60 protein-coding genes and 1 pseudogene (2 of these 61 only partly in view) are annotated in these 55836 nt (G+C 54.9%); 30 read left to right on the top strand and 31 right to left on the bottom strand.

From position 1 onward, the window contains the following. Nucleotides 1-498: the 3' portion of an L-cysteine desulfidase family protein gene (locus tag D5066_RS15465; protein WP_119916456.1), read on the top strand. Its footprint begins 804 nt before the window's first position; 498 of the gene's 1302 nt are visible here — the last part of the coding sequence; its start codon lies off the left edge, out of view; its stop codon occupies nt 496-498. Between the two features lie 56 nt (nt 499-554). On the opposite strand, the gene D5066_RS15460 is transcribed toward D5066_RS15465, so the two are convergent. Beyond that, entirely contained in the window at nt 555-1256 is a 702-nt protein-coding gene (locus D5066_RS15460) for a pirin family protein (protein ID WP_080328280.1), read from the bottom strand. Nucleotides 1257-1360: 104 nt separating this feature from the next. Between D5066_RS15460 and yhaJ the strand changes: the two genes are divergently transcribed. Next, entirely contained in the window at nt 1361-2263 is a 903-nt protein-coding gene (gene yhaJ, locus D5066_RS15455; RefSeq protein ID WP_003862655.1) for a DNA-binding transcriptional regulator YhaJ, read from the top strand. Between the two features lie 41 nt (nt 2264-2304). Here yhaJ and D5066_RS15450 read toward each other — a convergent pair whose 3' ends face one another. From D5066_RS15450 to D5066_RS15400, 11 genes are all read right to left on the bottom strand, one after another. Next, nucleotides 2305-2670 carry a DUF805 domain-containing protein gene (locus tag D5066_RS15450; protein WP_061096989.1) on the bottom strand — a complete coding sequence of 122 codons (366 nt, stop codon included), beginning with the start codon at nt 2668-2670 and terminating at the stop codon, nt 2305-2307. A gap of 108 nt (nt 2671-2778) precedes the next feature. Further along, nucleotides 2779-3765 (bottom strand): glutathione S-transferase family protein, encoded by a 987-nt coding sequence (locus D5066_RS15445; RefSeq protein WP_119916455.1) that lies wholly within the window; start codon nt 3763-3765, stop codon nt 2779-2781. 72 nt (nt 3766-3837) lie between these two features. Beyond that, nucleotides 3838-4230, bottom strand: coding sequence for a DoxX family protein (locus tag D5066_RS15440; protein ID WP_116342196.1), 393 nt, complete (start codon nt 4228-4230; stop codon nt 3838-3840). Nucleotides 4231-4440: 210 nt separating this feature from the next. Further along, on the bottom strand, nt 4441-4737 hold the full coding sequence (locus D5066_RS15435) for a YqjK-like family protein (RefSeq protein ID WP_014885330.1): 297 nt from the start codon (nt 4735-4737) through the stop codon (nt 4441-4443). After that, entirely contained in the window at nt 4734-5132 is a 399-nt protein-coding gene (locus D5066_RS15430) for a phage holin family protein (RefSeq protein ID WP_013098867.1), read from the bottom strand. The genes D5066_RS15435 and D5066_RS15430 overlap by 4 nt, the downstream gene beginning before the upstream one ends. Nucleotide 5133: 1 nt before the next feature. Next, entirely contained in the window at nt 5134-5439 is a 306-nt protein-coding gene (locus D5066_RS15425; protein ID WP_008503141.1) for an ElaB/YgaM/YqjD family protein, read from the bottom strand. A gap of 29 nt (nt 5440-5468) precedes the next feature. Continuing rightward, a complete protein-coding gene (locus tag D5066_RS15420; RefSeq protein ID WP_080328278.1) occupies nt 5469-5837 on the bottom strand; it encodes a DUF1090 domain-containing protein in 369 nt (122 codons plus the stop codon). Between the two features lie 143 nt (nt 5838-5980). Continuing rightward, entirely contained in the window at nt 5981-6364 is a 384-nt protein-coding gene (gene mzrA / locus D5066_RS15415) for an EnvZ/OmpR regulon moderator MzrA (RefSeq protein WP_080328277.1), read from the bottom strand. A 2-nt stretch (nt 6365-6366) separates the two neighbouring features. Next, nucleotides 6367-7029, bottom strand: coding sequence for a DedA family general envelope maintenance protein YqjA (gene yqjA, locus D5066_RS15410; protein WP_045286330.1), 663 nt, complete (start codon nt 7027-7029; stop codon nt 6367-6369). 344 nt (nt 7030-7373) lie between these two features. After that, nucleotides 7374-8150: a transcriptional regulator ExuR gene (exuR, locus tag D5066_RS15405; protein WP_080328276.1), complete on the bottom strand. Its 777-nt coding sequence runs from the start codon at nt 8148-8150 to the stop codon at nt 7374-7376. 115 nt (nt 8151-8265) lie between these two features. Then, nucleotides 8266-9564: an MFS transporter gene (locus tag D5066_RS15400; RefSeq protein ID WP_080328275.1), complete on the bottom strand. Its 1299-nt coding sequence runs from the start codon at nt 9562-9564 to the stop codon at nt 8266-8268. A 476-nt stretch (nt 9565-10040) separates the two neighbouring features. Here D5066_RS15400 and uxaC point away from each other — a divergent pair, with 476 nt between their 5' ends. After that, entirely contained in the window at nt 10041-11453 is a 1413-nt protein-coding gene (uxaC, locus tag D5066_RS15395; RefSeq protein WP_119916454.1) for a glucuronate isomerase, read from the top strand. Between the two features lie 17 nt (nt 11454-11470). Next, a complete protein-coding gene (locus tag D5066_RS15390) occupies nt 11471-12958 on the top strand; it encodes a UxaA family hydrolase (protein ID WP_119916453.1) in 1488 nt (495 codons plus the stop codon). Nucleotides 12959-13044: 86 nt separating this feature from the next. Here D5066_RS15390 and sstT read toward each other — a convergent pair whose 3' ends face one another. The 4 genes from sstT to D5066_RS15370 form a co-directional block, all read right to left on the bottom strand. Continuing rightward, nucleotides 13045-14286 (bottom strand): serine/threonine transporter SstT, encoded by a 1242-nt coding sequence (gene sstT / locus D5066_RS15385; RefSeq protein ID WP_119916452.1) that lies wholly within the window; start codon nt 14284-14286, stop codon nt 13045-13047. 219 nt (nt 14287-14505) lie between these two features. After that, nucleotides 14506-15474, bottom strand: a complete 969-nt coding sequence (locus D5066_RS15380) for a TerC family protein (RefSeq protein WP_119916451.1) — start codon at nt 15472-15474, stop codon at nt 14506-14508. 251 nt (nt 15475-15725) lie between these two features. Then, nucleotides 15726-16724: a Gfo/Idh/MocA family protein gene (locus D5066_RS15375; RefSeq protein ID WP_119916450.1), complete on the bottom strand. Its 999-nt coding sequence runs from the start codon at nt 16722-16724 to the stop codon at nt 15726-15728. Between the two features lie 70 nt (nt 16725-16794). After that, nucleotides 16795-17298, bottom strand: a complete 504-nt coding sequence (locus tag D5066_RS15370) for a YgjP-like metallopeptidase domain-containing protein (RefSeq protein WP_119916449.1) — start codon at nt 17296-17298, stop codon at nt 16795-16797. 83 nt (nt 17299-17381) lie between these two features. Between D5066_RS15370 and rlmG the strand changes: the two genes are divergently transcribed. Next, nucleotides 17382-18518, top strand: coding sequence for a 23S rRNA (guanine(1835)-N(2))-methyltransferase RlmG (rlmG, locus tag D5066_RS15365; RefSeq protein ID WP_119916448.1), 1137 nt, complete (start codon nt 17382-17384; stop codon nt 18516-18518). Between the two features lie 82 nt (nt 18519-18600). Here rlmG and D5066_RS15360 read toward each other — a convergent pair whose 3' ends face one another. The 3 genes from D5066_RS15360 to lsrR all read right to left on the bottom strand — a co-directional run bounded on the left by D5066_RS15360 (nt 18601) and on the right by lsrR (nt 23354). Further along, nucleotides 18601-20622 (bottom strand): NADPH-dependent 2,4-dienoyl-CoA reductase, encoded by a 2022-nt coding sequence (locus tag D5066_RS15360; RefSeq protein WP_119916447.1) that lies wholly within the window; start codon nt 20620-20622, stop codon nt 18601-18603. Between the two features lie 142 nt (nt 20623-20764). Continuing rightward, nucleotides 20765-22351 (bottom strand): autoinducer-2 kinase, encoded by a 1587-nt coding sequence (lsrK, locus tag D5066_RS15355; RefSeq protein WP_119916446.1) that lies wholly within the window; start codon nt 22349-22351, stop codon nt 20765-20767. Nucleotides 22352-22385: 34 nt separating this feature from the next. Next, on the bottom strand, nt 22386-23354 hold the full coding sequence (gene lsrR, locus D5066_RS15350) for a transcriptional regulator LsrR (protein WP_010435856.1): 969 nt from the start codon (nt 23352-23354) through the stop codon (nt 22386-22388). Between the two features lie 215 nt (nt 23355-23569). Between lsrR and lsrA the strand changes: the two genes are divergently transcribed. From lsrA to lsrG, 6 genes are read left to right on the top strand one after another with little or no spacing between them, the layout of a single operon-like run. Beyond that, on the top strand, nt 23570-25057 hold the full coding sequence (gene lsrA / locus D5066_RS15345; RefSeq protein WP_119916445.1) for an autoinducer 2 ABC transporter ATP-binding protein LsrA: 1488 nt from the start codon (nt 23570-23572) through the stop codon (nt 25055-25057). Then, nucleotides 25054-26085: an autoinducer 2 ABC transporter permease LsrC gene (lsrC, locus tag D5066_RS15340; protein ID WP_119916444.1), complete on the top strand. Its 1032-nt coding sequence runs from the start codon at nt 25054-25056 to the stop codon at nt 26083-26085. Before lsrA ends, lsrC begins: the two co-directional genes overlap by 4 nt. After that, nucleotides 26086-27063 carry an autoinducer 2 ABC transporter permease LsrD gene (gene lsrD / locus D5066_RS15335; protein WP_119916443.1) on the top strand — a complete coding sequence of 326 codons (978 nt, stop codon included), beginning with the start codon at nt 26086-26088 and terminating at the stop codon, nt 27061-27063. Between the two features lies 1 nt (nt 27064). Continuing rightward, a complete protein-coding gene (gene lsrB / locus D5066_RS15330) occupies nt 27065-28066 on the top strand; it encodes an autoinducer 2 ABC transporter substrate-binding protein LsrB (RefSeq protein WP_119916442.1) in 1002 nt (333 codons plus the stop codon). A 12-nt stretch (nt 28067-28078) separates the two neighbouring features. Next, entirely contained in the window at nt 28079-28966 is an 888-nt protein-coding gene (lsrF, locus tag D5066_RS15325) for a 3-hydroxy-5-phosphonooxypentane-2,4-dione thiolase (protein WP_119916441.1), read from the top strand. Next, nucleotides 28963-29256: a (4S)-4-hydroxy-5-phosphonooxypentane-2,3-dione isomerase gene (gene lsrG / locus D5066_RS15320; RefSeq protein ID WP_013098845.1), complete on the top strand. Its 294-nt coding sequence runs from the start codon at nt 28963-28965 to the stop codon at nt 29254-29256. Before lsrF ends, lsrG begins: the two co-directional genes overlap by 4 nt. An 82-nt stretch (nt 29257-29338) precedes the next feature. Here lsrG and D5066_RS15315 read toward each other — a convergent pair whose 3' ends face one another. Beyond that, a complete protein-coding gene (locus D5066_RS15315; protein ID WP_119916440.1) occupies nt 29339-30028 on the bottom strand; it encodes a B3/B4 domain-containing protein in 690 nt (229 codons plus the stop codon). Nucleotides 30029-30070: 42 nt separating this feature from the next. Between D5066_RS15315 and D5066_RS15310 the strand changes: the two genes are divergently transcribed. Further along, the gene (locus D5066_RS15310) at nt 30071-30673 is read left to right on the top strand and encodes a helix-turn-helix domain-containing protein (protein WP_119916439.1); all 603 of its coding nucleotides are present in this window, start codon (nt 30071-30073) and stop codon (nt 30671-30673) included. Between the two features lie 38 nt (nt 30674-30711). On the opposite strand, the gene ygjG is transcribed toward D5066_RS15310, so the two are convergent. Further along, complete coding sequence (gene ygjG, locus D5066_RS15305) at nt 30712-32091, bottom strand: putrescine aminotransferase (RefSeq protein WP_167553797.1); 1380 nt, start codon at nt 32089-32091, stop codon at nt 30712-30714. Nucleotides 32092-32526: 435 nt separating this feature from the next. Between ygjG and D5066_RS15300 the strand changes: the two genes are divergently transcribed. Both D5066_RS15300 and D5066_RS15295 read left to right on the top strand, forming a co-directional pair. Beyond that, nucleotides 32527-34047 carry a methyl-accepting chemotaxis protein gene (locus D5066_RS15300; RefSeq protein WP_119916438.1) on the top strand — a complete coding sequence of 507 codons (1521 nt, stop codon included), beginning with the start codon at nt 32527-32529 and terminating at the stop codon, nt 34045-34047. A 336-nt stretch (nt 34048-34383) separates the two neighbouring features. Then, nucleotides 34384-35943 (top strand): methyl-accepting chemotaxis protein, encoded by a 1560-nt coding sequence (locus D5066_RS15295; RefSeq protein WP_119916437.1) that lies wholly within the window; start codon nt 34384-34386, stop codon nt 35941-35943. Here D5066_RS15295 and D5066_RS15290 read toward each other — a convergent pair. Continuing rightward, the gene (locus tag D5066_RS15290) at nt 35940-36434 is read right to left on the bottom strand and encodes a PadR family transcriptional regulator (RefSeq protein ID WP_111964918.1); all 495 of its coding nucleotides are present in this window, start codon (nt 36432-36434) and stop codon (nt 35940-35942) included. The two genes, D5066_RS15295 and D5066_RS15290, sit on opposite strands and share 4 nt — an antisense overlap. Nucleotides 36435-36580: 146 nt before the next feature. Here D5066_RS15290 and D5066_RS15285 point away from each other — a divergent pair, with 146 nt between their 5' ends. Next, nucleotides 36581-37345: a siderophore-interacting protein gene (locus tag D5066_RS15285; RefSeq protein ID WP_080328253.1), complete on the top strand. Its 765-nt coding sequence runs from the start codon at nt 36581-36583 to the stop codon at nt 37343-37345. Here D5066_RS15285 and D5066_RS15280 read toward each other — a convergent pair whose 3' ends face one another. After that, a complete protein-coding gene (locus tag D5066_RS15280) occupies nt 37346-38515 on the bottom strand; it encodes a coiled-coil domain-containing protein (protein WP_119916436.1) in 1170 nt (389 codons plus the stop codon). It lies immediately after the preceding gene. Between the two features lie 365 nt (nt 38516-38880). On the opposite strand from D5066_RS15280, the gene D5066_RS15275 reads away from it, so the two are divergent. Further along, on the top strand, nt 38881-39564 hold the full coding sequence (locus tag D5066_RS15275; RefSeq protein WP_119916435.1) for an outer membrane protein: 684 nt from the start codon (nt 38881-38883) through the stop codon (nt 39562-39564). Between the two features lie 145 nt (nt 39565-39709). Here D5066_RS15275 and D5066_RS15270 read toward each other — a convergent pair whose 3' ends face one another. The 4 genes from D5066_RS15270 to D5066_RS15255 all read right to left on the bottom strand — a co-directional run bounded on the left by D5066_RS15270 (nt 39710) and on the right by D5066_RS15255 (nt 43010). Beyond that, the gene (locus D5066_RS15270; RefSeq protein ID WP_244288147.1) at nt 39710-40282 is read right to left on the bottom strand and encodes a serine acetyltransferase; all 573 of its coding nucleotides are present in this window, start codon (nt 40280-40282) and stop codon (nt 39710-39712) included. A gap of 315 nt (nt 40283-40597) precedes the next feature. After that, complete coding sequence (locus D5066_RS15265; RefSeq protein WP_119916434.1) at nt 40598-41401, bottom strand: HNH endonuclease; 804 nt, start codon at nt 41399-41401, stop codon at nt 40598-40600. Between the two features lie 17 nt (nt 41402-41418). Next, nucleotides 41419-42435 (bottom strand): phage integrase, encoded by a 1017-nt coding sequence (locus tag D5066_RS15260; protein ID WP_119916433.1) that lies wholly within the window; start codon nt 42433-42435, stop codon nt 41419-41421. Further along, complete coding sequence (locus D5066_RS15255) at nt 42435-43010, bottom strand: phage repressor protein CI (protein ID WP_119916432.1); 576 nt, start codon at nt 43008-43010, stop codon at nt 42435-42437. Before D5066_RS15255 ends, D5066_RS15260 begins: the two co-directional genes overlap by 1 nt. A gap of 132 nt (nt 43011-43142) precedes the next feature. Between D5066_RS15255 and D5066_RS15250 the strand changes: the two genes are divergently transcribed. The 13 genes from D5066_RS15250 (at nt 43143) to D5066_RS23125 (ending at nt 50702) form a co-directional block, all read left to right on the top strand. Next, on the top strand, nt 43143-43406 hold the full coding sequence (locus tag D5066_RS15250) for a hypothetical protein (protein ID WP_032669142.1): 264 nt from the start codon (nt 43143-43145) through the stop codon (nt 43404-43406). Between the two features lie 30 nt (nt 43407-43436). Next, a complete protein-coding gene (locus tag D5066_RS15245; RefSeq protein WP_119916431.1) occupies nt 43437-43946 on the top strand; it encodes a phage regulatory CII family protein in 510 nt (169 codons plus the stop codon). A gap of 7 nt (nt 43947-43953) precedes the next feature. Next, nucleotides 43954-44181, top strand: a complete 228-nt coding sequence (locus D5066_RS15240) for a phage filamentation protein Fil family protein (protein WP_088545315.1) — start codon at nt 43954-43956, stop codon at nt 44179-44181. Then, nucleotides 44168-44368 (top strand): hypothetical protein, encoded by a 201-nt coding sequence (locus tag D5066_RS15235; protein ID WP_001550179.1) that lies wholly within the window; start codon nt 44168-44170, stop codon nt 44366-44368. Before D5066_RS15240 ends, D5066_RS15235 begins: the two co-directional genes overlap by 14 nt. Nucleotides 44369-44434: 66 nt before the next feature. Then, on the top strand, nt 44435-44668 hold the full coding sequence (locus tag D5066_RS15230; RefSeq protein WP_119916430.1) for a DUF2732 family protein: 234 nt from the start codon (nt 44435-44437) through the stop codon (nt 44666-44668). After that, nucleotides 44668-44889 carry a TraR/DksA family transcriptional regulator gene (locus tag D5066_RS15225; RefSeq protein WP_119916429.1) on the top strand — a complete coding sequence of 74 codons (222 nt, stop codon included), beginning with the start codon at nt 44668-44670 and terminating at the stop codon, nt 44887-44889. Before D5066_RS15230 ends, D5066_RS15225 begins: the two co-directional genes overlap by 1 nt. Further along, nucleotides 44890-45162: a DUF5405 family protein gene (locus D5066_RS15220; RefSeq protein WP_119916428.1), complete on the top strand. Its 273-nt coding sequence runs from the start codon at nt 44890-44892 to the stop codon at nt 45160-45162. It begins immediately after the preceding gene. Then, a complete protein-coding gene (locus D5066_RS15215) occupies nt 45159-45965 on the top strand; it encodes a DNA cytosine methyltransferase (protein ID WP_119916427.1) in 807 nt (268 codons plus the stop codon). Before D5066_RS15220 ends, D5066_RS15215 begins: the two co-directional genes overlap by 4 nt. 143 nt (nt 45966-46108) lie before the next feature. Beyond that, on the top strand, nt 46109-48205 hold the full coding sequence (locus tag D5066_RS15210; protein WP_419179120.1) for a replication endonuclease: 2097 nt from the start codon (nt 46109-46111) through the stop codon (nt 48203-48205). 116 nt (nt 48206-48321) lie between these two features. Next, nucleotides 48322-48762 carry a DinI-like family protein gene (locus D5066_RS15205; RefSeq protein ID WP_115190150.1) on the top strand — a complete coding sequence of 147 codons (441 nt, stop codon included), beginning with the start codon at nt 48322-48324 and terminating at the stop codon, nt 48760-48762. A 79-nt stretch (nt 48763-48841) separates the two neighbouring features. Beyond that, complete coding sequence (locus D5066_RS15200; protein ID WP_115190151.1) at nt 48842-49573, top strand: hypothetical protein; 732 nt, start codon at nt 48842-48844, stop codon at nt 49571-49573. 83 nt (nt 49574-49656) lie between these two features. Further along, nucleotides 49657-50253, top strand: coding sequence for a hypothetical protein (locus D5066_RS22835; RefSeq protein ID WP_133300914.1), 597 nt, complete (start codon nt 49657-49659; stop codon nt 50251-50253). Nucleotides 50254-50492: 239 nt separating this feature from the next. Then, nucleotides 50493-50702 carry a hypothetical protein gene (locus tag D5066_RS23125; RefSeq protein ID WP_115191194.1) on the top strand — a complete coding sequence of 70 codons (210 nt, stop codon included), beginning with the start codon at nt 50493-50495 and terminating at the stop codon, nt 50700-50702. Between the two features lie 73 nt (nt 50703-50775). Here D5066_RS23125 and D5066_RS15190 read toward each other — a convergent pair whose 3' ends face one another. The 4 genes from D5066_RS15190 to D5066_RS15170 form a co-directional block, all read right to left on the bottom strand. Then, the gene (locus tag D5066_RS15190; protein WP_115190153.1) at nt 50776-51717 is read right to left on the bottom strand and encodes a hypothetical protein; all 942 of its coding nucleotides are present in this window, start codon (nt 51715-51717) and stop codon (nt 50776-50778) included. A gap of 211 nt (nt 51718-51928) precedes the next feature. After that, the gene (locus D5066_RS15180; RefSeq protein ID WP_057517723.1) at nt 51929-52129 is read right to left on the bottom strand and encodes a hypothetical protein; all 201 of its coding nucleotides are present in this window, start codon (nt 52127-52129) and stop codon (nt 51929-51931) included. Nucleotides 52130-52149: 20 nt separating this feature from the next. Beyond that, on the bottom strand, nt 52150-53196 hold the full coding sequence (locus D5066_RS15175) for a phage portal protein (protein ID WP_001550189.1): 1047 nt from the start codon (nt 53194-53196) through the stop codon (nt 52150-52152). Nucleotide 53197: 1 nt separating this feature from the next. After that, nucleotides 53198-54967 carry a terminase ATPase subunit family protein gene (locus D5066_RS15170; RefSeq protein ID WP_057517722.1) on the bottom strand — a complete coding sequence of 590 codons (1770 nt, stop codon included), beginning with the start codon at nt 54965-54967 and terminating at the stop codon, nt 53198-53200. 165 nt (nt 54968-55132) lie between these two features. Between D5066_RS15170 and D5066_RS15165 the strand changes: the two are divergent. After that, nucleotides 55133-55836, top strand: a pseudogene (locus D5066_RS15165) (GPO family capsid scaffolding protein) (it continues 151 nt past the right edge of the window).

Here is a 55836-nt window from a genome sequence, read left to right as displayed (position 1 = left end):
TCTGGCTCCGGGAATCAGGGGATCACGGCCACCATGCCGGTGGTGGTGGTGGCTGAGCACGTTCAGGCTGATGACGAACGACTGGCGCGGGCGCTGATGCTCTCGCATCTGTCGGCGATCTATATTCATTATCAGCTTCCGCGCCTGTCCGCACTGTGTGCGGCGACAACGGCAGCGATGGGCGCTGCGGCGGGGATGGCGTGGCTGATGGGTGGTTCTTACCAGACCATTTCCATGGCGATCGGCAGTATGATCGGTGACGTCAGCGGGATGATCTGCGATGGTGCGTCTAACAGCTGTGCTATGAAGGTCTCAACCAGCGTCAGCAGCGCCTGGAAAGCGGTAATGATGGCGCTGGATGATACTGCCGTGACGGGTAACGAGGGGATTGTGGCGCACGACGTGGAGCAGTCGATCGCCAACCTATGCGCACTGGCGTGCCGCTCAATGCAGGCTACGGATCGGCAGATTATTGAGATTATGGCGAGTAAGGTGTAGCGATTGACCTTCACCCCTCACCCCAACCCCTCTGGGGAGAGGGGCGAGTGGGTTCTTTAAACCGGCAAATCAATCAACAGCGCGCGCAGCGGCGTATCGGCAATCAGGGTGATATTCGCTTCATCACGAATAAATGCCCCGTCGCCGCAGGTGAGCGCTTCTTTCTCTTCCGCGTGCGTGACCGCATGCACCGTACCGTGAATGGACTGCAAATAGGCGCGCGGACCGTGCAGCTGGAAGCTCGCCTGTTCACCTTTCTTCAACTCTATATGGTGCAGCCACACCTGCTGACGCAGCTGCAGGCTGCCTTTACTGCCATCAGGCGAGGCAATCAGCTGCTGTTTGTCGCCCTTCAGTTCGATCTTTTGTACCAGCGGGTTTTCCCGCTCAGGGCAGGCGTCCAGCCACAGCTGCATGCGGGTCAGCGTTTTATCTTTGCTGAGGTTATGCTCGCTGTAGCTGATGCCCGGCTGCGTGGAAATTAACAATGCTTCGCCAGCCTTTGCCTGGACATGATTGCCCTCGCTGTCGCGATATTCTGCCTCGCCTTCCAGGATCAGGTTCAGGATATCGACTTTCGGGTACGTACGCGGCTGGAAGGAGGCGCCCGGGGCGAGCACTTCCTGATTCAATACGCGCAGTGAAGCGTAACCGAGGAGTTTCGGGTCAAAATAGTGTCCAAAGGAAAAGGTGTAGCGGGCCTGCAGCCAGCCGAAATCGGCTTGTCCGCACTGTTTAGCTGTTCTTGTCGTAATCATAAACTTGACCTCTCTTTACACTAAATCAATGGTAAAGGTATGGACGCTGCATTGTTAGCCAGATATTCTGCCCGGTATGTTCAAATTTCCTGAATGAGAACGAGATGGCTAAAGAGAGAGCATTGACGCTTGAGGCGCTTCGCGTCATGGACGCGATTGACCGACGCGGGAGTTTTGCTGCGGCGGCAGATGAACTGGGGCGCGTTCCGTCTGCGCTGAGCTACACCATGCAGAAGCTGGAAGAAGAGCTGGACGTGGTGCTGTTTGACCGCTCCGGTCATCGAACAAAATTCACCAACGTGGGGCGGATGCTGCTGGAGCGCGGTCGTGTCCTGCTGGAAGCGGCGGACAAGCTCACCACGGATGCCGAAGCGCTGGCGCGAGGCTGGGAAACCCACCTGACGTTAGTCACCGAAGCGCTGGTGCCAACCGAAGCGCTGTTCCCGCTGGTGGATCGCCTGGCGGCGAAGGCCAACACGCAGCTGTCGATCATCACCGAGGTGCTGGCCGGGGCGTGGGAGCGTCTGGAGACGGGCAGGGCGGATATCGTGATTGCGCCGGATATGCACTTCCGCTCATCTTCGGAAATCAACTCCCGCAAGCTTTACAGCGTCATGAACGTCTACGTTGCCGCGCCGGATCACCCGATTCATCAGGAGCCGGAACCGCTTTCTGAGGTCACGCGCGTGAAGTATCGCGGCGTGGCGGTGGCGGATACCGCACGTGAACGTCCGGTGCTGACGGTTCAGCTGCTGGATAAACAGCCTCGTCTGACGGTGACCTCGCTGGAAGACAAACGGCAGGCGCTGCTGGCCGGTTTGGGCGTGGCGACGATGCCCTACCCATTTGTAGAGAAAGATATCGCGGAAGGGCGACTGCGGGTGGTGAGCCCGGAGTATACCAGCGAAGTGGACATTATTATGGCGTGGCGTCGCGACAGCATGGGCGAAGCCAAATCGTGGTGTCTGCGCGAAATTCCAAAGCTTTTTGCGCATCACAATAAATAAGCGTGCAGGCCCGGTAAGCGTAAGCGCCACCGGGCATGAATTTACGCGCCGATCTTAGGATCCGGACCAAAGCGGTTTTCGCCCGGCGTGCCGCTCTGACAGTTGAAAATCAAAATCACGATCCAGCCAACAAGCGGGATCAGCAGCAACAGCAGCCACCATGCCGAACGATCGGTGTCATGAAGACGTCGGAACAGCACGGCCCAGGAAGGCAGCAATACCAGCAGACCATAAATCGTAGTGAGAACGCCTTCACCGCCCGCCCGTTCCCAGCCGAGGATTTTATCCACAATGCCCAGCACCATAATCAGGACGAAGTTCACCAGAACGAACATCCAGTACTCTTTGCGGCGGGCGCGGCCACCAAATCCAATGTAGTTGCGCAGTACTTTTAAATACCAGTCCATTTTTTCCTTGCCTCAATAATCGGTCAATCACTTGTTTTTTAAGCGATCGAGATAAGGATAGATGGAGATTGTGAATTAAAAAAGGGCATCTGGTGATGCCCTTCGTATTTATCCAAAACGAACGTCGCGCCCGTGCGGCTCATCCAGGTCCTGCCACGGGCCAATGGAGATAATGCCCGTTGGGTTGATGGTTTTATGGCTGCGGAAATAGTGGTTGCGAATATGGTCAAAATCGACCGTCTCCGAAATCCCTGGCATCTGATAGATGTCGCGCAGGAAACCGTGCAGATTCAGGTAGTCACTGATACGGTGCTTATCACACTTGAAGTGGGTGACGTAAACCGGATCAAAGCGGATAAGCGTAGTCCACAGGCGGATATCCGCCTCCGTCAGGCGATCGCCCGTCAGATAGCGATGCTGGCCGAGGATCTGCTCCAGTCGTTCCAGGGATTCAAAAACTTTCCCGACCGCTTCGTCATAGGCTTCCTGGCTGGTAGCGAAACCGGCCTTATAGACGCCGTTATTCACGTTGTCGTAAATCCAGCCGTTCAGCTCGTCAATTTTATCCCGCAGCTCGACCGGGTAATAATCTCCGGCGCGGGTGCCGTGCGCGTCAAACGCGGTGTTAAACATGCGGATGATTTCCGCAGACTCATTGCTGACAATTGTCTGGTTTTTCTTGTCCCAGAGCACCGGTACGGTAACGCGGCCGGTGTAGTGCGGATCGGCGCGCAGGTAGAGCTGGTAGAGGAAATCGTGGTGATACAGGTCATCACCGGTCGCGGCGGGGAAATCACTGTCGAACGTCCAGCCGTTTTCCAGCATCAATGGGTTCACCACCGAAACCGGAATCAAGGATTCGAGCCCTTTAAGTTTGCGAACAATCAGCGTGCGGTGCGCCCACGGGCAGGCGAGAGAAACATACAGATGATAACGATCTTTCTCGGCCGCGAAGCCGCCTTCACCGCTCGGGCCGGGAGCACCGTCGGCGGTCAGCCAGTTACGGAAGGCCGAAACAGAGCGCTTGAAGCGTCCGCCGGTGGATTTGGTGTCATACCAGACATCCTGCCAGACGCCGTCTACGAGTTGTCCCATTTTTTTCTCCTCCGTCAGATAGCAAAAGCGAGGAAATATTTCCTCGCTTTGTGTTCAGTCAGTATAGCCTGCTTACCACTTCTTATTCAGAAGGCGGTCGATGCTGTAGGCGCCTGGACCGGTGATAGCCAGCAGCAGGAAACCACCCGCGATGGTCAGGTTTTTCATGAACATCAGTGAGTTCACGCCTTCCGCAAAGTTGCTGTGGAACAGGAACGCGGTCAGCAGGGTGAAGCCTGCGGTAAACAGCGCAGTGGTGCGAGTCAGGAAGCCGAACAGAACCGCCAGGCCGCCGCCGAACTCAAGCAGAATGGTCAGCGGCAGCAGGAACCCCGGAACGCCCATGGATTCCATATACTGCTGGGTACCCGCGTAACCGGTGATTTTTCCCCAACCTGCCACGATGAACAGAATTGGCATCAGAATACGTGCGACCAGTACACCAACATCTTCTAATTTTTTCATTTTACTCTCCAGGAAACCACATGAGCGGCTGAACATTATTTGTCTGCAATTCCGGGTAGATACCGCGGCTCTGCTGTCGATGGAGAGGATAATAAACGGGGCGGGTGGCAATTGTTAGCAAGGAAAACTGTCAATCTTCTTCAAAGATATTGAGCAAGGGAGTGTGCGCAAAAACAAAAAACGGTAACCTGAGTTACCGTTTTGCGTTTATCACCGCAACTGCTGTTGTCGCAACGTCGCCTTCACCAGACGCCAGGCGCTCCAGGCACCAAAACCGCGTCGGGCCCAGCGGATGAGCATATTCGGATGACGAACCGTCCAGATAGCCATCACGCTGCTGCCGACCAGCGCCCACGAACGCAGGCTCAGGAAGGTATTCCAGCCACGGTCAAACCGTCGCGTCGCGTCGATCCAGTCACGGCGGCTGGCAGACAGATCCAGCCGCTGCTGCTGGATCTGACTTAACAGGTACGCTTTTCGCTTCTGACGTTCCGCTTTATCGCTCACGGCTTGTCATCCTCCAGCAGGGCGCGATCGTTAGCCAGTTCCTGGCGCGTGTGGCGCAGGAAAGTGGACTTGCGCGCTTTACGCATCGTCCATATGCCGCCAATCAACGCCGCGACCAGCAGAACGACGGTCGTGGCAATCATCGCGTTGAGTCGATACTGCGGGTCAATGGCCCAGATGATTAACACCATCAGGCTCATCAAACCAAATGCGGCGAAGAGCATAGTCAGCCCGAGCATCAGCAGCATCTGGAAGAGGTTCGCTTTCTCCTCTTCCAGCTCGACCACTGCCAGCCGGACGCGCGTTTCGGCAATCCCGACCAGCGTCGTTAAAATACGCTGGCCGATGCCGAGGACGTTGTTAGCAGGCCCTTGTGCGTGACGAGGATCTTCCATATTAACGACGCGTCAGCAGGACACCCAGCACCACACCGACTGCGGCACCAATTCCGACACCCGTCCATGGATTATCACGTACATATTCGTCCGCGCGCGCAGCCGCTTCACGGGTCTGCTTCGCCAGCGCATCACCGGTTTCACCCAGGCGATAACGGCTCTCTTTCAGCGCCTGCTCCGCTTTGCTGCGCAGCTTGCTGACTTCTTCTTTCGACTTATCGGCAGAAGAGTTCAGCACCTCTTCAAGGGTATCGGCCAGGGATTTCAGTTCAGCGCGCAGATGTTCAGACGTCGTATCTTTTGACATGATTCTCTCCTGTTGAGATTTCCGTTAACTCAATAATCGCGAGCTTCCAGCGCTTTCAGGTCGTCCTGCGCCTCTTTCAACTTCTTCTCGCGCTTAGCAATTTTTTCCGCATCCCCTTTCTCTTTCGCTTCCTGCAGGTCGTGACGGCGCTCGGCTATCTCGTCCTTCTGTTCAGCGATCTTCTTCTGATGGTCAGCACGTAGCTTGCTGTCTGAACAGTTCGCCTTCACTTCGCTCAGCGCTTTTTTAAGACCATCAACACGGTGCTGATTGTTATGCTTTTCGGCATAACCGATCTCACGCTGAATATCCTGTTCTTTCTCCTGACAGAGAGAGTTTGCGAAGGACGCAGTGCTTAAAGAAAAAAGGGCCAAAGCCAGAGTCATGCGGAATTTCATTATCGAAACCTTCCATTGTGTTGCGGCGTAAGCCGCTATCCAAAATTATGCGGAGTACATTCGAGGGGTGCTCCGCGTACTTAAGCATAGTAAGTAAACGGGGGATTCACCAAAGTGAGTGAAAAGATTCGGAATCCTGGTAATTATCCAAACCGACGCGACGTATCGCGAATCAATGACAACCACGCGGCTGGCGGGTTGTCATCTTCCTGCAGGGCAATGATATAGCCGTGCGGCAGCGTACGGTCAAGAACCGCTTTCGCGGCAGCGCTCTGCGCACGGGAATCAAACTTGATCAGTAAAACATCGTCCTGCGGGGTAATGCTTTTAAAGCGGATTCCGTTTGCATCCAGATGATGCCAGACGGAAAAACCGTCAGGCACACCACTCCCCTGGTTTACCGGACGAATGGCAAGCGTAGCATCCTGATGCGAAAGCGTATTCCAGGCCAGCAGTACGGCGCTGAGCATCACCAGTGCAATAAAGGCACAGGCAAAGCGGCGCATGGCGAGCGGTGAGATAACCATCGTTAACCTCGCGCTCCGTATTTTTTCTTCCACAGCACAACCAGAGAACCAATCAGGCCGAAGACCAGCAGAACAACAGGCAGCAGCATCAGGCAGGACATCAGCTGATCTTCATACTTCATGAAGACCGGCGTTTTACCCAGCGCATAGCCCAGCGTCGTCAGGATCAGAACCCATAACAGACCGCTCATCCAGTTGAAGAACTGAAAGCGTGTGCTGCTCAGCCCGGAAAGTCCGGCAATGGTCGGCAGCAGGGTGCGGACAAAGGCGATAAAGCGCCCAATCAGCAGCGCAGAAAGCCCATGCTTATGGAAAAGGTGGTGCGCCCGCTGGTGATAGTGTGCAGGCAAATGAGAAAGCCAGTTCTGGACGATCCGGGTATTACCGAGCCATCTTCCCTGGATATAACTCACCCAGCAGCCAAGGCTGGCCGCGACGGTCAGTAATAAAATGGTCTGTGGGAACGCCATAGCGCCTTTGGCACACAAAACGCCGACAAGCACCAGCAAACTGTCTCCTGGTAAGAAGGCCGCAGGCAGCAAACCATTCTCAAGGAACAGGATCATAAACAGGACGAAGTAGAGCATGCCAATCATGGAAGGGTTGGCCAGCGTTTCAAAATCCTGCGCCCAGAGGGCATGCAGCAGTTGAGTCAAAAGTTCCATTCAGTGTTCCTGGAAATCGGTTAACGTCACGCCTGTTAGCCGGGACAAACAGCACGGCGACATTGTTGTGATTTCATTATGGTCGCTCGCGGACACATTGCGGTGTGGCCAACACTGTTCCCTGTTAATTGGCTGGTTAGCAAGCACTAACTTACAAAATAACGAAGTGAATCCAATTGTAACAAAGCCCAACGTTCTGCGTCACAGAATTTGCGGGGTAAAATGATTTTGGCGGAAGCTATGGAGGGGAGCGAGAGATTTTACAAAGGCTGACACTATATATGTTTTGCTTACCCACTTATGCTGGAAGGCGCAATGAAGCGCCTGCCAGGCAGTAAGGCCAGTTATTTTGCGGCACTCGAGGCTGTATCGAGATGAACGACAGGATTATCAGCAAAAAGATAGCGGTCAGCGTTAAATTCAAAGTCGTCGCTGGTTTCATTGAACAGCATCTGTTTGGTGTTTTCCAGGTGTTGCCACATAGCCAGCTTCGCAGCGTGAGGGTCTTTACGAATCAGTGCCTTAAGGATTTGATCGTGGTCGTCACACCAGTTGTCCACGGTACGGGAATCGATATGGTCGTGCAGTTTTTTCCAGTACGGGTTATGAACGCGCTGAGTCCACATTTTCTCCACGATTGCTGCCAGCGCCGTATTCTGGGTTGCCAGGGCGACCTGAACGTGAAACTGCAGATCCCACTCTGAATCGCGGAAACATTTTTCCTTGCGGGCATTCTCCTGAATTTCCATCAATTTCATGATGTCCTGCTTGGTCACCTGCGTGGCCGCAAATTCCGCAATATTACTTTCGATCAGCTGGCGAGCCTGGAGCAGCTCAAACGGACCGTAGCTGGCGAATTCCAGACTTTCGTCCGCCACCGGAGAGTGTTTCGGCTGATTTGAAATCACATGAATGCCCGAACCTTTACGAACCTCAACGTAGCCTTCCACTTCCAGCATGATTATCGCTTCGCGTACCACGGTGCGGCTTACGCTTTTTTCATCCGCGATAAAGCGCTCGGCGGGCAGTTTATCACCGACAAGATAGACCCCTTGCTCAATGCGATCTTTCAGCTCGGCAGCAAGTTGTTGATATAAACGACGTGGTTCGGTGATTTCCATATGCGCTCCAGGCAGGGTACGGCAGATGATTTGTTATACCACTTTCGCGGGCTACTCTCCAGATTTTGCCATTAAAAAAGCCGCCCGGAGGCGGCTTCAGTGAAACGCATTTTCGCTAACTCTGCGTTGCCGGTTTTCCGAGGGACTCTTTTGCCAGCTCCTCCGCCGATTTGCTCTTCAGCACCGTCCAGATAACCACCGCGCCCATCAGGTCGAAGATTGCCAGCACTGCGAACAGCGGGCTGAAGCCGATAGTATCCGCCAGCGCGCCGACTACCAGGGCAAACATGGTGCTTGCGGTCCAGGCGGCCATCCCGGTCAGGCCGTTTGCCGTTGCCACTTCGTTACGACCAAATACGTCAGAGGAGAGCGTAATCAGCGCGCCGGACAGGGACTGGTGAGCGAAGCCACCGATGCACAGCAGGGCGATAGCCACGTACGGGCTGGTGAACAGGCCGATCATGCCCGGGCCAATCATCAGCAACGCGCCCATGGTGACGACCATTTTACGGGAGACAATCAGGTTCACACCAAACCAGCGCTGGAACAGCGGTGGCAGGTAACCGCCCACGATACAGCCCAGGTCAGCGAACAGCATCGGCATCCAGGCGAACATCGCGATCTCTTTCAGGTTAAAGCCGTAGACTTTGAACATGAACAGTGGGATCCACGCGTTAAAGGTACCCCAGGCCGGTTCTGCCAGGAAACGCGGCAGGGCGATCCCCCAGAACTGACGAGTCCCCAGGATCTGCCAGACGGACATCTTCTTGCCATTGTTGGTCTGATGCTGCGCTTCCTGACCACCAATGATGTATTCGCGTTCTTCTTCGGAGAGTTTTTTCTGATCGCGCGGGTGTTTATAGAAAATCAGCCACGCCATTGCCCAGGCAAAGCTCAGTACGCCAGAGATGATGAACGCCATCTGCCAGCTGTGCATCACGATAGCCCACACCACCAGCGGTGGCGCAATCATGGCACCGATAGACGAGCCCACGTTGAAGTAACCGACCGCAATGGAGCGCTCTTTTGCCGGGAACCACTCGGAACTGGCTTTCAGGCCCGCCGGGATCATTGCGGCTTCTGCCGCACCGACCGCGCCACGCGCCAGCGCCAGGCCGCCCCAGCTGCCTGCCAGCGCCGTAGCACCGCAGAACACTGCCCAGGCGATGGCGAAGAAGGCATAGCCGATTTTGGTACCAAGAATATCAAGAACATAACCTGCAACAGGCTGCATGACGGTGTAAGCGGCAGAATACGCCGCGATGATGTAAGAGTATTGCTGCGTGGAGATATGCAGCTCTTCCATCAATGTCGGCGCCGCGGCTGCCACGGTGTTACGTGTCAGGTAGCCCAGCACGGTGCCTAACGTCACCAGTGCGATCATATACCAACGTAACCCTTTAATTTTACGCATCTAAAACCTCATCGTTATGTTATTTCCGCGCCAGAGCACGTCAACCTCTCAACCGTTGCCGGGAGCAGTTGTGTAACGGGAGGGGCGTAACCGGAAGACTCTCCCGGAACGGCCCGAACCTTGCCATAAGTAAGCGTGCATAAGTCGGTATCCGTACCGTTAAATCTGGTGTATCTGACACCAGGAATGCATTCCGTCGGCTTATAGTTTGCGACGGCGAAAAGATAACTTGTCATACAACTTTAAAAGGTGAGTGACATCACAAATGTATGATTCTTTGTGGGGACATTATTCTTTGCGTGTGAAGCCAGTGCTGGCGCGGCCTGTAGAAGGGTTTACCCCGTTCTGGGTAATTTTTTTGTCGACGTTTATTGATCTGACTCACGAAAAAAACTTCGGTCAGTAGAAATTGGTGTGATAACTTTGCAGCATATGAACATACGCTTTCTGACGCTCCCGTAATGAGGAAGACGATAATGACGCCGTTTATGACCGACGATTTTCTGTTAGATACCGAATTTGCCCGCCGCCTGTACCACGACTACGCAAAAGATCAGCCGATTTTCGACTACCACTGCCACTTACCCCCGCAGCAGGTTGCCGAAAATTACCGTTTCAAAAACTTGTATGATATCTGGCTGAAGGGTGACCACTACAAATGGCGCGCGATGCGCACCAACGGTGTGGCCGAGCGCCTGTGTACCGGCGACGCCACCGACCGCGAGAAGTTTGACGCCTGGGCGGCCACCGTTCCGCACACCATCGGCAACCCGCTTTACCACTGGACGCACCTCGAACTGCGCCGTCCGTTTGGCATCACCGGCAAGCTGCTGTCTCCGGCCACGGCGGATGAGATCTGGAACCAGTGCAATGAACTGCTGGCGCAGGATCAGTTTTCCGCGCGCGGCATCATGAAGCAGATGAACGTGAAGATGGTGGGCACCACCGACGACCCGATTGACTCCCTGGAGCATCACGCCGTTGTCGCCAAAGACTCCTCTTTTGACATTAAAGTGCTGCCAAGCTGGCGCCCTGACAAGGCCTTCAACATTGAGCAGGCCACCTTTACCGACTATATGGCGAAGCTGGCGGAAGTGTCCGATACCGATATTCGTCGCTTCGCCGATCTGCAAACCGCACTGACCAAACGCCTGGATCACTTTGCGGCGCACGGCTGTAAAGTCTCCGACCACGCTCTGGACGTCGTTCTGTTTGCGGAATCAAACGAAGCGGAACTGGACAGCATCCTGGCGCGTCGTCTTTCCGGTGAATCGCTTAGCGAACATGAAGTAGCACAGTTCAAAACCGCGGTGCTGGTGTTCCTCGGCGCGGAATACGCCCGTCGCGGCTGGGTACAGCAGTACCACATCGGCGCGCTGCGCAATAACAACCAGCGCCAGTTCAAACTGCTGGGCGCGGACGTGGGCTTTGACTCGATCAACGACCGCCCGCTGGCGGAAGAGCTGTCCAGACTGCTGAGCAAACAGAACGAACAAAACCTGCTGCCAAAAACCATCCTCTACTGCCTGAACCCGCGCGATAACGAAGTGCTGGGCACCATGGTCGGCAACTTCCAGGGCGAAGGGATGCCGGGCAAGATGCAGTTTGGATCCGGCTGGTGGTTCAACGATCAGAAAGACGGCATGGAACGTCAGATGACGCAGCTGGCGCAGCTCGGCCTGCTGAGCCGCTTTGTCGGTATGCTGACCGACAGCCGCAGCTTCCTGTCCTATACCCGCCATGAATACTTCCGCCGCATTCTGTGCCAGATGATTGGCCGCTGGGTGCACGCGGGCGAAGCGCCAGCGGATATCCAGCTGCTGGGCGAAATGGTGAAAAACATCTGCTTTAACAATGCGCGTGACTACTTCGCCATTGAACTGAACTAAGGCCGTCTGAGGTTGATATGCAATACATCAAAATCCATTCGCTGGATAACGTTGCCGTCGCGCTGGCAGATTTAACCGAAGGCACGGAAGTGACCTTCGACAACCAGTCGGTCACGTTGCGCCAGGCCATTGGACGTGGACACAAGTTTGCCCTGATCCCCATTGCGAAAGGGGAGAACGTGGTGAAGTACGGTTTGCCCATCGGCCATGCGCTGGCGGATATTGCGCCGGGTGAATATATTCATTCCCACAACACCCGCACTAATCTGAGCGATCTGGACGAGTACAGCTATCAACCTGATTTACAGGCAGAAGAAGGGCAGGCGGCGGATCGCGAAGTGCAGATCTACCGCCGCGCCAGCGGTGAGGTGGGGATCCGCAACGAGCTGTGGATCCTCCCGACCGTAGGCTGCGTGAACGGGATTGCGCGTCAGATCCAGACGCGTTTCCTGAAAGAGACCAACGATGCCGAAGGTACTGATGGCGTGCATTTGTTCAGCCACACCTACGGCTGCTCGCAGCTCGGTGACGACCACATCAATACCCGCACCATGCTGCAAAACATGGTGCGTCACCCGAACGCGGGCGCGGTGCTGGTGATTGGCCTGGGCTGCGAGAACAATCAGGTGGACGCCTTCCGCGACACGCTGGGCGAGTTCGATCCTGAGCGCGTGCATTTTATGGTGTGTCAGCATCAGGACGACGAAGTGGAAGCGGGCGTTGAGCAGCTTCATCAGCTGTATGACGTGATGCGCCACGACAGGCGCGAGCCGGGCAAGCTGAGCGAGCTGAAGTTTGGTCTGGAGTGCGGCGGGTCTGATGGCCTGTCCGGCATTACCGCTAACCCGATGCTGGGCCGTTTCTCGGACTACGTGATTGCCAACGGCGGCACCACGGTGCTGACCGAAGTGCCGGAAATGTTCGGCGCGGAACGTATTCTGATGAGCCACTGCCGCGACGAAGAGACGTTTGAGAAAACCGTCACCATGGTGAACGACTTCAAACAGTACTTCATTGCCCATAATCAGCCGATTTATGAGAACCCGTCGCCGGGCAACAAGGCGGGCGGGATCACCACGCTGGAAGAGAAATCCCTCGGCTGCACCCAGAAAGCGGGCGCAAGCCAGGTGGTGGACGTTCTGCGCTACGGCGAACGCCTGAAAACCCACGGTCTGAACCTGCTGAGCGCACCGGGCAACGATGCGGTCGCCACCAGCGCGCTGGCGGGGGCGGGCTGTCACATGGTGCTGTTCAGTACCGGGCGCGGTACGCCGTACGGCGGGTTTGTGCCGACGGTGAAAATCGCCACCAACAGCGAGCTGGCGGCGAAGAAAAAGCACTGGATCGACTTTGATGCGGGCCAGCTGATCCACGGTAAAGCGATGCCGCAGCTGCTGAGCGAATTTGTGGACACGATTGTGGAATTTGCCAACGGCAGGCAGACCTGCAACGAGAAGAACGACTTCCGCGAGCTGGCGATCTTTAAGAGTGGTGTGACGCTTTAAGTGCTTTGTCGGGTGGCGCTAGCGCTTACCCGACCTACTGAACCCTGTAGGCCCGGTAAGGCGTAGCCGCCACCGGGCTTTTCTTTTTAACTGCGCAGGGCATTCTTCGCTAAACGCGCGTCTTCCGCCTGACAGGCCGCTGCGGTAAACAGCACGTCGGTAGAGGAGTTCAGCGCGGTTTCGCAGGAGTCCTGCAGCACGCCGATGATAAAGCCAACGGCCACAACCTGCATCGCGACTTCGTTCGGGATGCCAAACATATTGCACGCCAGCGGGATCAGCAGCAGCGAGCCGCCCGCCACGCCGGATGCGCCACAGGCACACAGCGACGCCACCACGCTCAGCAGCAGCGCGGTTGGCAGATCCACCGGAATGCCCAGCGTATGCACCGCCGCCAGGGTCAGCACGGTGATGGTGATCGCCGCGCCCGCCATGTTGACGGTCGCGCCCAGCGGAATCGACACGGAATAGGTATCGCGGTCCAGGTTCAGCTTCTCCGCCAGCGCCATGTTCACCGGAATGTTCGCCGCCGAGCTGCGGGTGAAGAAGGCATACACGCCGCTCTCGCGCAGGCAGGTCAGCACCAGCGGGTACGGGTTGCGGCGGATCTGCCAGAACACCAGCAGCGGGTTAATCACCAGCGCCACCAGCAGCATACAGCCGACCAGGACGACCAGCAGCTGCGCGTAGCCCCACAGCGCGTCGAAACCGGTGGTTGCCAGCGTCGAAGAAACCAGACCAAAGATACCGATTGGCGCAAAGCGAATCACCAGCTTCACCATAAAGGTGACGGCGTTCGACATATCGTTCACCAGATTTTTCGTGGTCTCGTTGCCATGACGCAGCGCGAAGCCCAGACCAATCGCCCAGACGAGAATGCCAATGTAATTTCCGCTCATCAGTGCGGTGACAGGGTTAGAGACCATGCTCATCAGCAGACCGCGCAGCACTTCTACAATGCCGGATGGCGGCGTGATATCGCCGGCGGCGCTGGTCAGGTGCAGCGTGGACGGGAACAGGAAGCTAAACACCACAGCCGTTAAGGCAGCAGAGAAGGTTCCCAGAAGATACAGGAACAGAATTGGGCGAATGTTGGTTTTTTGTCCGTGCTGGTGGTTGGCAATCGACGCCATCACCAGCATCAGCACCAGTACCGGTGCGACGGCTTTCAGCGCGCCAACGAAAAGGGTGCCGAGCAGTCCCGTTGCTTCCGCGGCAGGTTTTGACACCATCGCCAGCAGAATACCCAGTACCAACCCGACCAGAATTTGTTTTACAAGGCTGCCCTGCGCCAGGCGCGCGAACAGACCGCGTGATTGTGTGCTCATACGTTATTCCTGAGTGAAATTGCGTTCCATCCTGGATGTGCTCTAAGTCACATTTGTGTCCGGATGTAAGTATTTGTTTGCCTGGTTGAGTATCAGGGAAAGCAGCGAAAGGCGGAAGCGTAAAATGCTGGATTTTACGTGTCACATCATATTTTTTAACTATTGTGTCACAAAAGTGTGTCCACCCTCTCCCTGAGGGAGAGGGCCGGGGTGAGGGGATTACTCCACCTGCTGCTTCTTATCGTGCTGGCGGTTAACCCAGGTATTGATAATCAGCGTCACCAACAGAATGCCAAACACCACGCCGAGCGAAATGGCGATCGGGATGTGGTAGAAATCGACGATCAGCATCTTGATACCGATAAATACCAGGATCACCGACAGGCCGTACTTCAGCATCGAGAAGCGCTCTGCCGCGCCTGCCAGCAGGAAATACATGGCACGCAGACCGAGGATCGCAAACAGGTTAGAGGTCAGCACGATGAACGGGTCAGTCGTCACCGCAAAGATTGCCGGGATGCTGTCCACCGCGAAAATCACGTCGCTTAGTTCGACCAGAATCAGCACCAGCAGCAGCGGGGTGGCAAACAGCAGGCCGTTCTTGCGCACGAAGAAGTGCTCGCTTTCGATCTTGTCCGTCATACGCAGATGGCCGCGGATCCACTTCACCAGTGGCTTATCGCCGATACCGGTGTCGTCTTCTTTCGCCAGCGCCATCTTGACCCCGGTGAACAGCAGGAACGCGCCAAAGACATACAGCAGCCATTCGAACTGGGTAATCAGCCAGCTGCCGGCGAAGATCATGATGGTACGCAGGACAATGGCACCCAGCACGCCGTATACCAGCACGCGTCGCTGCAGGGCTGCAGGTACGGCAAAATAGCTGAACAGCATCAGCCAGACGAAGACGTTATCAACCGCCAGGGCTTTTTCAATCAGATAACCGGTGAGGAAGGCGAGCGCCTGAGGGTCGGCCACCGCACGGCCTTCGGTCGAGGCCAGATACCACCAGAAAACGGCGCAGAAAAGGAGTGAGAGGCTAACCCAGACCAGCGACCAGACGGCGGCCTGCTTAACGCTCATGCCGTGCTCGCCGCGACGACCCTGCAAAAAGAGGTCGATCGCCAGCATGATGAGCACGACAACCGCGAATCCGCCCCACAGCATTGGAGTGCCGACAGAATGCATACTATTTTCCTTACACATAAAAAACAAAAACGGCCATGGTCAGAAGACGATAGCCGTTAGCTTTTTATGCATAGACCTCGCCTTCCGGCAAGGTCTCACTTACAACCACGAAGGTTGCCCGGCGACCGGATGCGGTTTTGCACGCATCGTAATGACGATCCACCGGCGAAGAAGTTACTCCCCTTTGCAGGTAACAAAATATGTCAGACCATCGGTTTCGTCAATGGTCTGCGCCGTTTCATTACACAGCTTTACGCGATCGCTTCCGCGCCTACGCCGTCTGCCGGGAACACCACGCCGGTCTGGCGGCGGATCTCCGTCTGCAGCTTCGCCGTGGTGCGGCTCACCGCAAGTCCTGGGTGATTCACTTCATTGTCCTCGACCAGACGGGCGAATACCTCTGCCTCATAGAGCATAGTGTTAATATGCTGAGGCTGCGTCAGCTCCTGCGCTTTACCGCCGCGCGGCACGAAGCTTACCTTCTGGCATTCGGAGATTTTCTCAATGACCAGCGAGCCCGCTTCGCCCTGAATTTCGCTCGGCAGCACGGAATCGCTCACCTTGGAGTGCTGCAGGGTGACGCTGAAATTACCGTAGTCCAGCACCACGACACCGTGCGCATCCACGCCGCTCTCCAGCAGGCTGGCGGTGGCCGTGACGTCGTGCGGCTCGCCCCACAGGGCCACGGCAGAGGCGAGGCAGTAAAAACCGATATCCATAATCGAGCCGTTCGAGAAGGCCGGGTTAAAGGTATTTGGGTTCTCGCCGTCGAGATAGCGCTGGTAGCGCGACGAGTACTGGCAGTAGTTGATAAAGGCTTTACGCACTTTGCCAATTTTCGGCAGGGACTGCTGCAGCAGAAGGAAATTCGGCAGGCTGGCGGTTTTGAACGCTTCGAACAGCACCACCTGATTTTCGCGGGCAAGCGCAATGGCTGCTTCCACTTCTTCTATGTTAGAGGCCAGCGGCTTCTCGCAAATTACATGCTTTTTGTGGCTGAGAAACAGCTTTGTCTGCGGGAAGTGCAGGGAGTTCGGGCTGGCGATATACACCGCGTCAATGGCGTCGCTTTGCGCCATCTCGTCGAGAGAGGTAAAGAGATGCTCAACGAGGTAGTCGTTGGCAAAACTCTGCGCCTGCTCAAGGCTGCGGGAATAGACTGCGGTAAGTTTTAGTTTGCCGGTTTCGTGGGCGGCGTCGACGAACTGGCGGGTGATCCAGTTCGTTCCAATGACTGCGAAACGTATCATAAACGTTTACGTACTCCGTAGCGGGGAACCTATAGCCACTGTAGCACGTCATCATGACAATTCGCGTGCGCTACTGCGCATTACTCTTTAACGATAAATGCGTCAGCCACAGGCGGGTATCAAACTCCAGCTGGTGATACTGCGGCTCCATGTGGCAGCACAGGGAATAGAACGCTTTGTCGTGCTCTTTCTCTTTCAGGTGCGCCAGCTCATGGACTACGATCATCCGCAGAAAGGCTTCCGGCGCGTTACGGAAAACCGTCGCCACGCGGATCTCCGCCTTAGCCTTCAGCTTGCCGCCCTGCACGCGGGAGATGGCGGTGTGCAGGCCGAGCGCGTTTTTCAGCACGTGGATCTTGTTGTCGTACATCACCTTGTTGATCGGCGGCGCGCTCTTCAGATATCGGCTTTTCAGATCCTGCGTATACTGCCAGAGGGCCTTATCGGTCGCGAAATCGTGCGTGCCGGGGTAGCGTTTTTCCAGCACCGCGCCGAGCCTCTGCTCGGCAATCAGGCTGCGAACCTGAGTCAGTAAATGCTCCGGATAGCCCTGGAGATAAGTAAGTTGGTTCATCAAAAGCCCAAATTAATGCGAAAACGGGTATACTCACGCACCCTTTTCAGGGATACGCCAAATTTTACCATTCAGGAGGGCCGATGAGCCACTTAGACAACGGTTTCCGTTCACTCAACCTTAAACGTTTCCCGGAAACGGACGACGTTAACCCGCTTCAGGCGTGGGAAGCGGCAGATGAATATCTGCTGCAGCAGTTGGATGAGACTGAAATCCGCGGCCCGGTTTTGATCCTGAATGACGCGTTTGGCGCGCTGGGCTGTGCCCTGGCGGAACACGCGCCTTACAGCATCGGCGATTCCTACCTGAGTGAGCTGGCGACGCGTGAAAACCTGCGCCATAACGATATCGACGAGTCCAGCGTGAAGTTCCTCGACAGCACCGCGGACTATCCGCAGGCGCCGGGCGTAGTTCTGATTAAAGTACCAAAAACCATGGCGCTGCTGGAGCAGCAGCTGCGCGCGCTGCGTAAGGTCGTGACGCCGGAAACCCGCATCATCGCGGGTGCCAAAGCGCGCGATATTCACACTTCGACGCTGGAGCTGTTCGAGAAGGTCCTCGGCCCGACCACTACCACGCTGGCCTGGAAAAAAGCGCGCCTGATTAACTGCACCTTCAGTGCACCGGAACTGGCCGATGCGCCAGAGACCCTGAGCTGGAAGCTGGAAGGCACAGACTGGACCATCCACAACCATGCAAACGTCTTCTCCCGCACCGGTCTGGATATCGGGGCGCGTTTCTTTATGGAACATCTGCCGGAAAATCTGGAAGGGGAAATCGTCGATCTGGGCTGCGGCAACGGCGTGATTGGCCTGACGCTGCTGGCGAAGAACCCGGACGCCAGCGTGGTGTTCAGCGACGAGTCGCCAATGGCGGTGGCCTCCAGCCGTCTGAACGTGGAAACCAACATGCCGGAAGCGGTGGATCGCTGCGAGTTTATGATCAACAACGCGCTGTCGGGCGTTGAGCCGTTCCGCTTCAACGCCGTGTTCTGCAACCCGCCGTTCCACCAGAAGCACGCCCTGACGGATAACGTCGCGTGGGAGATGTTCCACCACGCGCGCCGCTGCCTGAAAATCAACGGCGAGCTGTACATCGTGGCGAACCGCCACCTGGACTACTTCCACAAGCTGAAGAAGATTTTCGGCAACTGCGTCACCATTGCCACCAATAACAAGTTCGTGGTGCTGAAATCGGTGAAGCTGGGACGTCGTCGTTAAGATTGTTTTGCCTGGCGGCGCTTCGCTTGCGCAGGCCTACGGTTTTGTAGGCCCGGTAAGCGCAGCGCCACCGGGCGAGAAATCAAATCGCTAATGCCAATGTTGTCCCCTGCGCAATGGCCCGCCGCGCATCCAGCTCCATCGCCACGTCGCACCCGCCGATCAAATGCACCGTTTTCCCCGCCTCGCGCAGCGGATCGGCCAGATCCCGCTTTGGCTCCTGCCCGGCACATAAAATCACATGATCCACGCGCAGCAATTGCGGCTCGCCGCCGATCGTGACGTGCAAACCCTCGTCGTCGATCTTCTGATAGCTCACCGCCGGGATCATCTTCACCCCGCGCGAGAGCAGGGTGGCGCGGTGGATCCAGCCCGTGGTTTTGCCCAGCCCTTCGCCCGGCTTGCTGGCCTTACGCTGGAGCATCACGATCTGGCGCGGGCTTTGCGGCAGCTGCGGCCCTTCCGGCCGTAATCCGCCGGACTGGTTCAGGCTGGTGTCGATACCCCATTCCACGCAAAACTCGGCAATGTTCTGGCTGGTGGCCTCGCCCGGCTGGCTTAAGTACATGGCGGTATCAAAGCCGATCCCGCCGCAGCCGATAATCGCCACCTTCTCGCCAACCGGCGCTTTGTCTCTTAATATATCCAGATAGCTCAATACCTTCGGATGATCGATGCCCTCGATCGCAGGCGTGCGCGGGGCGATCCCACTCGCCAGGATAACCTCGTCGAAATCGATCAGATCCGCCGCGCTGACAAACTGGTTAAGCCGCAAATCAACACCCGTCAGGTCGATCATCCGGCGGTAGTAGCGCAGCGTTTCATAGAACTCCTCTTTACCGGGGATCTGTTTGGCGATATTAAACTGCCCGCCGATCTCACCGGCGGCATCAAACAGCGTCACGCTGTGCCCGCGGGAAGCGGCATTCACCGCAAATGCCAGCCCAGCAGGGCCAGCGCCCACCACGGCCAGGCGTTTTTTTGTCGCAGCAGGTACGACCGGCATTTTGGTTTCATGGCAGGCGCGCGGGTTAACGAGGCAAGAGGTGACCTTGCCGACGAAGATCTGATCCAGACAGGCCTGGTTACAGCCGATGCAGGTGTTGATCTCATCCGCGCGGCCGCTTTGCGCTTTGGAGAGCAGTTCGGCATCCGCGAGGAACGGGCGCGCCATCGAGACCATATCGGCATCGCCGCGTGAAATCACATCGTCCGCCACCTGCGGATCGTTAATGCGGTTGGTTGTGACCAGCGGAACAGACACTTTGCCCTTCAGCTTGCGCGTCACCCAGCTGAACGCCGCGCGCGGCACCGGCGTGGCGATGGTCGGGATGCGCGCCTCGTGCCAGCCAATCCCGGTGTTGATAATCGTGGCGCCTGCGGTTTCAATCGCCTGCGCCAGCTGCACGGTTTCGTCAAACGTGCCGCCGCCTTCCACGAGGTCGAGCATCGACAGGCGGAAGATGATAATAAAATCCGTGCCCGTACGTTCGCGCACCGCGCGCACCACTTCCACGGCAAAGCGCATCCGGCGGGCATAGTCGCCGCCCCATTCGTCGTCGCGCTGGTTGGTACGGGCGGCGAGGAACTCGTTAATCAGATAGCCTTCAGAGCCCATAACCTCTACGCCGTCGTAACCCGCCTCACGCGCCAGCGCGGCGCAGCGGGCAAAATCGTCGATCAGCGCCTGGATCTCGTCGTGGCTGAGGGCGTGAGGGGTAAAGCGGTTAATCGGCGCCTGAATAGCCGATGGCGCAACCAGCTTTGGCTGATAGCTGTAGCGCCCGGTATGCAGAATTTGCAGGGCGATTTTGCCGCCTTCGTTATGCACCGCGTCCGTGACAATGCGGTGGTGCGGCAGCTGTGACGCATCGTTCAGGACCGCGCCGCCCTCCATGCCCACGCCGGAAGGCGCCGGGGCCACGCCGCCGGTGACGATCAGCGCCACCCCGTGGCGTGCGCGCTCGGCGTAGAAGGCTGCCAGACGCTCGGCCCCGTCCGGATGCTCCTCCAGCCCGGTGTGCATCGAGCCCATCAACACACGGTTTTTGAGGGTGGTGAACCCCAGATCGAGCGGGGCGAATAACGACGGGTAGCGGCTCATAGTCTCTTCCAGTGTAAAATTATTGTTATGTGGTCGGATGAGTTACTAATTTAGCCAGCGGCAGAAGAAAGGTAAAAGCGGGATCGAATGATTGTGATAGATCTCAAAGAACTTCCCCTCATCCCTGTGGGGAAGGAGAGGGTTAGGGTGAGGGGCGTGTGTCGCGCATCAGCCCCGGTGCCTGCCACATCGACGTCGTCAGCCCGCTGTCCACCAGCCCAAGCTGGTCGGCGTACACCGCCTGCCATTTCTGCATCATGCCGTCATACAGCTCGCGGTGCTGCGGGTTCGGCGTGAACTCGCGGCTCCACTTCACCAGCCGTTCGCCCGTCGAGGCCATATCGGCAAACAGCCCCGCGCCCGTACCTGCGGCAATCACGCAGCCGAGCGCCGTGGCCTCTTTCACTTCCGGCACGCGCACCGGCAGGCCGGTAACGTCGCTTAAGATCTGGCTCCACAGCGCCCCTTTCGAACCGCCTCCGGCAAACACCAGGCTTTCAAACGTCACGCCGGAGAAGCGCGAGATCTGCGCCAGGTTGCAGGCCGAGACGATCGCCGCATTCTCCTCCAGGGCGCGGAACAGCGTCGCTTTGTTGCACTTTTCCGGATCGATGGAGAGGTTAATAAATGACGGTGCGGCGTGGTACCACTGCTTAAAATGCATCGCGTCGGAGAAGATCGGCATCACCCCGTGGGAGCCTGCCGGTACGCGACTCGCCATCTCTTCCAGCAGGGAGTAGGTGTCCATCCCCATCCGTTCGGCAATCAGCTTTTCCTCCGCGCAAAAGGCGTCGCGGAACCAGCGCATGGTCAGCCCTGTGAAAAAGCTGATCGACTCCGCCTGCGCCATGCCGGGAATAACGTGCGGGTTCACGCGGATGTTCATCTCGGGGTCGGTGCGCACCTGCGGCAGGTTTACGACCTGCTGCCAGAAGGTGCCGCCCAGCACCGCCGTTTGCCCGGCGCGAACCACACCCAGCCCCAGACAGCCCAGCTGCACGTCGCCGCCGCCCATCACCACCGGGGTGCCTTCGCGCAGGCCGCTCTGCTGTGCGGCCTCTCTGGTAATCGCGCCCAGCACGGTGCCGGTCTCTTTCACCGGGGAGAGGATATCGGCGCGCAGCCCGGCCATGTCGAGCAGCGCCGGACGCCAGTCGCGGGAAAACAGATCCAGCATGCCGGTGGTGCCCGCGTTAGACGGATCGACCGCCAGCTCGCCGGAGAGCTTCGCCGCCAGCCAGTCGCTGATCATGGTGATGGTGGCGGCTTTACGATAAATATCCGGACGATGGTGTGCCAGCCATAGCAGGCGAGGCATCGCGCTCAAGGCCAGCGTCTGGCCGGAAACCTCATACACCTCGGATTCAAAACGATAGTCGTGGATCTCTTTGAGTTCGGCCACCTCGCGGCTGGCGCGGGCATCGACGTTGGCGCAGGCCCAGATGGCTTCGCCGTTGCGGTCGTACAGCACAATCCCTTCGCGCATCGAGCAGCAGGCGACGGACTGAATATCCGCCGCGCTCAGGCGCGCACGCTCCAGCGCCTGATGAATGCACCGGCAGGCCAGCTGCCAGTTGGTGTCGAGGTCGAACTCCATCGACCCCGGCACGTTCTCCACGCTCAGGTGCTTCCACTCGGCCTGGCCGACGGCAATCTGATTGCCCTGTAAATCGAAAATAACGGCGCGAACGCTGCCTGTCCCTGCATCTAACGCTAAAAGGTAACTCATGAGCTTGCCTCGTTGTTAGCGCAGGGCAACCCCGTTACGTCAGGGCCAGCACCGCGCGGGCTGTCGTCTCTTCCGTCACCAGGCCATTGATACGACGACCTTTCAGTGCGGCATAAATCGCATCGGCTTTCTCTTCCCCTCCGGCCACGCCAACGATGGTGGGCAGCTGCGCCAGTTCATCGAGCGTGACGCCCAGCAGTTCTTTATGGATCTCCAGCTCCTCAACGCACTCGCCTTCGGCATTAAGGAAATAGCCGAGAATGTCGCCGACCGCCCCTTTGCGGGCGTACATCAGCTGTTCACCTTCGCTGATATAGCCGGAGCGCAAAATCGTCGCGTCACGGCGCTGGTTCACCGAACCAATGCCGACAACCGCCACGTCGGCGGCGGTGGCCGCGAGGATCACGTCCCGCACGCTGGTTTCGCGTTTTAAGATCCCGGCCACTTCAGCGGAAGACACGCGAAGCGGGGCGGGGATCATGCTGACGCTGCAGGCCGCGTCCAGCTGGCCGATACCGGTCATATACGGCCCGACGCCGCCGGAGAGCGTCACCAGGCGGATCTGCTGCGAGCTGATAAAGCCGCTTAAGTGCTGCAGGCTGCTCATGGTGGTTTCACCAAATCCCACCGCCAGCAGCTGGCCGGGTTCCAGCACGCCCATCAGCGACTGCGCCGCGCCAATGCCCAGCCGCACATTCATCGGCGGGGTATTGAGGGCGGGCATCACGCGCACCAGCTTCAGGCCAAAGCGCTGCTGTAGCTCGGTTTCCAGCGCCAGACAGCCCTCGTAGCGGGAGTTGATCTGCACGCGGATCACCCCGGACTGACGACCCTTCTCCAGCAGGCGGGAGATTTTCAGGCGCGGCAGCCCGAGCCGCTCGCCGATGTCGTTCTGGGTTAATCCGTCGTGGTAATAACACCAGGCCACGCGCGCCACCAGCTCCTCTTCCGCCAGTGCCAGCCCGGCAAACCGTCCTTCTTCCGCAGTGCGTTTATCGCTCATAGTTGAACTCTTATAAAAATTTAGATCATATGTTCGTGATGACGCGAAGGGAAAGTGTGAGCCACGCGACAAAACGGATCTTTTCGATCGTTTCTGGTTTATCTGTATCTCAATCGATAAAACTGTGATCCCTGCACGGTTGTAAATATAGTTCACCGTCTACGCTTTTGAACATTATTAAATCTAAAAATCATTTGTTCAATAGCGGAGCGATGATGACACCACTTCTCGACGCGCGGAATATCAGCAAGCAGTTCTCAGGCGTGCCGGTTCTGAAAGGCATTGATTTCACGCTGCTTGCGGGGCAGGTACACGCGCTGATGGGCGGTAACGGTGCGGGAAAATCGACGCTGATGAAGATCATCGCCGGGGTGGAAACGCCGGACAGCGGTGAACTTTCGGTTGCGGGGGACTCTTTTGCACGGCTCACGCCCGCGCAGGCGCATAAGCTCGGCATTTACCTGGTGCCGCAGGAGCCGCTGCTGTTCCCCAACCTGACGGTGCGGGAAAACATCCTGTTCCGCCTGCCGCGCGAACGCGATCTGGAAAAGCGGCTGGCGGAGAAACTCCAGCAGCTGCAGTGTCAGCTTAACCTCGACGCCGCAGCCAGCACCCTGGAGGTGGCGGATCAGCAGATGGTGGAGATCCTCCGCGGGCTGATGCGCAATGCCAGGATCCTGATCCTCGACGAACCCACGGCCTCCCTCACGCCGGGTGAAACCGAGCGGCTGTTCCGCCAGATCCGCGCCCTGCAGGATCTGGGCGTCGGCATCGTCTTTATCTCGCATAAATTGCCGGAGATCCGCCAGCTGGCAAGCCACGTCTCGGTGATGCGCGACGGCGCGGTAGTGCTGAGCGGCGAAACCGCGCAGTTTGACGATAACGCCCTGATTGCCGCCATGACGCCGGTGAGCCGGGAGAAAGGCTTAAGCGATGCACAAAAACTGTGGCTGGCGCTGCCGGGCAACAGGCGCACCCAGGCGCAGGATTTCCCGGTGCTGCGGGTGGAAGATCTCACCGGGGAGGGGTTTATCGATCTTAGCCTTGAAATCTACGCCGGGGAGATCGTCGGCCTGGCCGGACTGGTGGGATCCGGGCGCACCGAGTTTGCGGAAACGCTCTACGGCCTGCGTCCGGTGCGCGGTGGCCGGGTCTGGCTGGAAAACCAGGAGATCACCGGCGATCCGGTCAGTTCACGCCTGGAGAAAGGGCTGGTCTACCTGCCGGAAGACAGGCAGGTATCTGGCCTGTTCCTCGACGCGCCGATCCGCTGGAACACTGTGGCGCTGAACGAGCCGTCCCTCTGGCAGCAGCGCAAGCGGGAGTCTGCGGTGGTGGAGCGTTATCACCGGGCGCTGGGGATCAAGCTCAACTATGCGGATCAACCCGTACGCACGCTCTCCGGCGGCAACCAGCAGAAGGTGCTGCTGGCGCGCTGCCTCGAGGCCAACCCTTTACTGCTGATCGTCGATGAACCGACGCGTGGCGTGGACGTCTCGGCGCGCGCCGATATCTACCAGCTGATAAAAAGCGTGGCGGCACAGAACGTGGCGGTGCTGATGATCTCAAGCGATCTCGACGAGTTCCCGGGCCTGGCAGACCGCGTGCTGGTGATGCATCAGGGCGTGCTCAGCGGCGAGCTGCCGCGCCACGCCGTCAGCCTCGACAGGATGATGGCGCTGGCATTCGGAGGGCAATCATGAAGACCTTGCTGAAAAACCGCGAGCTGAGCGCGTTTCTCGCCATTCTGGCGCTGTTCGCCGTGCTGGTGGCGCTGAACCCATCCTACCTGAGTTTACAGACGCTGGGGATGATCTTCGCCAGCGCGCAGATCCTGATCCTGCTGGCCATCGGCGCGGCGCTGGTGATGCTGACCCGCAATATCGACGTGTCCGTCGGCTCCATCGTCGGGCTGTCCGCTATCGCTGTCGGCGTGGCGCTTAATAGCGGCTACAGCCTGCCGGTTTCCATTCTCTTCGCGCTGTCGACTGGGGCGCTGGCCGGGGCGTTTAACGGGTTTCTGGTTGTCGCGCTGCGCATTCCGGCAATAGTCGCCACCCTCGGCACGCTGGGGCTGTACCGCGGGGCGATGCTGCTCTGGACGGGCGGAAAGTGGATTGAGGGGCTGCCGCCGGGGCTGAAATCCCTCTCTGAGCCTGCTGCCGTCGGGATATCGCCGCTCGGCATGCTGGTATTAATTATCGCCGTCGTTGGCGCATGGACGCTGTCGCGCACCGCGTTCGGGCGGGATTTCTATGCGGTGGGGGATAACCTCGCCGCCGCGCGCCAGCTGGGCGTGGCGGTGAACCGCACCCGCATGATTGCCTTTACCCTGAACGGCCTGCTGGCAGCCTGCGCCGGGATTGTCTTTGCCGCGCAGATTGGCTTTGTGCCCAACCAGACCGGCAGCGGGCTGGAGATGAAGGCCATCGCCGCCTGCGTGCTCGGCGGTATTTCGCTGCTGGGCGGCACCGGCACGCTGATTGGTGCTCTGCTGGGGGCGTTCTTCCTGACCCAAATCGACACCGTGCTGGTGCTGTTCAGGCTCCCGGCGTGGTGGAACGACTTTATCGCCGGGCTGGTGCTGCTGGGCGTTTTGGTGCTCGACGGGCGCCTGCGCCAGGCGCTGGCACGCCATCAGCGGGCGCTGAAGTATGGCCGCTTCCAGCCGGGCAACAGAGGGGGAAAGCACGTCACCCCGTTTCCCAAACGCAAAAAAGAGGTGGCGTAAATGAGACTTAACTGGGAAGGCGCGCTGCTCATTTTACTGGTGCTGGAGATCCTGCTCTTTGGCGCCATCAACCCGCGCATGCTCGACGTCAACATGCTGCTGTTCAGCACCAGCGACTTCATCTGCATCGGCATTGTGGCGCTGCCGCTGACGCTGGTCATCATCAGCGGCGGGATCGACATCTCCCTCGGCTCGACAATTGGCCTGTGCGCCATCGCGCTGGGCGTGATGATGCAGGCGGGGTGGCCGATGGCGGTCGCCGTTCCGCTGACGCTGCTGCTCGGCCTGCTGTGCGGATTATTTAATGCCGCGCTTATTCACTATACCGGCATTAGCCCGCTGGTGATCACCCTCGGCACGCTCTACCTCTACGGCGGCGGCGCGCTGCTGCTCTCCGGCATGGCGGGGGCGACGGGCTATGAGGGCATCGGTGGCTTCCCGGACAGCTTCACGGCGTTCGCTAACCTCACGGTGTTGGGCCTGCCGATCCCGCTGGTTTTGTTCGCGGTGATTACGTTTTTCTTCTGGCTGATTACCCACCGCGGGCGCTTTGGCCGTCATCTGTTTTTAATCGGCCAGAACCCGCGCGCGGCGCGCTATGCGGCGCTGTCGGTGAACGGCATGCCCTACGCGCTGTACGGGCTGGTGGGCGTGGCCTCGGCGATTGCCGCGCTGGTGATGGTCTCTTATTTCGGCTCCGCGCGTTCGGATCTGGGGCGCGATTTACTGATGCCCGCGCTCACCGCCGCCGTGCTCGGCGGGGCCAATATCTACGGCGGGTCAGGCTCGGTTGTTGGTACGGCGCTGGCGGCGCTGCTGGTGGGCTACCTGCAGCAGGGTTTACAGATGGTCGGCATCCCTAACCAGGTGTCGAGCGCGCTGTCAGGGGCGCTGCTGGTTGTGGTGGTGATGGGACGTTCGCTAAGTCTGCACCGCGAATGGGTGCGATCTCTCTTTAGAAAACTATCCGGAGCGTAAGATGAAAACAAAACTGCTCGTCCTGACAATGGCCCTCAGCTTCGCCTCGGCGCAGGCGGCGGACCGCATTGCCTTTATCCCGAAGCTGGTAGGCGTGGGCTTTTTCACCAGCGGCGGCAACGGCGCGAAAGAGGCGGGGAAAGATCTCGGCGTGGATGTGACCTACGACGGCCCGACCGAGCCGAGCGTCTCCGGCCAGGTGCAGCTCATCAATAACTTCGTTAACCAGGGCTATAACGCCATTATCGTCTCCGCCGTGTCGCCGGACGGCCTCTGCCCGGCGCTGAAGCGCGCGATGCAGCGAGGCGTCAAGGTTCTGACCTGGGACTCCGACACCAAACCGGAGTGCCGCAGCATCTACATCAACCAGGGAACGCCGGAGCAGCTCGGCGGCCTGCTGGTGGAGATGGCGGGCAAACAGGTCACCAAACCAGATGCCAAAGTGGCGTTCTTCTACTCCAGCCCGACCGTCACCGACCAGAACCAGTGGGTGAAAGAGGCGAAAGCCAAAATCGAGAAAGATCACCCTCAGTGGCAGATCGTCACCACCCAGTTTGGCTATAACGACGCCACCAAATCCCTGCAAACCGCCGAAGGGATCTTAAAAGCGTATCCGGATCTGAATGCGATCATCGCGCCGGACGCCAACGCGCTGCCTGCCGCGGCGCAGGCGGCGGAAAACCTGAAGCGGGAAGGGGTGGCGATTGTCGGCTTCAGCACGCCGAACGTGATGCGCCCGTACGTTGAGCGCGGCACGGTGAAAGCCTTCGGCCTGTGGGACGTGGTGCAACAGGGCAAAATTGCGGTCAATGTCGCCGATCGCCTGCTGAAAAAAGGCGATCTTAACGTCGGCGACAGCGTGGACGTCAAAGACATCGGCGCGCTGAAGGTCGAGCCGAACAGCGTGCAGGGCTACCAGTACGAGGCGAAGGGCAACGGCATCGTGCTGCTGCCGGAGCGCGTGGTGTTCACCAAAGAGAACATCAGCAAATACGATTTCTGACGGGGGGAGCAAATGGCTGATTTAGACGACATCAAAGACGGCAAAGATTTTGGCATCGGTACGCCGCAGGTTAACGCGCCGTACACCCTGAAGGGCTGCGGCTCGCTGGACTGGGGCATGCAGTCCAGGCTTTCGCGCATCTTCAACCCGCAGAGCAACCGCACGGTGATGCTGGCCTTTGACCACGGCTACTTTCAGGGGCCGACCACCGGCCTTGAGCGTATCGACCTCTCCATCGCGCCGCTGTTTGGTGAAACCGACGTACTGATGTGCACCCGCGGCATCCTCAGGAGCCAGGTGCCAGCTGCGACAAACAAACCGGTGGTGCTGCGCGCCTCCGGCGGTAACTCGATTCTGGGGGAGCTGTCGAACGAATGTGTGGCGGTGGCGATGGAGGATGCCCTGCGCCTGAACGTCTGCGCGGTGGCGGCGCAGGTGTACATAGGCAGCGAGTTTGAGCATCAGTCGATCAACAACATCATCAAGCTGGTGGACGCAGGGGCTCGCTACGGCATGCCGACGCTGGCGGTGACGGGCGTCGGCAAGGAGATGGCTCGCGACGCGCGCTACTTCTCGCTCGCCAGCCGCATCGCCGCCGAAATGGGGGCGCAGTTCGTCAAAACCTACTACGTGGACGAGGGATTTGAAAAAGTGACCGCCAGCTGTCCGGTGCCGATAGTGATCGCCGGGGGCAAAAAGCTGCCGGAGCACGAGGCGCTGGAGATGTGCTGGCGCGCGATCGACCAGGGTGCATCCGGCGTGGACATGGGGCGCAATATCTTCCAGTCCAGTGCGCCGCTCGCCATGCTGAAGGCGGTGAAGAAAGTGGTTCATGAGAACTGGAACGCCCGCGATGCGTTCCAGTTCTGGCAGGAAGAGAAACAGGGAGAAGCAAAATGAACGTGACGCTGGTGGAGATCAACATCAAGCCCGAGCGGGTGGACGAGTTTCTGGAGGTGTTCCGCGCCAACCACGAGGGGGCGATTCAGGAGCCGGGAAACCTGCGCTTTGACGTATTGCAGGATCCGCGTGTGAAAACGCGGTTCTTTATCTACGAGGCCTATAAGGACGAAGAGGCGGTGCTGGCGCATAAGAAAACGCCGCACTACCTGGCGTGTGTGGATAAGCTCGAAGAGCTGATGTCAGAGCCGCGTAAGAAACGCAGTTTTGTGGGGCTGTTGCCGGAGTAGCGGCCATGCCGGGTGGCGCTAATGCTTATCCGGCCTACCGCACCCCGTAGGCCCGGTAAGCGTTAGCGCCACCGGGCGTTGTTCAGGCCAGCTCCATCAGTTGAACCTGAGCCGTGGCACCCGGCATCAGCCGCTGCAGGTTATTAACTAACTCCTCTCCTGCTTCTTCCAGCGCCGCAAGCGGCATCGACGGCAGACTTTCAAGAATAAACCACATAGATTGCGCCTGGCTGTCCAGACGAGTACGCACCCCTTGTCGCCAGTTCCAGCGGCGGCAGGTGACGCCGAGATCGTCGCGCCAGATAACCTCGCCCGGTTCCGGATGTTCTATCACCGGCTGTCCCTCTTTATAGGTATCAAACGGCTCGCTGCCGTCGGCCAGCGTCAGGCGCGGTGCACCCGAGTACGCCGCGAGATTTTCCCCACCCACCGGAATGGCGTAGCGAATACTCACCGCGTTATAGATATCCACGACCGGATCCAGCGATGGCAGCGAACCGTCTTTCTGTACCCGCTTGCGCAGGGCCGCGGCGGAACAGGGCGTGCGTTTTGGTTTCGCGCCGAAGGCTTTAAATACCTCATCCCAGTCTGAAAGGTGTGCAGCAGCCCATGGCACATCATCATTAAGCATCTGCTGGCAGGCCTGCGCCAGCGCGGCAGTTGCCACCTCCGGGTGGGTAATCGGCGCAGCTTCAACCAGAATGCTCAGCGCCCGAAAGCCTGGGGCAATCCCGGCAAGACGCGAATCTATTGACGGCGTAACGAGAGACATAAATAATCCTGTATTGACTGTTTTATACCATGGTAGTGACCAATGACTGATAAAGTCAATATAATGACTGATTCGGGTGCCGATGTTGCCCAGGTAAGCCTGGCCGTGGCGAACCGCATCCGCAACTGGCGGAAAGAGAAAAAGCTGTCGCTGGACGAGCTGTCCCGCCGGGCCAGCGTCAGCAAAGGGATGCTGGTGGAGATCGAAAAGGGCGCAGCCAACCCCAGCATCGCTATTTTATGCAAGCTGGCCGCCGCGCTCGGCATCTCCGTGGCGGATATCGTTAACGTCTCCAGCGAGCCGCAGGTGCACGTTATCGAAGAAGCCGCGATTCCGGTGCTGTGGCAGGGCGCGCAGGGCGGTTACGCCAGGCTACTGGCGGGCACCGCGGGCCCGGATATGATTGAGTTATGGCAGTGGGAGATGCTGCCGGGGGAACGCTTTACCTCTCCGGGGCACCCGGCGGGAACCTTTGAGCTACTGCACGTGATCGAAGGTGTTTTATCGCTAACGGTGGACGAGACGGTGACGCAGGTTAACCAGGGCGCATCGGCGGTGGCGAAAACCGAAGCGGCGCACGGCTACGCCAATGAAGGCGACACCGTGCTTCGTTTCACCATGACGGTGGCGGAGTTTCACCGATAAAAAGTAGGCCGGGTAAGCGTAGCGCCACCCGGCGTTGTTTATGCCTCTTCCACGCTCACCCGCAGTGCGGCCAGCGCCTTGCGCGCCGCCTTCAGCACCAGCTCGCACTGCTCAATGGTCAGCGTCAGCGGCGGCTCAATGCGGATGGTTTTCGAGTTGTTGAGCGTGCCGGCCACCAGCACCCGCTGGCGGAACATCTCGCTCGCGAAGCTGTAGCCGATTTCGTTGTCGACAAACTCGATTGCCATCAGCATCCCTTTGCCGCGCGCCTCCTGCACCAGATCCGGGTACTCACGGCCAAGCTGGCGGAAACCGTCCAGCAGCATGTCGCCTTTCTGCTCCGCCTGCGCAGGCAGGTTTTGCTCCAGCAGCACGTTGATGGTGGCCAGCGCCGCCGCACAGGCCAGCGGGTTGCCGCCAAAGGTGGTGGTGTGCAGGAACGGGTTGTCGAACAGCACCGAGAACACCTCCTCGGTGGCAACCGTCGCGCCAATCGGCATCACGCCGCCGCCGAGGGCCTTCGCCAGACACAGAATGTCCGGCTGAACGTTCTCGTGCTCGCAGGCAAACATCTTGCCGGTTCGCCCCATCCCGGTCTGCACTTCGTCGAGGATCAGCAGCGCGCCAAACTCATCGCACAGCTGACGCACGGCGGGCAGATAGCCTTGTGGAGGGAGGATCACACCACCTTCGCCCTGAATCGGCTCCAGGATCACCGCCGCCACGTCATCGCCGGTTTTACGGCATTCGCTCAGCACGGTGCGCATGGCGTTGATGTCGCCAAACGGCACGTGGCGGAAGCCCGGCAGCAGCGGCATAAACGGTTTGCGGAAGGTGGATTTAGCCGTAGCCGACAGTGCGCCCAGGGATTTCCCGTGGAACGCGCCGCTGGTGGCGATAAAGGTGAATTTCCCGCGCGGCGACTGGTACGCTTTGGCGAGTTTAATCGCCGCCTCGACCGACTCGGTGCCACTGTTGCTAAAGAAGCTGTACTTCAGTTTGCCGGGCGTTAAGGCCGCAAGCGTTTTCGCGAGCATGGCGCGAAGCGGGTCGAGCAGTTCCTGGCTATGGAGAGGTTGTTTCGCAAGTTGATTCTGTACGGCGGAAACCACTACTGGATTACGGTGCCCCACGTTGAAGATACCAAAACCACCCAGGCAATCTATAAACTCCTGTCCCTGGGTGTCGACAAGCGTGTTCAGACTTCCCGCTTGCCACTCTACGGCTCCGTAATCCCCGCCGGCGGTAACAGATTTGCGATACTCCAGAAAACCAGGATTCACATGTTCTTTAAAGTAATCGATGACCTCTCGGTTAAGTTGTTTCATCTCCTCATGATCGAGTGTTCGCTTCTCAATGAGATTCAGTGCGTGCGCAGTACAGGCAAGAGCCGAGGCGCTGGAAGGTAACCTGTTCAAAATATGCTCCCGGGGATCGCGTATCACATGATACTGAGTTAAGTATTGCAGGGATTACGCCACTTCAGATGACTTAACGAAAATCGGGATAAACGCCAGGTTAAAATTATGTTGCGCAATATTTAATCATGCCGGAGCAACCGAAACGGGATTTAGCCATACAGCGCAAGGGGCGCTGGAAAGGGGGATACGACTCAATTGCACTACCGGAGTGCATAGCCTGCTACTTAAGTGGGCATTAACAGGTCATGCTTTGTAGGTAATTTCTTATCGAAAGTATTTGAAATCACTAGATTATAAAATCTCACAAAAAGTGCGGTTTAAGTGAAATCTGCGATCTCCATCAAGTTTAACAACTAAAGATAAATTGTTTACCGCCGAAAAAACAATAAACCACAAAATTAACATTCGAATAACCTGCAAGGAATGCCCGTCATGTCTTCTCCTTCCTATGTCACCCAGAATAACTATCCTCTGGACGATGACACCACCTTAATGTCGACCACAGACATCCACAGCTATATGACCCATGCAAACGACACCTTTGTGCAGGTGAGCGGCTATCAGCTTGATGAGCTGATGGGGCAGCCGCACAATCTGGTGCGCCATCCAGATATGCCGAAAGCGGCGTTTGCCGATATGTGGTACACCCTGCAGCAGGGTGAGCCGTGGAGCGGGATTGTCAAAAACCGACGTAAAAATGGCGATCATTACTGGGTGCGTGCGAATGCGGTGCCGATGGTGCGGAACGGGCAGGTGACGGGGTATATGTCGATCCGCACCCGGGCCAAAGAGGAAGAGATTGCCGCCGTAGAGCCGCTCTACCGGGCGCTGAATAACGGGAGCTGTAAAAAGCGTATCCACAAAGGACTGGTGGTGCGAAAAGGGTGGCTGGGTAAGCTTCCGGCCATGCCGCTGCGCTGGCGCGTACGCAATGTGATGGCGGCGCTTTTTGCCGTGCTTGCCGCTACCCTGGTGTCCACCTCCGCAGGCTGGTTGCCGCTCGCAGCCGCCGCAGTGGTGATGCTGCTGGGAACGCTGCTGTTTGAGCAGCAAATTGTCCGCCCGATCGAAAACGTCGCCCGCCAGGCGTTGAAGGTAGCGACCGGCGAGCGCAACAGCGTGCAGCATCTGAACCGCAGCGACGAGCTGGGGCTGACGCTGCGTGCGGTAGGGCAGCTGGGGCTAATGTGCCGCTGGCTCATCAATGACGTCTCAAGTCAGGTGATGAGCGTCCGTGACGGCAGCGACAGGCTGGCGCAGGGAAATGAAGCGTTGAACGATCGTACGCGGCAGACCGTGGCGAACGTGCAGCAGACCGTCGCAACGATGAACCAGATGGCCGCTTCCGTTCAGAGCAACTCTGAAACTGCCGCCGAAGTGGACAAACTCTCCGTGGCCGCGAGCAGCGCGGCGACGAAAGGCGGCAACGCGATGCAGACCGTGGTGAAAACGATGGATGATATCGCCGACAGCACGCAGCGCATTGGTTCGATTACCTCTCTGATTAACGACATCGCTTTCCAGACCAATATCCTGGCGCTGAATGCGGCGGTGGAGGCCGCAAGGGCCGGCGAGCAGGGGAAAGGTTTTGCCGTGGTCGCAGGTGAAGTTCGCCACCTTGCCAGCCGCAGCGCGAATGCGGCGAACGATATCCGCAAGCTGATTGATGCCAGCGCCAGCAAGGTGCAGTCCGGCTCCGAGCAGGTGCATGCCGCAGGCCGCACGATGGATGATATTGTCGAGCAGGTGAAAAATGTGACGCAGCTCATCGCGCACATCAGCCACTCGACGTCAGAACAGGCCACCGGACTGTCAGAGTTAACCCGCGCGGTGGCGGAACTCGACAGCATTACGCAAAAAAATGCCGATCTGGTCGAGGAGAGCGCCCACATTTCTGCCATGGTGAAACACCGCGCCGGACGGCTTAAGGATGCGGTGACGGTTCTCCACTGAGTCAGTAATGTTCCAGAAAGCCGTTTATTTCGCAGGGAATAAACGGCTTTATTCTTTTGTGATTGTAATTATTAATGTATTTTGTTGTTAATTTTATATTAAATAACTAAAAAAATTTCCTCGGTTATTTGTTCCTGCCTAAGTCAATTTCCCGCGATGCAATTTTGCAAAACCCTGATCTGGTGGTCTGGTAACGATCAATGGAGCCATATCAATAGCCCCTGCCTATCCATTGTGATGGTTATGAAATAAAAAAACGATCAAAGTCATAAAGTTAGCGGATTCGTTACCGATAACAGCGATCGTCTGAGAAATAATCACATCGATGGAGAAAATATGTTCTTACATGACGTAAAGATCGGCACGAAATTATTTCTGGCGTTTGGGTTCTTTATTGTCCTGATGGTGGTCAGCGCCAGTTTGTCCTTGCTGAGTCTGAACCGGGCGAACAACGGGATGCAATCCATCATTACCCATGATTATCCCACCACGGTAAAAGCGAACCAGTTAATCGATAACTTCCAGGAATTTATTAGCACTCAGCAGCTCATGTTGCTGGATGAACAGGGAACGTACACAGCGCAGTCGCAGCAGCATCTTAAAGCGATCAGCGAGCATATTACGGTGATCCTGGGTGAACTGAACAGTGCGCTGCAGGATCCAAAATCACAGCAGGTTCTTGCCGAGATCCACGACGTCCGTCAGCAGTATCTGGACTCACGCTATCGTATTTTGCAGGCGGTGCAGAATAACGATCGTGCGGGCGCGATCCAGGAGATGATGACCAACACTCTTTCCGTGCAGCAGGCCTATAAAGCCAAAGTGCAGGAGCTGATTGCGATTCAGAACCAGGAGATGCAGAGTGCCGGGGCGCTGGTGGAAGGCGATTTCAAATCTAACCGGCTGATGCTGATCCTGATCACCCTCTTTAGCGTCGCGGCTGGCAGCCTGATTGGCTGGTTTATCGTGCGCGCTATCACTCGTCCGCTCGGCGAGGCGGTGAATTTTGCCAATGCCATTTCAGAGGGCGACCTGACGGGCAGCATCACGCCGCATGGCAAAGACGAAACGGGCCTGTTGCTGCACGCACTGATGGAGATGAAAAACCGCCTGCTGGACATTGTGCAGCAGGTGCAAACCGGCTCGGAGAATATCTCCAGCGCGGCCGCGCAGATTGTCGCCGGAAACCAGGATCTCGCCGCGCGCACGGAAGAGCAGGCAAGTTCCGTTGAACAGACCGCCGCCTCGATGGAGCAAATTACCGCGACGGTGAAAAACACGGCCTCGCACACCGGGGAAGCGACCAACCTCTCGGCCGATGCCGCCACGGTGGTCAAAAACAACGGGGAGATGATGAAGCAGGTCACCAGCAAAATGCGCCTGATTAATGAGACGTCGAACCGGATGTCCGACATTATCGACCTGATCGACGCCATTGCCTTCCAGACCAACATTCTGGCGCTGAACGCGGCGGTGGAAGCGGCGCGTGCGGGCGAACACGGCCGCGGCTTTGCGGTCGTGGCGGGGGAAGTGCGCCAGCTTGCCCAGAAGAGCGCGTCGTCTGCCAGTGAAATCCGCGAGCTGATTGAGAGTTCCACCAGTCAGACCCAGGACGGGATGAATCTGGTCGAAAAAGCGAGTGCGTTGATCAACGGCATGGTCGGCAACGTGGAGGAGATGGACGTGATCCTGCGCGAGATCCGCCAGGCCAGCCACGAGCAGACGGAAGGGATCTCGCAGATCAACAGCGCAATTGGCCTGATTGATGCCACCACTCAGCAGAACTCTGCGCTGGTGGAGGAGTCCGTCGCGGCGGCGGCATCGCTTAACGAGCAGGCGATGCACCTGAAAGAGCTGGTACGCGTCTTCCGCGTGAGTGAGCACGCGCCGGTTTAATCCAGCTGGGAGATCTCCAGCGCCGCGCGGTCGATTACGCCGATAATCTGCTTGAGCTGCGCGTCGCTGAGTTCTCCCTGATTCACCTTCAGGTCTAATACCGCTTTAAAGTTATCCAATGCCCGCTTCATCTGCGGGTTTTTGCGCAGCTGAAAGCCGACGCTGCGCGCTTTAATACGTACCTGGATCTGTTCCAGCTGTTCCCGATTTTCGTCCAGCCAGCGTTGTCCTTCAGCGGTAATTGCAATCTTCTTACGACCGTTTTCTTCTTCCGTGATGGTGATAAAGGTCTGATCCTGAAGATAATCCAGGGTCGGGTAGATCACGCCGGGGCTCGGCGTGTAGTTCCCCTGGGTAAGATTCTCGATCTCTTTGATCAGCTCATATCCGTGGCTCGCATTGCGGGTCAGGATATCCAGAATCACCAGCCGCAGATCGCCGTGGCCGAAAAAGCGCGGTCGGCGTCCGCCGCCTTCGTGTTCGTGTCGCATAGTATGCCCTTTAATTGATATATCTAAACTATATCTAAGATATATTCAGATGTAATCTAAAATATCTTGCATTTTTACTGATTAGTAATCATTATCATTTAAAAATCAATTTAGATATATCGTAATCACCAGAGAAGAGGCTAAAAATGGCATCTACCCGTTACCCACAGCGCGTGCGTAATGACCTGCGTTTTCGCGAGCTGACGGTGCTCCGCGTTGAGCGCATCAGCGCAGGCTTCCAGCGCATTGTTTTAGGCGGCGAGGCGCTGGAGGGCTTTTGCACTCGCGGTTTCGACGACCACACCAAAGTCTTTTTCCCGGCACCAGGCGCCACGTTTGTCCCGCCGGTAGTCACCGATGAAGGTATCGACTGGGGCGACGGCGTGCGTCCGCAGGCGCGCGACTATACGCCGCTGTACGATGAGGCAAATCATGAGCTTGCGCTCGATTTCTTCGTTCATGACGGCGGCATTGCCAGCAGTTGGGCGGTCGAGGCGAAGGTGGGCGACAGGCTGACCATCGGCGGACCGCGCGGTTCGCTGGTGGTGCCGGAGGATTACGCCTGGCAGCTGTACGTGTGCGATGAATCTGGCATGCCCGCGCTGCGTCGACGATTAGAGGGCATTGCAAAACTGCCGGTGCACCCGGAAGTTCATGCGGTGGTGACCGTAGGTGACGAATCTTATAAGGACTATCTGGCGCACCTGAGTGATTTCAACATCACCTGGGTGGTGGGCCACAGCGAGCAGGCGGTGGCTGCCCGTCTGGCGGCGCTGACCGTTCCAGCGGAGGATTACTTTATCTGGCTGACCGGGGAAGGGAAGGTGGTAAAAAGCCTGAGCCGCCAGTTTGAAACCGACGCGATTGACCAGCAGCTGGTGCGTGCCAGCGCATACTGGCACGCTAAATAATCAGGCTGCGGAATCGAGCTGCGCTTCACTGACCTGATGTTCGAGCGAGGCGCATACCTCTTTCAGCGCTTTCTCCTGCTGGGCAAAGTACGCTTCCATATTGCTCAGCGACGAGACCAGCAGCCAGGACTCTTCTTTTTCCAGCTCCGCCAGCTCGTTCACCAGAGTGTCGATTTGCTCGCGTACTTGCGCCATTTTTTTGCGGATACGCTCCAGATCGTTCAGCCTGTCGCTCGCCATCAGCGGCTCGAAGCCCTGCTGCAGACGGGCCACCAGTGAGCGAATGGCTTTCACATCGCCGCGCTGCTTTGCCTGGTTGAGCTGCACCATCATGCTGTTGGCTTCTTCTTTCAGATCGTCTGCCACCAGATCCGGGTGGCAGAGCTTGCTCGCCTGTCGCCAGAGACGCTTCAGCTCGTTCTGATCCTCTTCCGAGAGATTCTTGCCTTTGCGCAATCGCACTTCGGCATCGTGATGTTGCTCGCGGTACTTCTCGTACTCTTCGTTGGCCTCGTCACGCGCCTGACGGGCGGGCTCCTCTTCGCGCGTCAAACCACTTTCCAGCTCCAGCGCCTCGGCCAGCAGGTTGGCGATCAGATTGCTTTGCTGCTCCAGGTGCTTGCGCGCCTCCGCGGCCTGTACGGAGTCCGCAGGGAGATCGCGCCAGCGCTGAGTGAGCGTTGCCAGCACCTCTACGGCCTGCGCCATATAGCGCTGGCAGCGACGATAGTCCTCCTCGCGACGACGTGCCTCCGCCTGCTGTCGACGCAGGTTCAGCTCCGCCAGCGTTTTACGCAGGGCGAGGATCTGCTGCATCAGCGGCCCGAGGCGGGAGAAATAGAGATCGTTAAACTCATCAAGCTGCTGCACGCGCGCGTTGCGGCGGTCAATCAGATCGCGCAGACGCTCTTCCAGCGCCCTGAGCTCAAGCTTGCTGGCGGCTACCTGTGGGTCACGCCACTGGGTTACGGCGCGCTGGCCCTGAAGCCAGGCGGTTATAGCCGCCATCGCCGCGGTGTAGTTCTTTTGTTCAAACGACACGACGATTGCCTGTAGCTCATCGTCAAACGCTTCATTTTTCAGGCGTGTCAGCTGGCTCTGGATGATGTCGTCATCTTCCAGTTCAATGGCATTTTTAATGATTTCTAGCCGTTTGATCGGTGTGCTCATGATGCCTTTCGCTTTGGCGCTTAAGTATTTGAGTTAAGGGTAGTTGTTGTAAAAGCTACAGGAAATAATACACACGGATGATGATCGGCGCGATGGGGGATTTCTTTAGTTTTGCAGTTTGTGAAGTCGTGCGGAGGGTGATGGTCTTCGCACAGCTCGCCGAAAACGCTCGTTTTAATCTATTGAAATAACGATTAATTATTACCAAAACAAGACCAATCCCTACGTAAAATTACCTGGTAAAACCCGTAATCGCCCGAATAGTTTGCCTGTGCCGGGCTGCTTATTATCCCTCTCACTGACTGTTTTCCTGACATCGGCGGACCACCGTTCGACGAGCGGAATATTTTTTCAACGGAGTAGAGATGAATATGAAAGCTATTTTAGCCGCCCTGCCGATCGCGATGATTCCGGCTACTGTTCTGGCAGCAAATACTGAAGAAGGGTATTACGGCTCCGCAAAATACCTCCAGGTTGAACAGCGTGCAAAGGAGATGGATACCAGCGCGCGTCCTGGGGTAGGGCAGTTTGTCGGTGGTAAAGAGAAAGAGCACTTCGGCGGCGCGGCGATTGCTGCGGGCTATCAGTTTGGTAACGGCTGGCGTACAGAGGGTGAATATACCTTCAAGCAGAAGGCTGAATATATCAATGGTTCCAGTGTTTTTGTTACCAACTCTGACCACCTGAAAACTGAAACCGAGCGTCTGATGGTTAACGTGTATCGTGATTATGAGCTGGGATATGGCGTTTCTCTGTACGGTACGGCAGGTCTGGGCGTGAGCAAGATCAAAGCCAACGGCTGGCAGGGTAATTTTAGCCGTGAATATGCTTCTACTACGCAAAACAACCTGACCTACGCTTTAGGGGCTGGCGTGAGCTATACGCCGGTTGAGCGCCTGTACATGGACCTGGGCTACCGTTATATCGATATGGGCAAGATCGAAAGTGGATATAACAACTTCACTAACGCGCGTGGCTTAAAAGACGAACAGATGAAAGCGCACATCGTCTCTAATGAATTTACCCTTGGCATGCGTTATGTCTTTTAACCTGTTGTAAGTGTCACTGCTTTAAAAACAGGGCCAACGCCGCGGGAATGCGGGGTTGGCTTTTTTGTGGTTTTTACAACTCGGCTTTTGCGGGACTCTAAACCTTGACCCGGCGAGGTAGGTAACGAAAAGTCGAAGTGCCCAGTCACGCCGTAGGTGATGTAGCAGGAATTATTTTTAACGTTTTTTCAGTATAAACCGTCATACCATCAGGAATGTCTTTGCTCACAAATGACATGGCGCCGATGATAACGTTATCTCCTATGCATATCTTATCTGCAATGATGCACGACCCCGCGCCAATGCTGACATTATTGCCAATAACAATGGAAATCGGCTCTTTATTATCATTCGCGCCGGTTATGCCTATTGTGGTGTTCTGTCGTATCCGCAGAGAATGCCCGATTGTTGCAGAACCATTTACAACAATACCATGATGATGAGAAATCACCATGCCTGGCCCGATTGTTGCCCCCAGCTGTATATCTGTTCCGTATTTGAAAATGAGCTTTCTGTTTATCTTTAACGCTCTTTTCCTCAGGAATTTGCTGTCTGAGTGATGCCAGTAAGACGCGATGCGCCACCAGAAGTGGAAGCGGCGGTCGGGGCACTTTATTGCTTTATGCAGAACCCTAACCCAAGAAAATGCGTTAGAACTCATCATTACTTCGCGGCGCAAGCATTCACGCATGTGTTCTGATCTGGCTTTTTTATCCACTGCTTCTCTTTTCCTCTTATTTTGTCTCGGGAATTTTCGGGGGGGACACCATTAGCAGTTAATAAAAAAGCCACTCGTTAAAGTGGCTTAATTATCTGATTTTACAGCTAAAATTTGGTGGCCCCTGCTGGACTTGAACCAGCGACCAAGCGATTATGAGTTCCTACAGGAACAACCGAAAATCAATAGTTTGCGTTATTTATCATTGACATAGTTTGCCACAATTTGCCAACGTTTACCAATTATTCGCCATTTCCACCGCCACTTTATCGCCATTCCCCCAGACCTTTAACCATAAAACAGGTGCTTTAGTTCTCACCAACGAAACATAAATCCAAATCCGCCGGGAGGCGTAATGTTAGGTGCTGAGGCTGAGTTTATCATGCCCCACCCACCGAAGCCGTTGCCGTGTGAGATGTTGTAACTGCCTGTCATCATCGTTTGCCCATGGCATTTTGTTTGCAATGAGCCATCACTCTGTACGACAAAGCCATCTTGATGCTCATCTAGGAACATTCCTCTGAGTACTTCCACTTTGTTATCTGCTAAATTTAAATCCAATAAAATGTCACCCAATCCTGCTCGGATTTTAATATTATTTCCTTCATATTCGTAATCCCATGCCGAGGTCGATACTACCAATTCTCCTCGCCTTACTGACAGTAGCACTCGTCCTGCTTCGTCAGTAATGTCGATTGATACTGTCAGCCATCCTTCATCACAATGGATGGTAAAAAAATTTTTACCATTCACCCATACAGGACAATGCTCACCTTTGCCATCAGGGTACCAGCCGGTAACTCTATTAGTGCCAAGTAATGTGACGAGTTCTTTTGATGGTTCAACTTTGAATCCAGAAGTAAGTTCTCTGCTCTTATTGAAAGGGTTGAGCTTCGCTTCTCGAATTCGCTCATGTGATAACTTTTTGGTCGTTTTAGCTGAGTGATGATTGGGGCATAAAAGCACTAAATTATCAGCAGTATGCTCTTGAACATCAGCGTATTCCTCGATGTGGTCATACTGAAAGAATGGCATCCCGCATATTGCACAACCAAATCCACATTGCTTTCTGACTTCTCTCTTGATTTCAGCTGGTATAGAAGGTCTATTTTCTGACATACACTATTCCTTATAAATCAAATTTGTACATTGCATTTTGAAATAGACAATGGATTAAGTTTGACTGCATCCTCAAGATGGTCAGGAGCAAAGTGCGCATATCGCATCGTCATTTTTATATCGGTATGGCCGAGTACGCGCTGTAAGACCAGAATATTTCCACCATTCATCATAAAGTGGCTGGCGAAGGTGTGGCGTAAAACATGGGTAAGTTGTCCTGCCGGTAGTTCAATGCCTGTTCTTTCCAGAGCAGACCGGAACGCGCCATAACAATCACTAAACAACCGGCCTTTTTTATCATCAGGCAGGGACTCATAGAGCTCTTTGCTGATTGGGACGGTGCGGTTTTTCCTGCCTTTCGTGTTGGTGTATGTGATTTTGTATTTCGCGAGCTGGCTTTTTCTCAAGCTCTCGGCCTCAGACCACCGTGCGCCAGTGGCGAGACAGATTCTTACCACGGTTTCTAAATCAGGGTGGTCATGCCGTTTACACTCTCCGAGGAGTTGCGAAATTTGGTCGTGAGTTAGCCAGGCCATTTCCATTTCTTCTGTGCGGAATGGGCGCATATTTTTCAGTGGGTTTTCCCCCTTCCATTCTCCGAGGCGGTTTAGCTCATTGAACACTGCCCGGAAGTAGGCCAACTCAAGATTAAGTGTGCGAGGTGATACCTCTTTGACTCTGTTTGAACGGGCATACTCACCCTTTAACCGTTTTTCTCGGTAGCGGGAAAACATCTGCGCATCGAAATCGCGTGCGAGTGGTTCTCCCATACACTCAAAAGCATGGTGCATGGCTAACTGGCGTTTCAAGCCGTCTTTCAGCGTAATACCATGAGCGCTATACCATGAATCAACCAGCTCTTTTAACGTGCGCCTGTCTTCCCTTTCTTCCTGCCATGGGTTTTGAACGGTGTACTGTTCAAACGCCAGAGCCTCGCCTTTAGTTGCGAATTTCTTTCTGATACGTTTGCCTTTTGCACCGTTTGGGTAGATCTCACAAATCCAGCCGCCAGCCGGATTTTTACGGACAGTCATCAATTAACCTCGCTGTATACACCCACTACACGGCCAATCGTTTTTATTTCATCTATCCCGCACTCAAACGGTACTTTGCCGCCCGCAACGTGTAACTTTTTGCCGGGTAGGAGCGTCAATTCTCTGATGCTGGTAGCCCCCTCAATATCAACCAACCAAAGGCCATCAGAAAGTGAGGCATCTTGTTCTATGAAGTGCAGCTTTCCATCGGCGCGAACAGCAATACCTTTTGACAGTTGCTTGCTAAAAAAAACAGCGTCAATACTCAATGGTGAATTTTCTTCGAGTTTTCCATCACTCAGGGTGAATGAGTCTATCGTTTTCGGATCCGTTGGAGACGGTTTGCCATCATATTGAGAGCCTTGCCCCGTAAGAAGCCATAGCAGGCTTGCTCCGGTTTCTAGTGCGCACTGTACGGCGAAATCATAAGAAACAGTGCCTCGCGTGTAGCGGTTTTGTAGGGAGCTGGCTGCAATATTGAAGTGCCGGGCTAGCTGGATTTTTTGAGTAAAACCATATACTTGACAAATTCTATCCAGTAACTCGTCGTTATTCACTTGAGTATCAAGTATCAAAATTTACTCCTTTGGGTATTTACTAATATTCAATCGAGTATTAGTATCGTTGCTAATTCGGGCAATCAGTGGCAGAAGTTGGCAAACAGAGGCCATTGATTGCAAACATTTTCAAAATGGGAATCATGCAACATGGCTTCTGAAATCGCAATCATCAAAGTGCCTGCACCTATCGTTACTCTGCAGCAATTCGCAGAGCTTGAGGGTGTTTCTGAACGCACCGCTTACCGCTGGACAACCGGCGACAACCCTTGTGTACCAATCGAACCCCGCACCATCCGTAAAGGCTGCAAGAAAGCAGGTGGCCCGATTCGTATTTATTACGCACGCTGGAAAGAAGAACAGTTGCGTAAGGCGTTTGGGCATTCCCGTTTTCAACTCGTCATCGGCGCTTAATTCACTTTATGTGAATTGTAAGGATGCAGCATGTTTGATTTTCAGATTTCCAAACATCCCCACTATGACGAAGCGTGCCGGGCTTTTGCGCAGCGTCACAACATGTCGAAGCTGGCCGAGCGCGCGGGTATGAATGTTCAGACGTTACGCAACAAACTCAACCCGGAACAGCCTCACCAGTTTACGCCGCCTGAATTGTGGCTGTTGACTGACCTGACCGAAGACTCAACCCTCGTTGATGGTTTTCTGGCGCAGATTCATTGCCTACCATGCGTGCCGGTTAATGAGCTGGCTAAAGAAAAATTGCAGTCTTACGTCATGCGCGCAATGCGTGAACTCGGCGAGCTGGCGAGCGGTGCGGTATCTGATGAGCGTCTGACCACTGCCCGTAAGCACAACATGATTGAAAGCGTTAACTCTGGCATCCGCATGTTGTCATTGTCGGCTCTGGCGCTGCATGCGCGTCTGCAGACTAATCCTGCTATGTCGAGTGTGGTCGATACCATGAGCGGTATTGGCGCATCGTTTGGTCTGATTTGAGGTGCGTATGCTGAAAGGTGAACCGTCATTCGCGTCTCTGCTCGTTAAGCAAAGCCCTGGCATGAACTACGGACACGGCTGGATCGCAGGTAAGGACGGCAAGCGCTGGCATCCGAGTCGCTCACAGTCCGAATTATTAAAAGGGCTGAAAACAAAGTCGCCGAAATCGTCAGGTTTTTTAATTATTCATATTGTCCACTTTGTTATTAAAGGAGTGAAACATGTCACGCGATGAATTAAGAATTGTTTTAGGTGCCATGATTCCAAATATGGAGGAAGGTTTTGAAATTAAAACCCGCGACGGCGCAATACTTCGCGTTGACCCTGAGTGGGAGTGCTGCAAAGAATTTAAGGATGGATTAAAAGCCGAAATCATCAAGCAGTTAAAAAGCAAACCTGCTGTTGTATTTGGATATAGTTAATTAATTAAAAGTAATTACTTGGCGTAAACCCGCCGGGCATTCTTTTGCCAAAAATCAGGAGGATATATGAGTCGAATTATTTATTTATCAACGCCGAGTAGTGCTGGCGACCACGTGCTGGAGTCTTTGTTTAAAGAAGCCAAAAAAGAAGAGCGCAAAGACCGCGCTCTCGCCGTTTCAATCCGTCTCGAAGCTCTAGCCGTTCACATTACCAATTCAGATATGACCGGCAAAGAAGCGGCCGAACTGCTGCGCCGTGAAGCAGCCCGCTTTGAGAACGAATCACAGGAGCTGCACTAATGGCCGACGCAATTGATTTAGCCCAACAGCGTGAGCAGGAAGACCGAGAGCGCCACATCAGCAACGCGCGCAGCCGTATCGATGCGCCCTCTCGTTTCCTCTGCGAAGAATGTGACGCACCAATCCCGGAAGCTCGCCGCATTGCGATTCCGGGCGTGGCCTTTTGCGTGACATGTCAGCAAATCGCGGAGCTCAAACACAAACACTACAGGGGCGTTTAAATGGCGATTCGTATTGAAGTCGGCGACAAATGGGTTATTACCAGCGACCAGTATCAATTTATCCTGAATGAAAAGAAAGTCGTTAAGTCAGGTAAAAATGCTGGCGAGGAATGGCTCGACACTATCGGATATTACCCAAAGATTAACCAGCTTATTTCCGGTTTGATTCATCACCATATTCAAGATTCGGAAATTAAAACACTCAAAGGCATGGCTGATGAAATTGAACGCATCGGCCACTTGTGCATTTCAACATTTGGTGAAAGGGCGTGACGGCTTATTACAACGAGTTTGACCCATTTGCGGCGCAATGGCTGCGCAATCTAATTGATAGTGGGCTAATCGCACCTGGTATCGTTGACGACAGGAGTATTTCAGATGTCACACCTTCCGACATTAAAGGTTTTAAACAATGTCATTTCTTCGCCGGAATTGGTGGCTGGTCGCTTGCCCTGCGACTCGCAGGCGTCCCCGATGACTACCCGTGCTGGACAGGAAGCCCTCCGTGTCAGCCATTTAGTTCAGCGGGAAAACAACTCGGACAACTTGACCCGAGGCATCTTGCACCTACATTCGTGCGGCTCATTAAACAGTGCCGTCCTTCAGTCATCTTTGGAGAGCAAGTTAAACCGGCGATTGGGAAATACTGGCTCGATGATTTATTCGCTGAATTGGAAAATGAAAGCTACGCCTGCGCAGCGGCAGTATTACCAGCTTCAGGCGTCGGTGCACCTCACAAAAGAGAACGCATCTGTTTTGGTGCGGCCTTGGGCAACAGTAACCGCCAGGTCTGGAAAGGATTCAGGAAATCTGAGCAAGTCATTTTTCAGAAAGGATGGTCGGATGAGAAACGACACCCTTTATCGTCAAATGTGGCTTCACACTTTTGGTCTGACTGGCAACCCAACGAGGGCGCAGATGGTCAGATTAGAATGTTACCTGCCGGATATGGCGAGGCTTCTGATGGGGTTTCCTCAAGGGTGGAGCTACTGCGCGGTTATGGAAACGCGATAGTTCCACAACTTGCCGCTGAGTTTATTAGTGCATTTATTGATAGCTGCGGAGAGTCATTGTGAGGCTTGAGTATGCTTTTCCGTGGAATGCTCCTCGACCGGCAATAGCCAGCCCATATCTTACCTATGACCAACAGCATCGCCGCGACCGTATGTTCGCGGCTTTGCTGCATGCGAGAAAGGTGCTTTCCCTCCAGCCTGAGTGCGTGCGTTTCGATGTTTATCGAACAGCTGCGGTGCTGGAGCAAAATCAGGGCAGTCAACGAGCCAATGCTTTTTTAATCAGCTTCTGCAAAAAGGCATTGCCGCGTCTTGAACTGGTCGCAAAAAAATATGAGTGTGCAGGCATTAGCAGCGATGTATCAGGCGCTGTTTTCGGTGGTCATTTCGATACGAAATATATGCAGTATCTGGCATCACGTATGGTCAATATGGTAGCCAGATACAACCGCCTCCCGGATATGTCTCGTGCCGACATTGACCTGCTGGCCGCTGATATCGGTAATTTTATTCGTGCAGAACTGGCAGAACATGATGACGCTGATTCAGATTTCGGCGAGTTGGCGACATTACATGGCTGGTACATGCGCGCCGGATTAATTGCGCTGCAATTTCGTGTTACTCCTCCTCATTGGGCGGGACTGACAACAAAATACTTTGACCAGGACAAAGCGGCGCCAGCAATCATGCGCATGTTTAATGAGGTTTGGTGGCGTGGCCGTCTGCGACGCATTGCGGCGTCATGGCGCGAACATCTGCAAATTGCAGTCGGCAATGTCAGCAAGAAACGACACGCCTACGCGAGTAAAAACTGCGTGACCGACTGGCGCGAGCAGAAGCGCCGCACGCGAGAATTTCTCAAGGGGCTGGATCTCGAGGACGAAGACGGCAACCGCATCAGCCTGATTGAAAAATATGATGGCTCGGTAGCCAACCCTGCGATACGTCGCTGCGAACTGATGACCCGCATCCGCGGGTTTGAAAATATCTGCAATGAACTCGGATACGTCGGGGAGTTTTACACCCTGACTGCACCGTCTAAATATCACGCCACGACTAAAGCGGGATACCGTAATAGCAAATGGAACGGAGCCAGCCCGTCGGACACGCAGAGTTATCTCACCGGCCTTTGGGCGCGCATTCGTGCCAAGCTACATCGGGAAGAAATCCGCATTTTCGGCATACGTGTTGCCGAGCCTCATCACGACGGGACGCCACATTGGCACATGCTTATGTTCATGTTGCCAGAAGACGTCGAACGCGTGCGCCTCATCATCCGAGATTATGCGTGGGAGGAAGACCACCACGAACTGAGAAGCGATAAAGCCAAAAAAGCACGCTTCCATGCCGAAGCCATTGACCCGGAAAAGGGCAGCGCTACCGGCTATGTTGCTAAATACATTTCCAAAAACATCGACGGCTATGCTCTCGATGGTGAAACCGATGACGAAAGCGGTGAGTTGCTGAAAGAGACAGCCCCCGCTGTTTCAGCATGGGCGGCACGCTGGCACATCCGTCAGTTTCAGTTTATCGGCGGCGCGCCGGTGACGGTCTACCGTGAGTTGCGTCGTCTCGCTGACACCGAGACCGCACATGGTCTGAGCGTTGAGTTTGCCGCCGTCCATGATGCCGCCGACGCCGGTGACTGGGCTGGTTACGTTAATGCGCAGGGTGGGCCATTTGTCCGTCGCGATGATTTGCAGGTGCGCACACTGTATGAACCGCGCGCCGAGTTTAACCAGTATGGTGAGGAAACCGTCTGTATACGCGGCGTGTACGATTCCGCTGTTGGTGCTGGCACCCCGATTTTAACCCGGCTAACGCAGTGGAAAATTGTACCGAAGCGTGCCGTTGATTTGGCCGTTGACCTTAAGGGCGCTCCTGCGCCCTCTCGGAGTTCTGTCAATAACTGTACGGGAAGCGAAAGCGATCCACCGGAACTCAATTTATCAAAACCCCTGAGTCGACGTGAAAAACGAGAGTTAACAAACCGAATCAGGAAGCAAAAGCCAGCAATGCGGCGAAAATTCATCCATGGAACGGATGAACAAAATGCAGCTATAGCGAAAACTATTGGCGAGATACATCTGACAACCGGCATAAATATCAGCCGGGGTGAAGCCCTGCACCTGATGGCGGGTGGTAAAAGTTGCTTTGACGGTAAATGGTTGCGAGGAACGACCACAGGAGAAATATTTACCACGGCGCCATCACATCAGGCGAAAGCTAAGGCGTATCGGACCAAAGCTACAGAAACCCTCAATCGTGTTGCGGTTTTAGCGGAGCTAGCAACGGAAATATAAGCGTTAATACTCATCCATATCATGTACATACAGTGTATTTGCAACTTTTTTTTCTTCACATTTTTTATCAATACGTGGTACTGTATGTTTATACAGTGTCTCGTGGTGGAGGTTGTGTGGATAGAGAGCTAAATGAGCACGTTATGATTGAGCGGGTCGAAATGATTGCGCGTCTGACGGCTGAAGGGACTTGTCAGGAAAGAGACCGTGAAATCGCATTGAATTTAATTGCGGAGATAGCAAGAGGAAACTTAATGAAAAACAATAATTTTTCTGTTGTTTTTTCCGCGCCGCCTGTTGATGAAACCTTTGCGAGGGAGAGCAAGGTGAGGGTAAATATCACATTAGATAAAGACCAAATAGTCGGCCAGCCGGTGATTGATGCTTTTCAGAGTGAATTGACTAGGCGAATACAGTCAGTTTTTCCGGCAACTCGCGTTAACGTCAAGAAAGGTTCTATGACTGGTGTTGAGTTGATGGGGTTCGATAAAGATTCAGACCGCGAAGCGCTGGACGCTATTCTTCAGGAAGTTTGGGAAGATGAGAGCTGGCGGTAGCTCCTCAAAAAAGTGCCAATATCAACCTCATGTTTGGTAGCATGGGGTTGTTTTTTATGGGATTACATAAAGGAAAATCATGGATACCGTAATAGCATTTTTATCTCTGGCTCTTTTTATTGCTTTTATCATTGGTCTTATCAAGCCATCGCTGGTTAGGATGCCGAATCGTAAGCGCTCAAGCGCGGTTTACCTCGGCGGCTGTCTGGCGTTGGGCGTTATTGGTTCAATCTTATGGCCGACTGAAAAGAGTCAGCCAGTAGCGAAAAATGATGTACCGATGGTTAAAGCGGAACCGGCTACGCCAACGTTTGAGTACGCAGATAAAACCCTCAAAGAATATCGCAACGAGTCAAAAGAAACACGGCACGAAATCGTTAAGGATTATGTCGGTTTCAAAAGTGTACCGGTTAGATATGTTGATGCTTTTTATGCCTGTATGAGTGAGTACACTTTTACTAAAGATGATGCGTTAAAGCTCGGTGATGTGTTGGGGTGGTGTTTCAACGACTTCGAGAAGGATCCACAATCTCTAAATAATAAAATCAACCTTGACGTTTTTCAGGGGAATTTTAGCGGTTGGGATGGCTCTTATCGCCCGTTAGAGAAGCTGATAAAAGCCAGCATGAATGATGATTCCTCTTATAAACATGTTTCAACGGTCTACCATCTCATTTTGAATAAAGACCCACATGCCGTTGTAAAAACAACATTTCGAGGCACTAATGCGTATGGTGGAGTGGTAAAACAGACTGTAGCGGTGCGCGTTGATGTAAGAACAGGTGAAGTAACTTCAATAATTGATAACTAAAATGAAATATTTGGCCATATTATATTTAATTTTATAATGTGGCTTTTGTATGGTTTTGGAGTATTCATAAGGAGTTAAAGTAAATGAACTCAAAAAAAAGAAATAAATATCTCAAACTAATGTTTGAATGTAGAAAACGAATTGAAACGCTACATGCTTTAGCATCTGGGCAATCTGGCGGGCTTTATCTTCAAGTTTTAATAGAAACAGAGGCGCTACAGCTTAGGAAGTTATTGGAGCTTATAGCATTCTCATCGTTAATTTCACATGAAACAGCATATAGAACTGTTACACAGAATATTGATGGCGTATGGAAAGCCAAGCGTATTATGAGTGAGTTGGAGAAGATAAATCCAAATTTTTATCCGTTGCCTGTGTCAGAAATTACCAATGACGGGTGGAGGAAATTAAAAGGTGGGTATTTAACAAAAAAACAATTTGTTGCACTGTATGATGAGTGCTCAACTCATATTCATGTTAGAAACCCATACAGGGTGAGAGAAAACTCACTAGCTTTTCATGGAAAAGTTCCTTCGTATTTATCAAGAATTGAATCTTTATTATCCAAACACATTGTTTCACTTGTAGATGACAGAGAGATCCTTTTTGTAGAGGTGCCTCATTTTGAAGATTCTACTAGCCCTCTAAAGATTAGGCATTTGATTAAAAATAGTGGATGAATTTTAATTGTCCTTTAATGAGCAATTTACATTTAGTTATGGTAGGTCTTTGATAACGTAAGCAGTGCTGGAACTTGTTTTCAGCGCTGAATGGGCTGAACAACGAGATATGAAAGGTGTTAGTAAAACCTTTGTGATGTGATATGGATGACACGTCAGTAGTGAATATAAAGTTACCTAAGAAAATTTTTATAGTGGTGCTCTGAGGATACTGAGTGAAATTCAATGAGGGCGATAATATGCATCGACTACCGGGCGAAATTCCGCAGCACAAAATTAAAAGCGTAAAACTGATGGCTATAGTTCATCGTCTGCAGCAGATAATGGTTAGTGAGAATCTGACACCTGCTGAACTGGTAGGTTGTGCTGAAATTGTCAGAGATAATTACGAGCGGTTTAACGATATCAGTAGTTCGACACAATACGCGCCGCCACCACGTCGACGATAGCAAACGCCGCCGGTGCTGAAACTCGCTTTCAGTTCTGGCGGGGTTGAACAACGAGCACCGCGAGGCGTTAGTATTAATTTATTTTTAATGAATGGTACTCTCGTGAGTTGACCGAAGATTTGAGATAGCTGCAATCATTAACCGACAATATTGCCGCTAATAGGCGACATACCAGTGCCTGCATTTGCAACAAGATATCGTTACCATATTGACTGTTGTTAATACTGGAGAAACCAAGCGGTTGACCAAAAAAGATAGCCTCATGGAAATTATCATTGCGGATTCCAGAAATGTTTTTTTTGCCTGATACCCATGTGGGGATTTGTAACCCATAAATTTTGCACATCCACTTTAATCGCTTGTAATGATTTGGCGGGGTTTTATCAGGAGCCTTGTCATGCTCAGCCCACGACAAAGCAAAGCAACCATCAAGTGCCATGTAAAGGTACTGGAATTTTTCAAAAGAAAGGTATTGTGGGTTTTGAGATAAAAATAGTGCATGCACTACTGCCGCAATTCTTTTGGGGGAATGCGCATCCTTTTGTTTGCTAGTTATATAATTAAGAGCCAGTTCTATGACTTCTTTTTCAGAGCATCCAACGAGAATAAAGTCGGTTAACTTAGCTGGCTTGATGGGGGTTGCATCTAGAAAACCAGCATCGGTTGTTGTTAATCTCATCCCACTGAAAAAAGACAGGCACCACACAACAAAGTTGAGATTTTCTAACGAGGATGCATTTTTTAATTTTAGTATGTGTGTTTTTGGCAAGCCGAATACTCGGTGACTATAAGGCATTGTGGATATGCCACCTTTCAAGTTATATATCTCTTGGTTTCCAGGGTATATCCAGCCTTTAACAACATTTCTGTCATTGTTAACGAGCTCTACTTTCTCAGCGAGTCCGGGTAAAGTAAGTAAAGAAAAATTTTCAGCCTCAATGTTAACTTCTACTGGATAGTATCCAAACTCCGACATAATCTCATTGGGTTGCTGTTCGTCAACTTCACCTTGCATATCTTTCTCCGTTCAAAATAGGCTCGATAATTATCGAGAGGCTATCATGTTTGGAAAGAACCAATGTCCGTGATTTTTGTAAATTTAAGGCGATTTATCAATAAATAAGCTGTGCATGCAACAGGTGCATGGTTTTGCCTGCGTCAGGCTTGCCCGTTCTGGCCGTGCGCCGCCAGAGCTGGCGCGGATCCAGAGTGGTCATGCAACTGCATTAAAACCGACCCATAAAGCGGGCAGGCGTGGCGGGGAAAGCATTGCGCGCCAGAGGTGGTGCGTAATAATAAAAATTATCGTCTGAGCGCGCCATGATGGCGCGTTTATGGTCGCTTTCGATTCGTTGGTTGTTGGGTGTGGTGGTGCGCGTGCGGCGCGTCTGAGGCGTGATGGTGGCGGGGTATGAAAAAACCGCCATAATGGCGGCTTGAGGGGGAGTTATTCCGGGTTATCGAGGGTGTACTCTTTGAACCTGATGACCTCCATGCCGAGCCAGTCGTTTACCTCCCTGAACCTGTCCTGCAGCGGCGACAGCTCGTTACGCACAAATACCTTTGCCACCTTCTCAACGTCACCGAGTGAGCCGATATTCTCGGGCTTGCCGCCCATTAGCTGGAACGGTACGCGGTGCGCATCCATCAGGTCGGCGGCACTGGCTTTCTTGATGTTGAAAAAGTCATCCTTTGTGGCGACCTCGCTCAGTGGCACGATTTTGATGCCGTCCGGTTTTCCGCCGGGGGCGTAGAAAAACAGGTTCTTAAAGTTGCCGAGCCCTTTCGAGTTACGCATCGCCTCGCGTAGCGATTCGACGTCGGTCGCGCTCTGCGCCGGGTCAGTCACATACATGATGTAACCCGCGTGCGCGCCGTTCTGGTAATACTTGCGGCGAAACAGCGTTGCGGATTCATTCAGCCAGGCAGAATTAAGCGCGCTGAGATATTCCGGCAGACCGTAAATTTCCTGATTAATGTCAGGCTCCAGCAGGTGAAACACGGTGTCAGGTGCGAACTCATGCGGCTGAGTAAAGTTTTCTACAAACCAGAAAATCGAATCATCGACCCCGCGCCGGGTGTACTTGGCCGGTGAGGCCAGCAGCTTAATTAACTGGCCGGTGACGCTGTGGCGCTGCTCAAGAAAAGCGTTGCCGAAAACCAGATAGTCGAGCGCAAAACGGCTGAAATCCTGACGGGACAGCAGCGGGTGCGGAATGTAGGTGCTCGCGAGCACGTTGCGTTTAACGTAAATCGGTGAGCTGTGATGCACGGCAGAGCGCAGGCTCTTTGCCAGCCCGGAAAAGCTGACCGGCGGCTCGTACCATTTGCCGTTACTGATGCACTCGACATAATCCAGAATGTCGCGCTTATCGAGCACCGGAACTGGCTCACCGAAGGTGAACGCTTCCATTTTTTGCGGTGCGCTGGCTTTCAGTTGCTGTGGTGCGCGTGTTTTCTGCGCGGCGGCTTTGCGGGATTTTTGCTTACCCATTTTAGTTGAACTCCAGAATTGATTTAGGCTGCATGCCGCTACCGGCAGAAAGCGGTTCGTTTAACAGGGCGTGCATGGTCGCCCATGCGATATCGGCGTGACTGGCTTCCTCGGTGCGACTGGCCTCGTAGGTGGCACTGCGCCCGCTGCTGGTCATGGTTTTGCGAATCGACATAAACGACTGCGTGACGTCGGTTGCCCCGGCGTCGTACTCCAGACAGCCACGGCGAATGGTGTCTTTTGCCTTGAGCACCATCGCGGTTTTCATTTCAGGTGTGTAACGGATGCCGCGTGCCGCCGGGTAGAATGAGCGAACCAACTGGAATACGCCCAGACCGAGGCCGGTTGCGTCAATGCCGATGTATTCGACGTTGTATTTCTCGGTCAGTTTGCGGATGCCCTCTGCCTGCGCGGCAAAGTCCATGCCTTTCCACTGGTGGCGCTCCAGCATGCGGAACTTGCCACCCGAGACCACCGGCGGTGCGAGCACGACACATCCGGCACTGTCGCCAGTGTGCGACGGGTCGTAGCCAATCCAGACCGGGCGAGAACCGAAAGGATGGTCGGCGAACGGGGCAAAGTCCTCCCATTCTTCCATCACATCGACCATGCAGCGCTGCAGCTCCTCGAACGGGAATACCGATGCCTTATCGTCGACAAACTCGCACATAAACAGGTTCTTAAAATCATCATCACTGTTTTCGCGTTTGAGCTGGTCGAGGTCGAACAGGGTGCAGCCCCCGGCAAGGGCGTCCTCAATGGTGACAATCTGCCGCCACTGGCCATCGTCGCAGAGCTTACCACCGGCGAGCGCGCGGTGACTGATGTCGATTTCGATGCGGTCAGCGGCACTGGCGCGCCCCTTGTTGAACAGCTCACCCGACCAGAAGGGGTAAGCCCCGTGCGCCAGTGTTGAGGGGGTCGAAAAGTAGGTTGAGCGCAGGTGCTTCTGCGATGCCATGCCCGAGGCGACTTTGCGCAGTTTCTGAAAGTTCGGGATCCAGAATATTTCATCGACATACAGGTCGCCGTTATGGCTCTGCGCGGTGTTGGAATTGGTGCCGAGAAAAATCAGTTTTGCGCCGTTGTTGCCGATGACAATCGGGTCGCCGGTCAGGTCAACGTCGACCAGTCGCGCAAACTGGATGATGTATTCGCGGAACACGTAAGCCTGCGTTTTACTGGCTGATAAAAATATCTGGTTATGGCCGGTTTTGAGCGCGCGCAGCAGCGCCTCGCGGGAGAAATAGAACGTCGCGCCAATCTGGCGGGATTTGAGAATGTCGCGAATACGGTGCGCCAGTCCTGCGCGATACCACTGCAACTGGTACTCGAAAGACTGGTCGAAAAATAATTCTTCCAGTTTCTCGATAGCCTCGTCGCTGAAAAAATTCTTTTTCGGCTTTTTGCGCTCCCCTTTGTTGCGGTTGGCGACGTTGGGGTTAAGGTCGGCCTCGTTGCCGGTCTGGCTATAGCGGTTGACGCGCGCCAGCCGTTCAATCTGCCGTCCGAGCAGGTCAATCTCTTTGAAATCGCCGCCTGTCTTTTGCGGCTTGGCGATGAGCTGAATCAGCCTGGCCTCAAGGCTGCTTTCAACGCGGGAAATCGGCGCGATGCCGTCCCAGCCGTCGCGCTGCTTCCAGCTCTGCACGGTCGGGCGCTTGACCTGCAGCATTTCGGCAATCTGTGGCACGGAAAAGCCCTGCCAGTAAAGCAGCGATGCCTGTCGTCGCGGGTCATGCAACAAGGTTGTATCGGTGGAAATGGTCATTGATGCCTCGCCGTAGTGGATTCAGGGCAAGGCTACTTAATGGCCGTCAGTGATTCGCTAAGGTGCTGTTGTGTGGGCGATTGTCCAGCCGTCGTTAGTGGTCTGGCGTGCCCGGAGTCTGGAAACTGGCGTTGACCAGTAACCCTAACCTCAGGACTCCTGACAATGGCAAAAAAAGTCTCAAAATTCTTTCGCATCGGCGTCGAGGGTGATACCTGCGACGGGCGCATTATCAGCGCCAGTGATATTCAGGAAATGGCCGACACGTTTGACCCGCGCGTCTACGGTTGCCGCATCAATCTTGAGCACATCAAAAGCGTGTTTCCTGATAGCCCGTTCAAACGCTATGGCGATGTGGTCGAACTGAAAGCGGAGAAAATCGAAGATGACTCCGCGCTTAACGGAAAGCTGGCACTGTTCGCAAAAATCAGCCCATCCGACGATTTAGTCGCAATGAATAAGGCACTCCAGAAGGTTTATACCTCAATGGAAATTGCGCCGAATTTCAGCAACAGCGGCAAATGATATCTCGTTGGTCTGGCTGTGACTGATGACCCGGCAAGCCTCGGCACCGAATACCTCGAATTCTGTCGCAATGCAAAACACAACCCGCTTAACCGCTTTAAAGCTAATCCTGAAAACCTGATTTCAGCGGCAACGCTTGCAGAGCTTGAGTTTGAAGACCAGCCGGAAACGGTATTTACCGCCCTGACTGACAAGGTGAAAGCCATTTTCAGCCGTAAACAGGTCAGCGACGATGCGCGCATGAATGATGTGCATGAGGCGGTGACCGCCGTCAGCGAGCATGTGCAGACCAACCTCACTGCGCAGGATAAGCGTCTTTCCGATATGGAAACCGCGCTTGCCAC

This window comes from Enterobacter chuandaensis (assembly GCF_003594915.1).
Taxonomy (GTDB): domain Bacteria; phylum Pseudomonadota; class Gammaproteobacteria; order Enterobacterales; family Enterobacteriaceae; genus Enterobacter; species Enterobacter chuandaensis.
Note: the sequence above shows the minus strand (reverse complement) of the source record. Positions and strands in the feature narration are given on the sequence as shown.

Excerpts from the sequence above, each read along its gene's own strand:
- D5066_RS15460 (WP_080328280.1), bottom strand. The coding sequence starts at position 1,256 with ATGATTACGACAAGAACAGCTAAACAGTGCGGACAAGCCGATTTCGGC.
- yhaJ (WP_003862655.1), top strand. The coding sequence starts at position 1,361 with ATGGCTAAAGAGAGAGCATTGACGCTTGAGGCGCTTCGCGTCATGGAC.
- D5066_RS15450 (WP_061096989.1), bottom strand. The coding sequence starts at position 2,670 with ATGGACTGGTATTTAAAAGTACTGCGCAACTACATTGGATTTGGTGGC.
- D5066_RS15445 (WP_119916455.1), bottom strand. The coding sequence starts at position 3,765 with ATGGGACAACTCGTAGACGGCGTCTGGCAGGATGTCTGGTATGACACC.
- D5066_RS15440 (WP_116342196.1), bottom strand. The coding sequence starts at position 4,230 with ATGAAAAAATTAGAAGATGTTGGTGTACTGGTCGCACGTATTCTGATG.
- D5066_RS15430 (WP_013098867.1), bottom strand. The coding sequence starts at position 5,132 with ATGGAAGATCCTCGTCACGCACAAGGGCCTGCTAACAACGTCCTCGGC.
- D5066_RS15425 (WP_008503141.1), bottom strand. The coding sequence starts at position 5,439 with ATGTCAAAAGATACGACGTCTGAACATCTGCGCGCTGAACTGAAATCC.
- D5066_RS15420 (WP_080328278.1), bottom strand. The coding sequence starts at position 5,837 with ATGAAATTCCGCATGACTCTGGCTTTGGCCCTTTTTTCTTTAAGCACT.
- mzrA (WP_080328277.1), bottom strand. The coding sequence starts at position 6,364 with ATGGTTATCTCACCGCTCGCCATGCGCCGCTTTGCCTGTGCCTTTATT.
- yqjA (WP_045286330.1), bottom strand. The coding sequence starts at position 7,029 with ATGGAACTTTTGACTCAACTGCTGCATGCCCTCTGGGCGCAGGATTTT.
- exuR (WP_080328276.1), bottom strand. The coding sequence starts at position 8,150 with ATGGAAATCACCGAACCACGTCGTTTATATCAACAACTTGCTGCCGAG.
- D5066_RS15400 (WP_080328275.1), bottom strand. The coding sequence starts at position 9,564 with ATGCGTAAAATTAAAGGGTTACGTTGGTATATGATCGCACTGGTGACG.
- uxaC (WP_119916454.1), top strand. The coding sequence starts at position 10,041 with ATGACGCCGTTTATGACCGACGATTTTCTGTTAGATACCGAATTTGCC.
- D5066_RS15390 (WP_119916453.1), top strand. The coding sequence starts at position 11,471 with ATGCAATACATCAAAATCCATTCGCTGGATAACGTTGCCGTCGCGCTG.
- sstT (WP_119916452.1), bottom strand. The coding sequence starts at position 14,286 with ATGAGCACACAATCACGCGGTCTGTTCGCGCGCCTGGCGCAGGGCAGC.
- D5066_RS15380 (WP_119916451.1), bottom strand. The coding sequence starts at position 15,474 with ATGCATTCTGTCGGCACTCCAATGCTGTGGGGCGGATTCGCGGTTGTC.
- D5066_RS15375 (WP_119916450.1), bottom strand. The coding sequence starts at position 16,724 with ATGATACGTTTCGCAGTCATTGGAACGAACTGGATCACCCGCCAGTTC.
- D5066_RS15370 (WP_119916449.1), bottom strand. The coding sequence starts at position 17,298 with ATGAACCAACTTACTTATCTCCAGGGCTATCCGGAGCATTTACTGACT.
- rlmG (WP_119916448.1), top strand. The coding sequence starts at position 17,382 with ATGAGCCACTTAGACAACGGTTTCCGTTCACTCAACCTTAAACGTTTC.
- D5066_RS15360 (WP_119916447.1), bottom strand. The coding sequence starts at position 20,622 with ATGAGCCGCTACCCGTCGTTATTCGCCCCGCTCGATCTGGGGTTCACC.
- lsrK (WP_119916446.1), bottom strand. The coding sequence starts at position 22,351 with ATGAGTTACCTTTTAGCGTTAGATGCAGGGACAGGCAGCGTTCGCGCC.
- lsrR (WP_010435856.1), bottom strand. The coding sequence starts at position 23,354 with ATGAGCGATAAACGCACTGCGGAAGAAGGACGGTTTGCCGGGCTGGCA.
- lsrA (WP_119916445.1), top strand. The coding sequence starts at position 23,570 with ATGACACCACTTCTCGACGCGCGGAATATCAGCAAGCAGTTCTCAGGC.
- lsrC (WP_119916444.1), top strand. The coding sequence starts at position 25,054 with ATGAAGACCTTGCTGAAAAACCGCGAGCTGAGCGCGTTTCTCGCCATT.
- lsrD (WP_119916443.1), top strand. The coding sequence starts at position 26,086 with ATGAGACTTAACTGGGAAGGCGCGCTGCTCATTTTACTGGTGCTGGAG.
- lsrB (WP_119916442.1), top strand. The coding sequence starts at position 27,065 with ATGAAAACAAAACTGCTCGTCCTGACAATGGCCCTCAGCTTCGCCTCG.
- lsrF (WP_119916441.1), top strand. The coding sequence starts at position 28,079 with ATGGCTGATTTAGACGACATCAAAGACGGCAAAGATTTTGGCATCGGT.
- lsrG (WP_013098845.1), top strand. The coding sequence starts at position 28,963 with ATGAACGTGACGCTGGTGGAGATCAACATCAAGCCCGAGCGGGTGGAC.
- D5066_RS15315 (WP_119916440.1), bottom strand. The coding sequence starts at position 30,028 with ATGTCTCTCGTTACGCCGTCAATAGATTCGCGTCTTGCCGGGATTGCC.
- D5066_RS15310 (WP_119916439.1), top strand. The coding sequence starts at position 30,071 with ATGACTGATAAAGTCAATATAATGACTGATTCGGGTGCCGATGTTGCC.
- D5066_RS15300 (WP_119916438.1), top strand. The coding sequence starts at position 32,527 with ATGTCTTCTCCTTCCTATGTCACCCAGAATAACTATCCTCTGGACGAT.
- D5066_RS15295 (WP_119916437.1), top strand. The coding sequence starts at position 34,384 with ATGTTCTTACATGACGTAAAGATCGGCACGAAATTATTTCTGGCGTTT.
- D5066_RS15290 (WP_111964918.1), bottom strand. The coding sequence starts at position 36,434 with ATGCGACACGAACACGAAGGCGGCGGACGCCGACCGCGCTTTTTCGGC.
- D5066_RS15285 (WP_080328253.1), top strand. The coding sequence starts at position 36,581 with ATGGCATCTACCCGTTACCCACAGCGCGTGCGTAATGACCTGCGTTTT.
- D5066_RS15280 (WP_119916436.1), bottom strand. The coding sequence starts at position 38,515 with ATGAGCACACCGATCAAACGGCTAGAAATCATTAAAAATGCCATTGAA.
- D5066_RS15275 (WP_119916435.1), top strand. The coding sequence starts at position 38,881 with ATGAATATGAAAGCTATTTTAGCCGCCCTGCCGATCGCGATGATTCCG.
- D5066_RS15265 (WP_119916434.1), bottom strand. The coding sequence starts at position 41,401 with ATGTCAGAAAATAGACCTTCTATACCAGCTGAAATCAAGAGAGAAGTC.
- D5066_RS15260 (WP_119916433.1), bottom strand. The coding sequence starts at position 42,435 with ATGACTGTCCGTAAAAATCCGGCTGGCGGCTGGATTTGTGAGATCTAC.
- D5066_RS15250 (WP_032669142.1), top strand. The coding sequence starts at position 43,143 with ATGGCTTCTGAAATCGCAATCATCAAAGTGCCTGCACCTATCGTTACT.
- D5066_RS15245 (WP_119916431.1), top strand. The coding sequence starts at position 43,437 with ATGTTTGATTTTCAGATTTCCAAACATCCCCACTATGACGAAGCGTGC.
- D5066_RS15240 (WP_088545315.1), top strand. The coding sequence starts at position 43,954 with ATGCTGAAAGGTGAACCGTCATTCGCGTCTCTGCTCGTTAAGCAAAGC.
- D5066_RS15235 (WP_001550179.1), top strand. The coding sequence starts at position 44,168 with ATGTCACGCGATGAATTAAGAATTGTTTTAGGTGCCATGATTCCAAAT.
- D5066_RS15230 (WP_119916430.1), top strand. The coding sequence starts at position 44,435 with ATGAGTCGAATTATTTATTTATCAACGCCGAGTAGTGCTGGCGACCAC.
- D5066_RS15225 (WP_119916429.1), top strand. The coding sequence starts at position 44,668 with ATGGCCGACGCAATTGATTTAGCCCAACAGCGTGAGCAGGAAGACCGA.
- D5066_RS15220 (WP_119916428.1), top strand. The coding sequence starts at position 44,890 with ATGGCGATTCGTATTGAAGTCGGCGACAAATGGGTTATTACCAGCGAC.
- D5066_RS15200 (WP_115190151.1), top strand. The coding sequence starts at position 48,842 with ATGGATACCGTAATAGCATTTTTATCTCTGGCTCTTTTTATTGCTTTT.
- D5066_RS22835 (WP_133300914.1), top strand. The coding sequence starts at position 49,657 with ATGAACTCAAAAAAAAGAAATAAATATCTCAAACTAATGTTTGAATGT.
- D5066_RS23125 (WP_115191194.1), top strand. The coding sequence starts at position 50,493 with ATGCATCGACTACCGGGCGAAATTCCGCAGCACAAAATTAAAAGCGTA.
- D5066_RS15190 (WP_115190153.1), bottom strand. The coding sequence starts at position 51,717 with ATGCAAGGTGAAGTTGACGAACAGCAACCCAATGAGATTATGTCGGAG.
- D5066_RS15180 (WP_057517723.1), bottom strand. The coding sequence starts at position 52,129 with ATGGCGGTTTTTTCATACCCCGCCACCATCACGCCTCAGACGCGCCGC.
- D5066_RS15175 (WP_001550189.1), bottom strand. The coding sequence starts at position 53,196 with ATGGGTAAGCAAAAATCCCGCAAAGCCGCCGCGCAGAAAACACGCGCA.
- D5066_RS15170 (WP_057517722.1), bottom strand. The coding sequence starts at position 54,967 with ATGACCATTTCCACCGATACAACCTTGTTGCATGACCCGCGACGACAG.